This window comes from Dactylosporangium sp. NPDC050688, assembly GCF_040654515.1.
Lineage (GTDB): Bacteria > Actinomycetota > Actinomycetes > Mycobacteriales > Micromonosporaceae > Dactylosporangium.
This window is the reverse complement of sequence record NZ_JBFAIC010000013.1, coordinates 1-55958: the sequence shown is the minus strand read 5'-3', so window position 1 is coordinate 55958 and position 55958 is coordinate 1. Positions and strand designations below refer to the sequence as shown.

The 55958-nt window shown below is 74.1% G+C and carries 50 protein-coding genes and 2 pseudogenes (1 of these 52 running past the window's edge); 19 read left to right on the top strand and 33 right to left on the bottom strand.

Features of this window, described 5'->3' with window-relative positions; all coding sequences use genetic code 11:
- On the top strand, positions 1–441 hold the 3' portion of the coding sequence (locus AB0H83_RS15205) for an acetoacetate decarboxylase family protein (RefSeq protein ID WP_360092888.1). 387 nt of this gene lie to the left of the window's left edge; only the last 441 of its 828 coding nucleotides appear in the window; the start codon falls outside the window, past its left edge; the stop codon is at positions 439–441.
- A gap of 104 nt (positions 442–545) precedes the next feature.
- On the opposite strand, the gene AB0H83_RS15200 is transcribed toward AB0H83_RS15205, so the two are convergent.
- The gene (locus tag AB0H83_RS15200) at positions 546–2015 is read right to left on the bottom strand and encodes an NAD(P)/FAD-dependent oxidoreductase (protein WP_360092885.1); all 1470 of its coding nucleotides are present in this window, start codon (positions 2013–2015) and stop codon (positions 546–548) included.
- Positions 2012–2662, bottom strand: a complete 651-nt coding sequence (locus AB0H83_RS15195) for a TetR/AcrR family transcriptional regulator (RefSeq protein ID WP_360092882.1) — start codon at positions 2660–2662, stop codon at positions 2012–2014. Before AB0H83_RS15195 ends, AB0H83_RS15200 begins: the two co-directional genes overlap by 4 nt.
- 51 nt (positions 2663–2713) lie before the next feature.
- On the opposite strand from AB0H83_RS15195, the gene AB0H83_RS15190 reads away from it, so the two are divergent.
- Positions 2714–3538 (top strand): alpha/beta fold hydrolase, encoded by an 825-nt coding sequence (locus AB0H83_RS15190; protein WP_360092879.1) that lies wholly within the window; start codon positions 2714–2716, stop codon positions 3536–3538.
- Positions 3539–3891: 353 nt separating this feature from the next.
- Positions 3892–4266 (top strand): hypothetical protein, encoded by a 375-nt coding sequence (locus tag AB0H83_RS15185; RefSeq protein WP_360092876.1) that lies wholly within the window; start codon positions 3892–3894, stop codon positions 4264–4266.
- 790 nt (positions 4267–5056) lie between these two features.
- On the opposite strand, the gene AB0H83_RS15180 is transcribed toward AB0H83_RS15185, so the two are convergent.
- Positions 5057–5521 (bottom strand): hypothetical protein, encoded by a 465-nt coding sequence (locus tag AB0H83_RS15180; protein WP_360092873.1) that lies wholly within the window; start codon positions 5519–5521, stop codon positions 5057–5059.
- Between the two features lie 137 nt (positions 5522–5658).
- Positions 5659–6003 (bottom strand): annotated as a pseudogene (locus AB0H83_RS15175) (IS256 family transposase); the annotation flags it as partial.
- 441 nt (positions 6004–6444) lie between these two features.
- On the opposite strand from AB0H83_RS15175, the gene AB0H83_RS15170 reads away from it, so the two are divergent.
- The 6 genes from AB0H83_RS15170 (at position 6445) to AB0H83_RS15145 (ending at position 14024) form a co-directional block, all read left to right on the top strand.
- Positions 6445–8094, top strand: a complete 1650-nt coding sequence (locus tag AB0H83_RS15170) for a hypothetical protein (protein ID WP_360092870.1) — start codon at positions 6445–6447, stop codon at positions 8092–8094.
- A gap of 57 nt (positions 8095–8151) precedes the next feature.
- Positions 8152–9141 carry a DUF916 domain-containing protein gene (locus AB0H83_RS15165; RefSeq protein ID WP_360092867.1) on the top strand — a complete coding sequence of 330 codons (990 nt, stop codon included), beginning with the start codon at positions 8152–8154 and terminating at the stop codon, positions 9139–9141.
- On the top strand, positions 9138–10439 hold the full coding sequence (locus AB0H83_RS15160; protein WP_360092864.1) for a hypothetical protein: 1302 nt from the start codon (positions 9138–9140) through the stop codon (positions 10437–10439). Before AB0H83_RS15165 ends, AB0H83_RS15160 begins: the two co-directional genes overlap by 4 nt.
- Complete coding sequence (locus AB0H83_RS15155; protein ID WP_360092861.1) at positions 10426–11799, top strand: hypothetical protein; 1374 nt, start codon at positions 10426–10428, stop codon at positions 11797–11799. The genes AB0H83_RS15160 and AB0H83_RS15155 overlap by 14 nt, the downstream gene beginning before the upstream one ends.
- Entirely contained in the window at positions 11786–12514 is a 729-nt protein-coding gene (locus AB0H83_RS15150; RefSeq protein ID WP_360092858.1) for an ABC transporter ATP-binding protein, read from the top strand. The genes AB0H83_RS15155 and AB0H83_RS15150 overlap by 14 nt, the downstream gene beginning before the upstream one ends.
- A gap of 85 nt (positions 12515–12599) precedes the next feature.
- Entirely contained in the window at positions 12600–14024 is a 1425-nt protein-coding gene (locus tag AB0H83_RS15145) for a class I adenylate-forming enzyme family protein (protein WP_360092855.1), read from the top strand.
- Between the two features lie 34 nt (positions 14025–14058).
- On the opposite strand, the gene fxsT is transcribed toward AB0H83_RS15145, so the two are convergent.
- The 8 genes from fxsT to AB0H83_RS15105 form a co-directional block, all read right to left on the bottom strand.
- Positions 14059–17919 carry an FxSxx-COOH system tetratricopeptide repeat protein gene (fxsT, locus tag AB0H83_RS15140; RefSeq protein WP_360092852.1) on the bottom strand — a complete coding sequence of 1287 codons (3861 nt, stop codon included), beginning with the start codon at positions 17917–17919 and terminating at the stop codon, positions 14059–14061.
- A 10-nt stretch (positions 17920–17929) separates the two neighbouring features.
- Entirely contained in the window at positions 17930–19147 is a 1218-nt protein-coding gene (locus AB0H83_RS15135) for a TIR-like protein FxsC (RefSeq protein ID WP_360092849.1), read from the bottom strand.
- Positions 19148–19156: 9 nt separating this feature from the next.
- Entirely contained in the window at positions 19157–19813 is a 657-nt protein-coding gene (locus tag AB0H83_RS15130; RefSeq protein ID WP_360092846.1) for a TIR-like protein FxsC, read from the bottom strand.
- Between the two features lie 113 nt (positions 19814–19926).
- On the bottom strand, positions 19927–22242 hold the full coding sequence (locus tag AB0H83_RS15125) for an FxsB family cyclophane-forming radical SAM/SPASM peptide maturase (RefSeq protein WP_360092843.1): 2316 nt from the start codon (positions 22240–22242) through the stop codon (positions 19927–19929).
- Between the two features lie 14 nt (positions 22243–22256).
- Complete coding sequence (locus tag AB0H83_RS15120; RefSeq protein ID WP_360092840.1) at positions 22257–22451, bottom strand: hypothetical protein; 195 nt, start codon at positions 22449–22451, stop codon at positions 22257–22259.
- Between the two features lie 128 nt (positions 22452–22579).
- Entirely contained in the window at positions 22580–23452 is an 873-nt protein-coding gene (locus AB0H83_RS15115) for an alpha/beta hydrolase (protein WP_360092837.1), read from the bottom strand.
- Positions 23453–23729: 277 nt separating this feature from the next.
- Entirely contained in the window at positions 23730–24824 is a 1095-nt protein-coding gene (locus AB0H83_RS15110) for a hypothetical protein (RefSeq protein ID WP_360092834.1), read from the bottom strand.
- A gap of 185 nt (positions 24825–25009) precedes the next feature.
- Positions 25010–26596, bottom strand: a complete 1587-nt coding sequence (locus tag AB0H83_RS15105; protein ID WP_360092831.1) for an AMP-binding protein — start codon at positions 26594–26596, stop codon at positions 25010–25012.
- Between the two features lie 88 nt (positions 26597–26684).
- Here AB0H83_RS15105 and AB0H83_RS15100 point away from each other — a divergent pair, with 88 nt between their 5' ends.
- Positions 26685–27302, top strand: a complete 618-nt coding sequence (locus AB0H83_RS15100) for a hypothetical protein (RefSeq protein WP_360092828.1) — start codon at positions 26685–26687, stop codon at positions 27300–27302.
- 12 nt (positions 27303–27314) lie between these two features.
- Here AB0H83_RS15100 and AB0H83_RS15095 read toward each other — a convergent pair whose 3' ends face one another.
- The 13 genes from AB0H83_RS15095 to AB0H83_RS15035 are packed head-to-tail and all read right to left on the bottom strand — an operon-like array spanning position 27315 to position 38788.
- Complete coding sequence (locus AB0H83_RS15095; RefSeq protein ID WP_360092825.1) at positions 27315–28673, bottom strand: lanthionine synthetase LanC family protein; 1359 nt, start codon at positions 28671–28673, stop codon at positions 27315–27317.
- Positions 28674–28682: 9 nt separating this feature from the next.
- Positions 28683–30233 (bottom strand): class I adenylate-forming enzyme family protein, encoded by a 1551-nt coding sequence (locus tag AB0H83_RS15090; protein WP_360092822.1) that lies wholly within the window; start codon positions 30231–30233, stop codon positions 28683–28685.
- Complete coding sequence (locus AB0H83_RS15085) at positions 30226–30951, bottom strand: SDR family NAD(P)-dependent oxidoreductase (RefSeq protein ID WP_360092819.1); 726 nt, start codon at positions 30949–30951, stop codon at positions 30226–30228. Before AB0H83_RS15085 ends, AB0H83_RS15090 begins: the two co-directional genes overlap by 8 nt.
- Positions 30951–31796: an enoyl-CoA hydratase gene (locus AB0H83_RS15080; RefSeq protein ID WP_360092816.1), complete on the bottom strand. Its 846-nt coding sequence runs from the start codon at positions 31794–31796 to the stop codon at positions 30951–30953. The genes AB0H83_RS15085 and AB0H83_RS15080 overlap by 1 nt, the downstream gene beginning before the upstream one ends.
- 13 nt (positions 31797–31809) lie before the next feature.
- On the bottom strand, positions 31810–32694 hold the full coding sequence (locus AB0H83_RS15075) for an acyl-CoA dehydrogenase family protein (protein WP_360092813.1): 885 nt from the start codon (positions 32692–32694) through the stop codon (positions 31810–31812).
- Positions 32695–32707: 13 nt separating this feature from the next.
- Entirely contained in the window at positions 32708–33853 is a 1146-nt protein-coding gene (locus AB0H83_RS15070) for an acyl-CoA dehydrogenase family protein (RefSeq protein WP_360092810.1), read from the bottom strand.
- A complete protein-coding gene (locus AB0H83_RS15065; RefSeq protein WP_360092807.1) occupies positions 33850–34581 on the bottom strand; it encodes an enoyl-CoA hydratase family protein in 732 nt (243 codons plus the stop codon). Before AB0H83_RS15065 ends, AB0H83_RS15070 begins: the two co-directional genes overlap by 4 nt.
- Entirely contained in the window at positions 34578–34721 is a 144-nt protein-coding gene (locus AB0H83_RS15060; RefSeq protein ID WP_360092804.1) for a hypothetical protein, read from the bottom strand. Before AB0H83_RS15060 ends, AB0H83_RS15065 begins: the two co-directional genes overlap by 4 nt.
- A gap of 9 nt (positions 34722–34730) precedes the next feature.
- Positions 34731–35504 (bottom strand): SDR family oxidoreductase, encoded by a 774-nt coding sequence (locus tag AB0H83_RS15055; RefSeq protein WP_360092801.1) that lies wholly within the window; start codon positions 35502–35504, stop codon positions 34731–34733.
- 2 nt (positions 35505–35506) lie between these two features.
- On the bottom strand, positions 35507–36148 hold the full coding sequence (locus AB0H83_RS15050) for a gamma carbonic anhydrase family protein (protein ID WP_360092798.1): 642 nt from the start codon (positions 36146–36148) through the stop codon (positions 35507–35509).
- Positions 36148–37197 carry a nitronate monooxygenase family protein gene (locus AB0H83_RS15045; protein ID WP_360092795.1) on the bottom strand — a complete coding sequence of 350 codons (1050 nt, stop codon included), beginning with the start codon at positions 37195–37197 and terminating at the stop codon, positions 36148–36150. Before AB0H83_RS15045 ends, AB0H83_RS15050 begins: the two co-directional genes overlap by 1 nt.
- Positions 37194–37976 (bottom strand): CoA-transferase, encoded by a 783-nt coding sequence (locus AB0H83_RS15040; protein WP_360092792.1) that lies wholly within the window; start codon positions 37974–37976, stop codon positions 37194–37196. Before AB0H83_RS15040 ends, AB0H83_RS15045 begins: the two co-directional genes overlap by 4 nt.
- Entirely contained in the window at positions 37973–38788 is an 816-nt protein-coding gene (locus AB0H83_RS15035) for a CoA-transferase (protein WP_360092789.1), read from the bottom strand. Before AB0H83_RS15035 ends, AB0H83_RS15040 begins: the two co-directional genes overlap by 4 nt.
- Before the next feature lie 171 nt (positions 38789–38959).
- Here AB0H83_RS15035 and AB0H83_RS15030 point away from each other — a divergent pair, with 171 nt between their 5' ends.
- Both AB0H83_RS15030 and AB0H83_RS15025 read left to right on the top strand, forming a co-directional pair.
- Positions 38960–39550, top strand: a complete 591-nt coding sequence (locus tag AB0H83_RS15030; RefSeq protein WP_360092786.1) for a TetR/AcrR family transcriptional regulator — start codon at positions 38960–38962, stop codon at positions 39548–39550.
- Entirely contained in the window at positions 39435–40097 is a 663-nt protein-coding gene (locus AB0H83_RS15025) for an SDR family NAD(P)-dependent oxidoreductase (protein ID WP_360092783.1), read from the top strand. Before AB0H83_RS15030 ends, AB0H83_RS15025 begins: the two co-directional genes overlap by 116 nt.
- A 48-nt stretch (positions 40098–40145) precedes the next feature.
- Here the strand turns inward: AB0H83_RS15025 and AB0H83_RS15020 are convergent, their stop codons facing one another.
- The 3 genes from AB0H83_RS15020 to AB0H83_RS15010 are packed head-to-tail and all read right to left on the bottom strand — an operon-like array spanning position 40146 to position 42876.
- Positions 40146–41000, bottom strand: coding sequence for an SDR family oxidoreductase (locus tag AB0H83_RS15020; RefSeq protein WP_360092780.1), 855 nt, complete (start codon positions 40998–41000; stop codon positions 40146–40148).
- Positions 41000–42202, bottom strand: coding sequence for an acetyl-CoA C-acetyltransferase (locus tag AB0H83_RS15015; protein ID WP_360092777.1), 1203 nt, complete (start codon positions 42200–42202; stop codon positions 41000–41002). The genes AB0H83_RS15020 and AB0H83_RS15015 overlap by 1 nt, the downstream gene beginning before the upstream one ends.
- A gap of 14 nt (positions 42203–42216) precedes the next feature.
- The gene (locus AB0H83_RS15010; protein WP_360092774.1) at positions 42217–42876 is read right to left on the bottom strand and encodes an SDR family oxidoreductase; all 660 of its coding nucleotides are present in this window, start codon (positions 42874–42876) and stop codon (positions 42217–42219) included.
- Between the two features lie 166 nt (positions 42877–43042).
- Here AB0H83_RS15010 and AB0H83_RS15005 point away from each other — a divergent pair, with 166 nt between their 5' ends.
- A complete protein-coding gene (locus AB0H83_RS15005) occupies positions 43043–44194 on the top strand; it encodes an acetyl-CoA C-acetyltransferase (RefSeq protein WP_360092771.1) in 1152 nt (383 codons plus the stop codon).
- 77 nt (positions 44195–44271) lie between these two features.
- Here AB0H83_RS15005 and AB0H83_RS15000 read toward each other — a convergent pair whose 3' ends face one another.
- The gene (locus AB0H83_RS15000; protein WP_360092768.1) at positions 44272–45411 is read right to left on the bottom strand and encodes an acyl-CoA dehydrogenase family protein; all 1140 of its coding nucleotides are present in this window, start codon (positions 45409–45411) and stop codon (positions 44272–44274) included.
- An 81-nt stretch (positions 45412–45492) separates the two neighbouring features.
- Between AB0H83_RS15000 and AB0H83_RS14995 the strand changes: the two genes are divergently transcribed.
- A complete protein-coding gene (locus tag AB0H83_RS14995; protein WP_360092765.1) occupies positions 45493–46920 on the top strand; it encodes an aldehyde dehydrogenase family protein in 1428 nt (475 codons plus the stop codon).
- A gap of 8 nt (positions 46921–46928) precedes the next feature.
- Here AB0H83_RS14995 and AB0H83_RS14990 read toward each other — a convergent pair whose 3' ends face one another.
- Positions 46929–47591, bottom strand: a complete 663-nt coding sequence (locus tag AB0H83_RS14990) for a GntR family transcriptional regulator (RefSeq protein WP_360092762.1) — start codon at positions 47589–47591, stop codon at positions 46929–46931.
- A 78-nt stretch (positions 47592–47669) separates the two neighbouring features.
- Here AB0H83_RS14990 and AB0H83_RS14985 point away from each other — a divergent pair, with 78 nt between their 5' ends.
- From AB0H83_RS14985 to AB0H83_RS14970, 4 genes are read left to right on the top strand one after another with little or no spacing between them, the layout of a single operon-like run.
- Positions 47670–48788: a CaiB/BaiF CoA-transferase family protein gene (locus AB0H83_RS14985; RefSeq protein ID WP_360092759.1), complete on the top strand. Its 1119-nt coding sequence runs from the start codon at positions 47670–47672 to the stop codon at positions 48786–48788.
- Positions 48788–49816: an LLM class F420-dependent oxidoreductase gene (locus AB0H83_RS14980; RefSeq protein ID WP_360092756.1), complete on the top strand. Its 1029-nt coding sequence runs from the start codon at positions 48788–48790 to the stop codon at positions 49814–49816. Before AB0H83_RS14985 ends, AB0H83_RS14980 begins: the two co-directional genes overlap by 1 nt.
- A 9-nt stretch (positions 49817–49825) precedes the next feature.
- On the top strand, positions 49826–50959 hold the full coding sequence (locus AB0H83_RS14975) for an acyl-CoA dehydrogenase family protein (protein ID WP_360092753.1): 1134 nt from the start codon (positions 49826–49828) through the stop codon (positions 50957–50959).
- Positions 50959–51867: an oxygenase MpaB family protein gene (locus AB0H83_RS14970; protein WP_360092750.1), complete on the top strand. Its 909-nt coding sequence runs from the start codon at positions 50959–50961 to the stop codon at positions 51865–51867. Before AB0H83_RS14975 ends, AB0H83_RS14970 begins: the two co-directional genes overlap by 1 nt.
- Before the next feature lie 122 nt (positions 51868–51989).
- Here AB0H83_RS14970 and AB0H83_RS14965 read toward each other — a convergent pair whose 3' ends face one another.
- The 3 genes from AB0H83_RS14965 to AB0H83_RS14955 form a co-directional block, all read right to left on the bottom strand.
- The gene (locus AB0H83_RS14965) at positions 51990–52319 is read right to left on the bottom strand and encodes a PPC domain-containing DNA-binding protein (protein WP_360092747.1); all 330 of its coding nucleotides are present in this window, start codon (positions 52317–52319) and stop codon (positions 51990–51992) included.
- Positions 52320–52356: 37 nt separating this feature from the next.
- A complete protein-coding gene (locus AB0H83_RS14960; protein WP_360092744.1) occupies positions 52357–54189 on the bottom strand; it encodes a long-chain fatty acid--CoA ligase in 1833 nt (610 codons plus the stop codon).
- Positions 54190–54341: 152 nt separating this feature from the next.
- Positions 54342–55550: a TetR family transcriptional regulator gene (locus AB0H83_RS14955; protein WP_360092741.1), complete on the bottom strand. Its 1209-nt coding sequence runs from the start codon at positions 55548–55550 to the stop codon at positions 54342–54344.
- Positions 55551–55707: 157 nt separating this feature from the next.
- Between AB0H83_RS14955 and AB0H83_RS14950 the strand changes: the two are divergent.
- Positions 55708–55958: pseudogene (locus AB0H83_RS14950) on the top strand (acetyl-CoA C-acyltransferase); the annotation flags it as partial.

The window sequence follows — 55958 nt, the reverse complement described above, 5'->3', positions numbered from 1 at the left end:
GCCGCGGGCCCTGCCACGGACGCGGTCGCGGGCTCTGCCGGGGGCTCTGCCACGGACGCGGTCGCGGGCTCTGCCGGGGGCTCTGCCGGGGGCTCTGCCGCGGACGCGGTCGGGGCGGGCGGGTCCGCCACCGCGACCGGCGCCGGCACCGCTCGTGCCTCGACGACGCAGGGGCCGATCGCCGCCGCTGAGCTGCCGCGCGGTGACGGATGGCCGCCGCGGCTTCCGGTGGTGTTCCGGGTGGTGCAGGCCCTGGCCGGGCGCCCGTGCACGACCCCGGTGCGCTCGACCGCGCGCTACGCGCCGGCCCGCGTGGCGTGGACGGTCGCGCAGGAGGGGCCGCTGCGGTTCCTCGCCGGGCGGCGCCCGCTGGTGTCGTTCGTCGCGGGAGACTTCAAGATGCGCTTCGGCGTCGCGGCGCGGGCGACCGCCGCTCCGTGACCGCCCAGGCCTCTCCGGCACTGCTGCACGGCCGCCGCCTGACTGCTCAGGCCTCGCCGCCTCTTCCGGCGCCGCGGCGCGGGCGGCCGTCACACCCTGACCGCTCAGGCCTCGGCCGCCTCTTCCTTGCGCCCGGCCGGTCCGGGCGCGGCCGGGACCGTGGTGTAGTCGGCCTCGTCGAGGCGGGCGGTGCGGGCGGCGTACTCGCCCGCCATGCCGGGCCAGTTGGTGACGACCCGGCCGGCGTCGGTGCGGTACCAGCTGTCGCAGCCGGCCCAGACGCTGGCGCCGAGGCGTCGCTGCATCTCGGCGTCGAACGCGGCGGCCACCTCCGCCCGCACCTCCACCGGACCCCTGGCCGCCAGCAGCCGCACCGCCTGCACGATGTAGCGGGCCTGTGCCTCGTGGAAGTACACGACCGAGGTGTTGCCGGTGTTGGTGTTGGGGCCGTACACGAGGAACATGTTCGGAAAGCCCGGCACCGCGATGCCCAGGTGGGCGAACGCGCCGGCGCGCCACTCGTCGTGCAGGGCGCGGCCGTCCCGCCCCGTGATCCGGGTCGGGGTGAGGAACTCGGTGGCGGCGAAGCCTGTGCCGTACACCAGGATGTCGCACGCATGCAGGACACCGTCGGCGGTGCGGACGCCGGTGGCGGTGACCCCGTCGATGTCGGCGGTGACGAGCTCGACGTCGCGGCGGCGCAGGGTCCGGAACCAGTCGCCGGTGAACAGCACCCGCTTGCAGCCCATGGCATAGTCGGGCGTGACCCGCCGCCGGATGCCGCGCGCCTGCACCAGCCGCTGCAGGCTGGACAGCGCCCACACCGCGAGCCGCGCGGGCCGGTTGCCGGTGACCGCCTTGCCGGTGATGACCGTCAGCAGCCAGGTCCCGGCGCGGGCGGCCCGCATCAGCGCCGGGAGCCTGCGGTTGAGCGCGCGGCGCCACGGGCCGTAGCGGCGGTTCGGCTTCGGCAGCGTCCACGGCGCCGAACGCTGGAACACGCTCACGTGCGCGGCGGCCCCGGCGATCGCCGGGACGAGCTGGATGGCGCTCGCGCCGGTGCCGATGACCCCGACCCGCCGGCCGGTCACGTCGACGCCGGGGTCCCAGCGCGCGGTGTGCATGGCGGGCCCGGCGAAGTCCTCCGCGCCGGCGAGCACCGGCACGACCGGCCGTGACAGCTGCCCCATCGCGGGGACCAGCACGTCGAACGTCTCGGTGGTGCCGTCGCCGAGCGTCACCCGCCACGCCTGGCCCGTCCAGTCGGCGGCGGTCACCTCGGTACCCAGCCGCAGCGCCGCCTCGAGGCCGAAGCCGCGGACGCAGCGCTGCAGGTACGCCAAAATCTCCGGCTGCGGCGGGAACCGTTGTGACCAGTCCGGGTTGAGCGCGAACGAGTAGGAGTAGAGCGGCGCCGGGATGTCGCAGGCGCAGCCCGGGTACGTGTTGTCCCGCCACACCCCGCCGACGCCGCCGGCCTTGTCGAAGATGACCAGGTCGCGGAACCCGGCCTGGCGCAACAGGTGCGCGACGGCGATGCCACCGAACCCGGCGCCGACCACGGCGATCCTCATGATTTGGCCCCGGTGTGGTGGGTTGTCCCGCCCAGTGTGCGGAAGACCCGTTCCACCAGCGTGACGAGGGTGGTCGCCAGCAGGATGTGGACCTGCGCCCGGTTGAGCACGCCGCGCTCCAGCCACTCCCGCGCGGTCGCCTTGGCCAGGCCGCAGTACGCCCGTACCATCGCCCGCAGCTCGTCGCGGTGCTCGTGCTCGCCGCCCAGCCCGACCGCCACGAGGATGCTGTCCGCGGCGATGTCGTCGGCCTCGCGCAGGACCCGCTCGATGTCCGGGTCCCGGCCCACCCCGCCGCCGTCGACCGCGGCCAGCCACGACCTGCTGTGCCGCGACACCACGTCGAGGAACCACGCCACGCTCGCGTCGACCCGGGTCGCCAGGTCACCCTCCGGCAGCTGCTCCACGGCCACCGCCGGGATCGTCACGAGGACCCGCACCGCCTCGACGAACAGCCCCCGTTTGGTGCCGAAGTAATGGTTGATGAGGCCCCGGGCCACCCCGGCGGCCTCCGCGATGTCCGTCGTGGACACCTCGGCGTAGGGCCGCTCCCCGAACAACCGCACCGCCACGGCCAGGATCTGCTCCCGCCGGACGTCAGGCTCCAGCCGCCGGCCCCGCTCGGCGGGCCCGCCGCTCATCCGCATGCCGCCACCGTGCCCTGTTGTTGGCTGGGTGTCAACAAGTACCGTGAACCGGTGACCACGCTGTCGCACCACCGCGAGGGCTCCGGCGAGCCGCTCGTCCTCATCCACGGCCTGGGCAGCCGCTGGCAGGTGTGGCAGCCGGTCCTGCCGCTGCTGCGCGGCTCGTTCGACGTGGTCGCGCTCGACCTGCCGGGGTTCGGCGCGTCGCCCGCCGGTAGCGGCGCCGATGTCGGTACGCTCGCCGACGCCGTCCTGCGATTCGCCGCCGACGCTTTCCCCGGCGCTTGCTCTGACGGTTTCTCGGGTGCCTTCTCCGGCGCTCGTACCTTCCATGTCGCCGGCAGCTCCCTCGGCGGCGGCGTCGCCCTGGAGCTCGGCCGCCGGGGCGCGGCCCGCTCGGTGACCGCATTCGCGCCGATCGGCTTCTGGGGCCCCGTCTCCCGCCGCTGGTGCCAGGCTTCGGTGTCGGCCGCCCGGACCTTCGGCCGGCTCGCCCGCCCCGCCCTGCCCACCCTCGCCGCCAGCCGCTTCGGCCGCGCCGCCCTGTTCGGCATGTTCTTCGGCCACCCGGGTCGCCTGGACCCCGCGACCGCCGTCGCCGACGTCGACGCCCTCGTGGCCGCCCCGGGCTTCCGCGCCGCACGGGATGCGTTCGCCGGGCACCGGTTCCCCTCGGACCTCGGCGCCTTGAGCGGGGTACCGGTGGCGGTCGCCTGGGGCACCCGCGACGCCATCCTGCCCGCGTTCCAGGCGCGCCGCGCCGCCGCCGCACTGCCGGCCGCCCGGCACGTCCGGCTCCCGGGCTGCGGCCACCTGCCGTTCTCCGACGCCCCAGCCACCTGCGCCACCCTGATCCGCACAACCGCCGCCGGCTGACGACCGCTGCCACCGGTGCCCGGGCTTCGGTGAGAGTGTGCGTACGCAGGGTGATGGTGCTGGACGCGGTGGTGTGCAGGCGTGAGAATTTGGGGGCAGCGCCTATCGGGGGAGGCGGCGCATGCCACGACCGTACTTTTCTTTGGACGCACCGGATTCCGGCTCCGCGACGCCCGTCGAGCAGATCGACTGGCTGGCGCGGTTCGCCGAGGAGAGGGCCGAGCGGCAACGCCACCGCGACGAGCGACGGCGTGCTCAGGCCGAGTTCACCGAGGCCCGCCGGCACGGCCTGGCAGCGCGCCACGCGACGAAGCTGGCCCGTATCCACGCTGCGAGGGTGCTCGGGGCTGCCCGTGGCCCTGCTGCCCTCGGCCCTGCTGTTCGTGGCGCTGCTGCTCATGGCGCTGCTGTTCGTGGCGCTGCTGTTCGTGGCGCTGCTGTTCGTGGCGCTGCTGTTCGTGGCGCTGCTGTTCGTGGCGCTGCTGTTCGTGGCGCTGCCGTTCGTGGCGCTGCTGTTCGTGGCCCTGTGCCGTGCGCCGGACGGGACCTCGGCACCCACGACCCGGCGTGGGCAGCTGCCGTGGAGCCGGCTCCTGCCGTGGGCGGTTCGCCGTGCGGGGAGCGGGCCGCGACTTCGGCGGCACCGGCCGAACCACCGACCACCGAAGCCGCCGACACCTCTGCTGGGTGTCCACAATCGACGGTCTCCCTTGCGGCGGCGGGGCTGACGGTCGACCTCCCGGCGACCAGGCTGGCAGCGGCGCAGGCACCGGCCGTGGCAGAGCCCGAGACGACAACCTCGATGGAGCCGGCAGCGCCCGAACTCATGGCGGTGGCTGGATCTCCATTGCCCGAGCCGGTGGCGGTGGCGGTGGCGGAATCTCCAGCGCCAGGGCCGGCGTCGGTGGTGGAGCCGGCAGTGCCTGGGCTGGTGGCGGTGGTGGAGTCGGCAGTGCCCGAGCCGGTGGCGGTGGTGGAGTCGGCAGTGCCCGGGCCGGCGTCGGTGGTGGAGCCGGCAGTGCCCGGGCTGGTGGCGGTGGTGGAATCTTCCGCGCCCGGGCCGGTGGCGGTGGTGGAGCCGGCAGTGCCCGAGCCGGTGGCGGTGGTGGAATCGGCAGTGCCCGGGCCGGTGGCGGTGGTGGAATCTCCAGCGGCAGAGCGGGCTTCGGTGGCAGCGTCCACATCCGGAGGACGCGGCGTTGCGCAAGTCCTGCGTCGCCACCGCGCAGGCCGCCGGTGTGCCCGACGGTCGGCGACTCCGGCGCACCGTGACGCGCGGCGATGGTTGTCCGTGGTCCGGGGGGCGGCAGGCGGGCGTGCACCGCCGGCGTGCACCGGTGTGTTGTAACCGCCTGCAGCCCGCCCGGCGGGAGTCTGCCGGGTGTCGGTCAAACGTGGCCCGGCCCAGCTCCATGGTGCGCGTCGACGCGGCGGCAGGAACCCTTGGGGTGGCAGACGGCGGCTGAGCAATTGCCAAGACCTGTGGGTTGTACGCGGTCATCGGTGCTCGGCTGCTGCCTAGTCGTGGTAACCGGGCCGGGCAAGCAGGACGCTTGCGAAGAAGCGGCCGTCCTCGTCGTCTGGTGTTTCGAGCGTGGTTGGCCGCCGGAAGGTCAGGAGCAGGTCGGGTGCGGTGAACACGTGTCCGTCGTGTTCTTCGTGGACGGTGGTGCGGCGCCGCAGCTGCGTGACGAGGTCGGCTGCGGGGGTGGTGAACACGTCGAGCTCGTTGTAGGTGACCGCGTCGCCGGTGTTGTCGCCTGGGCGGCCGAGTTCGATGGCCTCGACGCGGTCGTGGGCGTCGAAGTACACGCCGATGAACAGGCCCGACGGCCGGTCAACGCCCCAACCGGGACGGCTGCCGGTGGCCCTGCAGAGAACCAGCGGGGTGCCGAGTTGCCGGAGCGTGTCCACAGTGTCCTGTCCGGTGGCGCCGATGCGCAGCGGCCCGGCAAGGTCCGGTGGGCGCAGCACGATGATCACGCTGCCTCCTGCGGGACTCGCCCAGCGTGCTTGCTGCGTTCGAAGCGGGCGCGGGCCGAGGTGGCGAGGTGGGGCGCGTCGACCGCACGCCACCGGGCCTGCGCGGCCTCGATGAGTTTGGCCACCGTGGCCAGCCCGGCGGTCAGCCGCGCGACCACGACTGCGGACAGCCCTGACCCGGTGCTCAGAAAGCCCTTTAGCGCCGCCACGAAGTCCTGCGAGGACAGGCCGTGGAGGTACCGCGGCGGCAACACCTCGGTGATCTCTGAGGACATGCGGCACCACGCCGGCAGGACCGCGGAGGAGAACGGCCGCTGCTCGCTGGTGGCCTCGTCGACGCGCCTGGCATTGACCCGCCGGGCGACCACCTCCACCGCGCCGGCCGGCATCCGCCGCGCGCCGTCGTGCACGATCTCATCGATCAACGACCCGCCGGTCGTCGCGGCCGGCGTCGACGACTGCGCTACGGCCGCCACCGACACCGCCTCATCTGGGGTCGCTGGCGTCAACGCGCGCCCCCTTTCCAAGCCCGTCCACGGATTTCAAGCATTGCGCGCGGCGCGGTTGCTGCGATCCGCCGGCCGGGCAGGAATGAGGCCGCGGCGGGGTGTACGGGGCGCTTGTCGCATCGGGTGGCCATGGTACGGCTGCGTTCGAGCTGGTTGCTGCCGAGCCGGCGCAGGTGCCGAGGCTCAGGGCAGGCGGTTGCGGGCCCGGTCGGCTGTGCGGCTGAAAGGTGTCCCGGTATGTGGGCACTGTGCCGTGGAGGGCAACAGGAGCTGTCTGGACGGTTGACAACTGGGGGTGGGGCTGCCTTCATAGACGTTACCACCGAAGAAACATCGTTCCACTCTGCGAAACGGCGGCCGAGATGCGGTGGGGCGGTTCGCCGGAGCAAGCACCAGAGAGGAAGCGGCGATTCGATGAACAAACCCTCCAGGGTGGCGGCCGGGGCCATTGGCCTCACCGCTGCCATCGCGCTCGGCGGCACCGCGGCCGAGGCGTACGGGCCCGCGGCGAACTCGCTGGGCTGCCGGCTGTACTTCAGCGACGCCGGCACCGGCACGTCGCCCACGACGTGGAGCGACACGTTCGGGCTCACCCAGACGCCGGCCACGCCGTCGCCCGGGCAGACCGTCACCGTCACCCTCACGGCGGCCGCCGGACCCAACAACGGTCCGGTGCCGCTGAACGCGGGTGACGTGCCGGTCATCATCACGTTGGCGCTCGGCGGGTCCCAGTCGGGCACCGTCACGCTCAACATGGCCACCTACCCGACCGCCGCGGCGGCCGCTGGTGCGCCGCTCGGCCCCGTCACCGCGACCGGCACGTACGTGGCCGGGGCGGCCGGGGCAGCCTCCCTCACCGTCACGCAGGCCGTGTTCAACAACGCGACCGCGAAGACGTACTGCTCGGGCCCGGGCGACCGGGACCACAAGGCCGCCCCGGCGGCGAGCACGATCGTCGAGAACTTCAGCGTGTTCGGCGGAGGCACCAGCGTCACCTCGGTCACCGGGCAGAACGTCACCAGCGCGGCCCGGGCGGGGAACACCATCAACTTCTCCGTGACCGGGTTGGCGCCCAGCGCGACCCTCACCGCGTCGCTGAAGAACGCGGGCGGCGGTGGCACCGCTGAGGGCAGCGGCGCCGGCACCACCGACGCAACGGGTGCGGGCACCGGGACGCTCGTCGTCCCGGCCGGCGCCACGACCGGGGCGCGGACGCTGTCCGTGTCCGACGGCACCAACACCGTCACCACGCCGATCACCATCCTCGGCGCACCGGCCATCTCCATCACCCCCGGTGGCGGCGGCGCGGGCACGGCGGTGGCGGTGACGGGTACCAACTGGAACCCGGGCAGCTCCGTCACCATCCGGGGCTACCAGGCCGGGGCACCTCCGCCGCCACCCACCGCAGACGCGGCGATCACGGCGACGGCGGGCGCGACCGGCGCGATCAGCGGCTCGTTCACGGTGAACGACCCGGCCACCGCCTACATCGGCGCGACGTCGGGCACCGGGCCGGGCACCCTGTTCGCGGTCGCCACCTGGGCGGCCTCGGCCGACTCCTGCGTGGCGAAGGCCGGCCTGGCCACCACCGGCTCCTGCAACCTCACCTACAACCTGTCCCAGACGGTCACGGCGGGCAATCTCGCGATGTCCCGCACGACCGGCTCGGGCAACGTCACGCTGAGCGGCGTCACGCTCAACGGCACGGTCCAGCACGGCACCGGCGCGCTGGCGCCGATCACCGTGACGGACTTCCGGGGCAGCACCTTCGGCTGGAGCCTGGTCGGTGCGGTCACCGACTTCACCGGTACGCCGGGCGGCACCATCGCGAAGGCCAACCTCACCTGGATCCCGACGTGCGTGGCCGCCGCAGGCTCGACCAACGCGGTGACCGCCACGGCCGGCTCCGCGGGTGCGGTGGACGGCTCGACCCTGTGCTCGGCCCCGGCCAATGCGGCCGGCACGGGCGGCGGCTTCGACGCCGGTGCCGCGCTCGACCTGCAGATCCCGGCCAACCAGCTGGCCGGCAGCTACACCGCGACGCTCACGATCACGCTGAGCTAGCAGGGGGTGGGGGCTCGCCGTGGCGGGCCCCCACCGTCACGAAACGCAGGAGGATGCATGCGGACGAAGGTCATCGCGATCGCCGTCGCGATCGTCATCGCGGTCGCCGTGGCGCCGGTGAACGCGTACGCGGCCGACAACGGCGAGTGGTCGGTGAACCCGACGCCCCCGGCGCAGCCGGGTCCCGCGCCGCGCCTCTACTTCTTCCTCGAGTCGCCGCCCGGCACCTCGGTGCAGGACTCGGTCCGCGTGACCAACCTCGCCGACCAGCCGCGCACGTTCCGGCTGTACGGCGCCGACGCGTACAACACCCCGCGCGACGGCGGGTTCGGCCTGCGTACCCAGGAAGCCACCCACGTCGACGTCGGCGCCTGGACGCGGGTCGGCGCGGCGACGGTGACGGTGCCCGCGAAGTCGCAGGCGGACATCCCGTTCGTCATCACCGTGCCGGCCAACGCCACCCCCGGCGACCACGTCGGCGGGGTCGTCGCCATGGAGGAGCAGCCCGGCGCCACCACGAGACAGGGCGGCGTCGACGTCACCGTCCGCCGGGCCGTGGCCGCCCGGATCTACCTGCGGGTCAGCGGCCCCGCCGTACCCGGCCTGCGCATCGACAATGTCCAGACCCGCCACGACACCGCCTGGCTGCCGTCCACTGTGGACGGCGGGTACACCTACGACGTGGTCAACACCGGCAACCTGCACCTGCCGCCACAGCTGTCGGTGCGGGTCACCGGCCTGTTCGGCCACCGGATCACCCGGCACGGCGACGTCCCGCGGATCGACCTGCTGCCGGGCGCGCAGACCCGCCTCGCCGGCACGGTCAGCGGCATCTGGCCGTTCGACGTGGTGACCACCTCGGTCACCGTCACCGCCGACGGCGGCGTCTCCGCCCGCGCCGAGGACACCACCGTGGTCGTGTCGTGGCCGACCCTCGCCGTCGTGTTCGCGGCGCTGGCGTGGCTGTTCTGGTACCGCCGGCGCCGCGCCACCGCCATCACCCCGAAGCCGCGCCGAAGGCTCCCCGAACCGGTGACGGTGCGATGAGGCGGACCCTCACCGTCCTGTGTGGACTGTTGCTGCTGGCCGGGCTGCCGGCGGCACCGGCGCGCGCCGACGGGCTGACCGCGAGCCTCGGCGCGCCGTCGGCGGCGCCGGGCACGACGCTGCGCGTCACCGGCGCCGGCTGGCCCGCCGGGCAGCTGCTGCAGCTGGTCACCTGCGGCGAGCTGGCGATGACCGGATCCGGCGCCTGCGACATGCGCGCGGCCCTGGCGACCCCGGCGAGGGCCGACGGCACGTTCAGCGTGGACCTGCGCGTCGGCGACCCGCCCCGGCCCTGCCCGTGCGTCGTGCACGTCGCGCTCGTCGGCACCGGCGCCAGCGGCCACGTCGACGTGCCGCTCGACATCCCCGGCCACGCCACCGGCCCCGCGCCCACCGCCGCGAGCACCGTCGCCCGGCTCGACGTGGTCAGGATCCGCCTGGCCGGGCGCCCGTCGTGGACGGAGTGGTTCGGCGCCCGCGCCGAGCGCACCCTGGTCTACGAGGTCCGCAACCCGGGCGCGCAGAGCCTGCGGGAGCTGCCGCTCAACGTGCGCGTCGGCAAGGGCGGCGGCGACCCGACGGCCGCACCGCGCTCGGGCGAGATCCGGCCCGGCGAGACCCGCGAGTACCGGGTGCCGGTCACGATCCCGCTCGCCGCGTTCGGCCGGTACCAGGTCCGCGCCGACATCGCCGGGCTCGGCGCGGCCTCCGTCGGCCACGACGCCTACCCGTGGGGGCTGCTGGCGCTCAACGCGTTCGGCATCGCCCTCATCGTCGTCGGGATCCGCCGCCGGCTGCGGTCCCGGCGCGCGCGGGAGGGGTTCGCCCTGCCGCAGGGCGCCGACCCGTTGCTGTTGCCGCCGCTGGTACGGGTACCGGCGCTGGGTGCCGTCCTCGTCTTCGACGACGCCCCGGACGCCAGGCGGCTGCGCCGGCGGGCGACGGCCCAGATCAGCGCCGCCACGCTGCGCACGCTTATCGGCGAGCCGGACGGCGACGGCGGCACCGCGGTCGTCGACCTCGCCGCCCTCGACGCCGTCCTCACCGGCGACCAGGCCGCCCCGCGCCGCCGGGCGGGGTCGACGCCCGCCGACGCGCCCGCCGACGGGACCGCGCCGGGCGAGGCGACCGGCGCCGGCGCGCCGGCCGGGCGGGCGGCCGCCGTCGTCGACCTCGGCGAGCTGGACGCCTACCTCGCCGGGCACGCGGACGCCGACGACTGGCGGGCCGCGCTCCAGCGACCACCACGGAAAGGCCGGCCCGGCCGGCGGAAGGGGAGACCCGGTGCGGGTGCATGACTGGACCGGACGGCAGCTCGACCGGTCGCTGGTGGTGCGGGCGGCCGCCGCGGCGGTGGCGGCCGCAGTGGCGTTCGCCGGCTGCTCGTCGGTGATGCCCGGCGCCCTCGACGGCGCGGGCGGCGCCGCGGCCCCGCGCACCGGCGTCGGGCCCGGCGTCACCGCCGACAGCGTGAAGGTCGTGTTCGTCGGCGTCGACCTGCGGGCCACCGCCAGCGTGACCGGCTTCAAGACCGCCGACGCCGGCGACCAGGCCCGCCAGATGAAGGCCCTCGAGACGTACGTCAACGCCAACGGCGGCATCGCCGGGCGCAAGCTCGTCGCGGTCTACCGCAACTACGAGGCCTCCGACGACTCGCCCGCCGCCGAGGAGCGGCTGTGCAACCAGATCACCCAGGACGACAAGGCGTTCGCGGTCGTGCTCACCGGCCAGTACCAGAGCAACGCCCGCCCCTGCTACGCGTCCCGGCGCACGCTGGTGCTGGACGCGACCCTCGTCGCCAACGACCAGACCACGTTCACCAAGCTGGCACCGTACCTGTGGTCGCCCAGCTATCCCGACTACGACGAGTTCGTCCGGGCGTTCCTCAGCAGCCTCGAGGAGCAGGGCTACTTCACCGGCGCGGCCAAGGCCGGGGTCGTCGCCGCGGACACGCCCACCAACCGCGGCGTGTACGAGCGGCTCGCCGTACCGCAGCTGCAACGGCTGGCCGTCACGCCCACGGTGGCCTGGATCGACACCACCGACCTCGGCACCCTCAACGCCGGACTGAACCAGGCCGCGGTCGACTTCCGGGCCAAGGGCGTCGAGCGGGTGTTCTTCCTCGGCGGTGCGCGGATGGCGCCGTTCTTCCTCACCGTGGCCGCCGCGCAGAGCTTCACCGCCCGGTACGCGGTGTCCAGTTACGACAACCCCAGCTTCCTGGTGAACAACCCCGCCACCATCCCGCGGGACGGGCTGCAGGGCGCGGTCGGCATCGGGTTCAGCCCCAGCCAGGACGTCCCCGACAGCGGGTACCCGTTCCCCGGCACCGACGCCGAACGCGCCTGCCTGGCCATCTTCGCCGCCGAGGGCCAGACGTTCGCGACCCGGGAGAACGCCCGCGCCGCGTTCCCGTACTGCGACGCGGCGCTGCTGCTGCAGGCCGGCGCCCGCAACCTCGGCGCCGACCTCAACGCGGCCGCGTGGGCGGAGGAGGTCCGGGCGCTCGGCACCCAGTTCCGCCCCGCGACGGGCTTCGCCGGGCTGCTCGGCCCCGGCCGGTTCTCCGCCGCCAACGGCTACCGCGCGATGGCCTACGACGGCGGCTGCGGCTGCTTCGCCTACCACGGCGAGGAGGTGCCCTTTGCCGCCCGCTGACGCCCTCATGTGCGCCGGCGTCGACGCCGCCTACGGCCCGGTCCAGGTGCTGTACGGCGTCGATGTGCGCGTCGCCGACGGCGAGATGGTCGGCCTGTGCGGCCCGAACGGGGTCGGCAAGACCACGCTCGTGCGGGTCCTGTCGGGCCTGCAACGCCCCGGCGCCGGGCGGGTGCTGCTCGCCGGCCGGGACATCACCGCCGTGCCCGCCGCCCGCCGGGTCCGCCTCGGCATGTCCACCGTGGTCGGCCAGCAGGCGTTCGGCTCGCTCACCGTCACCGAGAACCTGCGCATGTACGGGTACACGGTCAGCCGCCGCGACGGGCGCCTGCGCCGGGCGGTCGACGGCGCGTTCGCGGTGTTCCCCCGCCTGTACGAGCGGCGCGACCAGCCCGCCTCGACCCTGTCCGGCGGCGAGCGGCAGATGCTGGTCCTCGCCAAGACGCTCATCCAGCGGCCGCGGGTGCTGCTCGTCGACGAGTTCTCCCTCGGCCTCGCCCCGGTCGTCGTCGGCGGCCTGCTCGAAATGGTCCGCCGGCTCAACCGGCTCGGCACCGCCCTGCTGGTGGTCGAGCAGTCCGTCAACGTCGCGCTGTCCCTCGTGGACCGGGCGTACTTCATGGAGAAGGGCACGATCGTCGCCGAGCACACCGCCGCGCACCTCGCGCAGCAGCCGGAGCTCGTCCAGTCGCTGATGCTCGGCGGGCACGCATGAGCGGCCCGCAGCGCAGCGGAGGGCTGCGAATCAGCAGCTCAGGGTGGAGCTCAGGCCGACGCCGGAGCGCAGCGGAGGCGGCGGCATGAGCCTGTTGATCGGGGACATCGTCACCCTCGCCGCGTTGACCGTCCCGCGGCAGACGGCCGCCACCCTCGGCCCCGGCGCGCTGACGTTCGCGGAGCTGGACGTGGCCGCGAACCGGACCGCGAACGCCCTGGCCGGCCGCGGCATCGGCGCCGGCGACGTCGTGCTGTGGTGCGCCGCGCCGACCCTGCGGTCGCTGGACGTGTTCGTCGCCTGCGCCCGCCTCGGCGCCGTGTTCGCGCCGCTGAACCCCGGGTTGCCGGAGCACGAGCGCGACGCCGTGCGGCGGTACCTCGACCCGAAGCTCGTGCTGTCGGACCAGCCGTGGCGGGAGGCGGCAGTCGTACACCACGACATGCTCGACGACGGCGCCAGGACGTTCGCGCCCAGGCCGGTCGACGACCGCGCCCCGCACATCGTCTACCTCACCAGCGGCAGCACCGGCACCCCGAAGGGCGCGCTGGTCAGCCACCGGGCGAGCTGGCTGCGCTCGGCACCGGGCGGCGGCACGTTCACCAGCGGCCTGCGCGGCCACGGCGGCGTGGTGTGCACGTTCCCGCTATACCACTACGGCGGCTGGCACTACGTGATGGAGGCCTGGCAGCACCGCACCGCCGTGCACCTGGTCCCCCGCGCCGACGCCGGCTCCGTGATCGACGTGGTCGAGCGGCGCCGCCCTTCGGCGCTGTACTGCATCCCGGCGGTCTGGGAGCGCCTGCTGGACCCCGAGCACCGCGGCGCTGACCTGCGCTCGCTGCTGCACGCCGACACCGGCACCTCCGCCGTCGCCGCCGACCTCGTCGAACGGATCAAGGCCCGGCTCCCCGGCACGACCACGACCATCCTGTACGGCTCCACCGAGGCCGGCCGCATGGCCGCCCTGCACGACTGGGACCTGGCCCGCAAGCCCGGAAGCGTCGGGCGGCCCGCGACCCCGAACGCGCTGTGGCTGGCCGCCGACGGCGAGGTCTGCGTCGCGGGCCCCGCCCTCATGAACGGCTACCTCGGCGCCGCCCCGCTCACCGGCGAGTACCGCTCCGGCGACGTCGGCCACCTCGACGAGGAGGGCTACCTGTTCCTGACCGGCCGCACCCGTGAGGTCATCCGCACCGGCGGCGAGTCCGTCGGCCCCGCCGAGGTCGAGCACGCCCTGCGCGACCTGCCAGGCGTGCTGGACGTCGCGGTCGTCGGCCTGCCCGACCCCACCTGGGGCGAGGTCGTGTGCGCCGTGTTCGTCGTGCCCGAGGGCATGCTGCCGCCGACGGTGGCGCAGGTCCGCTCGCACGTCGAGGGCCGGCTGGCCGGGTTCAAGGTGCCCCGGCGGGTCGCGACGGCGGCGGCGATCCCGCGGACCCCGGCGACGGGCCAGATCCAGCGCACCCGCCTGCGCGAGCTGCTCACGGCCCCGCCGGCGCCGCGCTGAGCGCGAGTCACCGGCGGGGGCGGCAGCGGCCGGGTCAGATCGGGTGCGGGTCCAGGACCCGGTGCAGGAACCGGCCCTCCTGCAGTGCCTTGACCGCCGGGTGCGCCTCGCCGAGGGCGGCGGCGAGGTCGGCGAGGACCTGCGGGTCGGCGACCCGGGGTCCGGGGCCGGTGGGCGGCTCCATCATCGTGGCGTTCGCGCGGGCCCGCAGGGCGTCGGGGTGTTCGGCGCCGAGCACCTGCGCGGTCAGGGCCGCGACCGGACCGGCGATCGCCACCGCCTCCTCGGCGCGGCCGTGCTCGTGCAGAATGACCGCCCGGTTCATCTGGGCCGCGAGCAGGAACGGGTGCCGGTCGTGCAGGGCTTCGGTGAGCCCGGCGCAGGCCTTCTCCGCGGCCTGCAGGGCGGCGTCGAGGTCGCCGCGGGCCCGCTTGATCGCGGACAGGTTGTTGTCGCAGACCAGGGTGTGCGGATGCGTGGGGCCGAGCAGCCGGGCGTATGCGGTGCGCACCGCCTCGGTCTCGGACCGCGCATCGTCGATCCTCTGCACCGACAGCAGGTTGGTCGCGCGGCTGAGCCGGCAGGCGAGGGTCTCCGGATGATCGGCGCCGAACTGCCGGTCCAGCATCCGGTAGCACTCGTCGAGGATCGGCTGGGCCTCGCCGGCCCGTCCGGCGCTGCGGATCGACACGGCCAGGTTGACCCGGGCGCCGAGGGTCCACACCGCGTCCGCGCCACGGATGTCGGTGTAGCCCGCCACGACCTCGTTGAGCAGCGCGATGGACCGCTCGTAGTCGCCGAGCTCGCGCAGGTCCCGGGCGAGGGAGCCCTGCGAGAACAGGGTGAAGAAGGTGCGCCGGCCCAGGACCCGCTCGCGGTGCTGGATCACCAGCTCGTCCTGCTCGCGGGCCAGGTCGAAGTGCCCGGCGAGGCGCAGCGACGAGGCCAGGTTGTGCTGCGCGGCCAGGGTCCGCGGGTACTCCTCGCCGTACTCCTGCGACCAGGTCGCGTACGTCGTGCGGTCGCGCTCCATGGCCTGCCCGTAGTGGCCGAGGGCGCGCAGGTCGGCGCCGAGGCCGCCGGCCGTCATCAGGGTGTCGGACACGGTCTCGCCGAGCAGCTCGGTCTGCTGGCGCAGCGTCTCGGCGTCCAGGGCGAGCGACTCCTGGACCCGGCCGAGCTCGCGCAGCGCGTTGGCGTGGTTGAACTGCGCCCGCAGCAGCGGCACCAGGATCCGCTCCCGGGCCGCCGGGTCCGTGGTGGCCTCCAGCCGGGCCCGCCACGCCGCCTCGATCCGCTCGGCCAGGGCGTGGCTCTGCTGGACGGAGCCGCGGATCCACACGTACCGGATGCGGTCGACCATCAGCTCCAGCACGGCCGGCTCGTCGGAGGCCAGCGCGATCTCGAACAGCGACTGGGTCCGCGACTCCGCCAGGTGCGGCCAGAGCATCCGGTACCGGTCCCAGGTGGTCGCGTTGTCCACGTCGTCCTCGGGCCGCACGGCGACGAACACCCGCAGCACGTCGCGTTGGGTCTCCTCGACCCGCTCCGGCGACATCCGGCCGCGCACGACGCTCTGCAGGATGCGGTGCACCTGGATGCGGCGGGCGCCGTTGTCGAGCTTGAGCAGGGCCAGCTTGTTGAGCTGCTGGATGAGCTTGGCGGCGCTGGGGCGGCGCAGCAGGGTCGCGTCGGTGCGCCGCAGCAGGTCCAGCATCGCGTTGTTGTTCAGCAGGTCCAGGGCGATGTCGGGGGCGAGCACGGAGCAGATCTCCAGCAGCCGGTAGGCGGCGGGTGACTCCTCCTCCAGCTGGTTGAGCGACACGTCCCACACCGCGTTGACCGTGGCGTCGGTCTCGCCGGCGGCGATCTGGTCGCGGTACTGCGCCGGGGTGGTGCCGCTGGAGGCCAGCAGCGCGCCGCCGACCGCGACCGCGATCGGCAGGTCGCCGAGCAGCTCGGCGATCTGGCCGGCCTCCACGTCGGAGATGGTCTTGACGCGGCGGCGCAGGTGCGCCTTGCTCTCCTCCCGGGTGAACACGTCCACGGCGATCGACTCGGCGCTGTCGCCCCACGTCTGGTTGCGGGTCGTGGCGATCACGTGGCCGTGGCCGCCGGAGGGCAGGAAGCTCGCGATGTCGGCGAACTCGTCGACGTTGTCGAAGACGATCAGCCAGCGGGCGTACTCGGTGGTGCGGCTCAGCGCCTCCTGCACGGCGCGGTTGCTCAGCGGCACGTTCTGCTGGCGGGGCAGGCCCATGCGCTCGCCGAGGTCGGCGAAGGCGGTGTCGATGAGGACCTTGGGCTCGGCGTTGATCCAGTAGACGAGGTCGTAGGCGGGGCCGAAGCGGTGCACGTACTCCAGCGCGACCTGGGTCTTGCCGACGCCGCCGAGCCCGTACAGCGCGGCGAGGGCCGGTGCGCCGGGGCGGGACTGGCGCAGCGCGGCGCGCAGGGCGTTGAGCGTCGCGTCGCGGCCGGTGAACTGGACGTTGGGCACCGGCGCGTTGGTGACGTCCGGCCCGCGGCCCGGGTAGCGGCCGGCGATGGCGTCGGGGTTGGCGGCGGCGTCCAGGGCGGGCCGGCCCAGCAGGGCGGTGATCTTCGCGATGGCGTCCCTGGCCGGCAGCCCGGACAGGAACACCGAGGATTCGGCGGCGATGCCGGGCAGCGGCGGGGTCTCGTCGATGTAGACGGCGAGCGAGCCCTCGCCCAGCGGCAACCCGGCCTCGACGTACGACGACGACGCGATGACCAGGGAGCGTGGCGGGTGGCCGGGCCGCTCCGCCTGTGCGGGGTCGAGCACGGTGACGCCGATCGCGGCGAGGAGCCGCTCCATCCACTCGTGCCATACCTGGTCCCGTGGGGCGTGCCGCAGCACGACCCCGGCGGTGCGCACGACCTGCTTGCGCTGGAACCGCTCGCGCCACCGCATCCGCAGCGCGTCGTCGAGCTTCGGCATGGAGGTGACCTTGCCGTCGGTGATCGCCGCGGTGATGTTCTCGTACGCGGTCAGCAGCGACGTCTTCGCCCCGCGCTGGTCGCCGAAGGTCGCGAGCGTCTCCTCGTAGGCGTACCAGGCCAGGTAGGGCACCTCGACGTCGAACCAGTAGCGGTCGCGTTCGGCCTCGGTCATGCCGCTGGGCAGCCCGGCGAAGCGCAGCATCGCGTGCGAGCGCCCGGCCTCGGCCTTCTCCTTCTCGGCGGGGTCGACCCGCATCGGCACCGGCAGCACCCGGATCCGCCGGTTCTCGTACTGCCGGCTCACCGCCTGGCCGACCGTCGCGGCACCGTCGATGCCCTGCTCGCTGAAGGTGAAGCAGTCGACGAGGATGTCCGGCAGGTGGATCGTGCAGATGTCGGCGACGTCGCTGAGGCCGGTGCGGCTGTCGATGAGCGTGTAGTCGTAGTTGGCCTTCATGTCGGCGCGCAGCGCGTCGAAGAGCTTGCCGCCGTCGAGCTTGTCGTAGAAGACGTCCCAGTCCAGGGAGCCGACGGTCGGCTTGTAGTCCTGGTTCTGCCGGCCGGCGGACAGGAAGTCGATGCTGCCGCCCGCGGCGAAGTCGTACTCGATCGGGAACGCGAAGCGCTGGGTGTTGGCGAAGTGCCGCTCCCAGCCGTCCGGCAGCTGCCGCGGCTGCTGGGCGTTGATGCCCTTGTTCTCGAAGTCGCGGATCATGTCGATGACGCCGGCGTGCTGGCGGACCGCCGCGGCGTCCAGGAACGGGTTGAAGAACCGGTGCAGGCCGGGTGATTCCAGGTCCCAGTCGGCCACCAGCACCCGCATGCCCCGCTCGGCGAGGATCCAGGCGACGTTGGCCAGGGCCATGGTCCGCCCGGTGCCGCCCTTGAACGAGTAGAAGGTGATCACCTGGCCGTTGCGATCCATGCTCATCGACACGCTCTCAGAAGGTGGGGTCGGACGGCTGGTCGCCGGTGAGCAGGCGCAGCCGCGGCGACGGGATCTGGTGCGAGGGATACATCGGTGCGTTCTTCAGATACTGCCGGCGGGCCTCGCTGATCAGCCGGGGCATGTCCGACACGAACTCGGCCAGGCCGCGCAGCTGCCTCGCCGGCGGGCGATCCATCTGCTGCAGCATATCTTCCACGCGCCCGGCCAGCCGGGCCCCCTGATCCGCGGTGCGGCGGTCCGCGGCGTCGAACGCGATCACCGGGATCGCCCACGGCGGCAGCCCCCGCAGCACGCCGGCCAGCTCGCGGTCCTGTCCCGCGCCGTCGAGGTACCACGGGTCGATGAGCAGCACGGCCGGGCGGGTGTCCAGCAGGTTGCCGACGGTCGGCACGTCCGTGACGTACGTGGCCAGATTCAGCCGTTCGGCTGACGACGCGACGTACTCCGCCGCCGGGAGCGCGTCCGCGTCGTGGAAGGGACGCCACTGGGTGGCGACGTCGGTGTAGTCCTCGGGGTCCGCGCCGGAGGACACCTCGTCACGCACCGGCGCGGCCACCACGACCACGAACTGCGCCTGGTCCCTGGGGATCGGCTCCGGGGTCGGCGGCGGGGCCGGCGACGGCGGCAGCGGGTGGTGCGTGGCGACGTCGGCGATCTCCACCGCGATGCGGGCCAGGACGTTGCGGTACTCGTCGTGGTACATCGAGAACCGCGACAGGGCGCGCAGTCCGTCCTTCTGGTACGCCTCGATGTCCGGGGCGACGGCGAGCGCCGCGGCGATCTCGCGGCGCTGCTCCCACGGCGGCAGCGGGTCCCACAGCACCGGCTGGATGTGCCGGTGCGCGCCCTGGACCCGTGAGGCCTTGAGCCTGGCCCGGAACGACTCCTGCTCGCTCTGCGTCCACGCGTTCTTGAAGTACGTCGCGGAGTACAGCGGGACGAACACGTGCGCCGTGCTGAGCGCCAGCGTGCGGGCCTCGTTCCAGTCGGTGCCCGGCGGCAGCTCCGTGTCCAGGAAGCCGACCCGATGCTCGGGCCCGGCGCCGACGAGCGGCCGCAGCTGCTCGGACAGGTCGCCGAAGAACTTCTGCACCTCCAGGTCGGGGTCGGTGGCGAGCCCCTGCAGCAGTGACAGGTGCGCGTAGCTGAGGAAGAAGTACGTCTGCCCGGCGGGTTGCCCCGTGGCGCCGGCCTGGTGCGCGGGATGCACGGCCCCTCCTTACCTGAAGGTCCGGGAGATGCTTTTGGTGTCCGGCAGGACGCGCCGCTCCACCTGGTTCTTCCAGCAAAGGTCGCGGATCTGCTGGGCGAGGCGCAGGATGATGCCGTCGGTGCCGTCCGCGCCGAGGGTGAGCAGGCCGTAGAGCCCTTCGTCGGCGTACTGCTGGGCGAGGTCCTCGTCGGGCAGCCGCTGCGGCGTGAACCGCTGGATCTTGTTGATGGCCGCCGGCACCGTGCCGGACTGCGACGGCAGCCACACGACCGGGATCACCGACGTCTCGTGATAGTCGGGTGCGCCTTCGCGCCGGTGGACCGGCCGCTCGGTGAACGCGTTCCATTCCAGGGCGCAGTATTCGCTCTTCATGTACGCCGGGGACAGCAGCGCGACGAACACCTGGCAGGTGCCGACCGCGTGCAGCAGCTCCGGGCGCCACTCCTCACCGCCGGCCATGGCCAGGTCCATGAACCCCGGGTCCGCACCGGTCTCGCGGTAGACGAGGTTGTTCACGTGGATGGACAGGTCCGTGAACAGCTGCTTGACCCGCAGGTTCGGATCCTGCTGCGCGATCGGTCCCCGCCGCAGCCGGGTCATCCGCGCGTAGCTGAGGAAGAACAGGGGCGCGGTCGCATCCAGGTCCGGCTCGACCTCGGGCACGCGTCGCTCCTGTTCGTCATCGGTTGGTGGATCCAGAGAAGCACAGGGATCGACGCGCCGCCATCCCGCTTCGGTCGGCGATCGGCGGTCCGTCCAGCCGAACGCGCCGGTGATCACGGGTCCGGGGCGGGCCAGCCGTCCACGGCCGCCTGCATCCCGGCGACGAACCGCGTGCCCGCCCCGGTCAGCGCCGAGGTCCGCAGCAGGGCGTCGGCCGCCGCCGACACCCAGGCCCGGTACCGGCGGTAGTTGCCGGCCGCCGCGGCGCCGGAGCGGCGGCGCCACAGGTCCGCGACCGCGAGGTGCGCGTACAGCCCCTGCAGGGCGGCGTCCACCGGCCGCTCGTCCTCGCGCCACGGGACGGTGACGGTGGTGAGGTTGTCGGGTTCGGTGAGGTCGCACAGGTCCAGCAGCGCACCGAGCTTGACGTGCTGCAGCTCGTGGACGAGCAGCACGGCGGTCGCGGCGCCGTCGGCCGCCGCGAGCCCGACGGCGGCGAACGCCTCGCGCTGCGTGGCGCTACGGTGCTCGCCGGCGGGGTCGTCGCGCAGCGGGACGACGGTGTGCACCGCGCCGCGCAGGGCCGGCAGGTAGTCCGGCGCCTCCCGGGTCAGGACGGTCCACGCCCCGCGGAGCCGGTCGTCCCACGCCCGGGCCGCCTCGTCGCCGAGCCGGTCGGCGACCGGCCAGTCCTGGCAGTCGCGGAGCGCGTCGAGGTCGTCGAGCAGCACCGGCCATTCGTCGGGCCCGGCATGCCGGACCGGCAACCAGCCGGGCTGCTCCCCGGGCCGGCCGCGGTGCACGGCGACCGCCGGCGAGCCCGGTGCGGTGACGGTGAAGCCGTCCGGGGTGACGCGCAGCGTGGCGCCGCCGGCCGCCGGCCCGGTCACGGCGCTGCCGAGGCCCGGCAGGTGGACCCGGCCGTCGCGGACCGGCACCCACAGCTCGGCGGTCACGCCGGCGTGCACGGCGGCCGCGCCGGTGAGGGCCGCGAGGTAGCCGAGGTCGGCGTGCGCGCCGGCGTCCGGCAGGCACGACAGCAGCCAGGGCCGCAGCCACGGCTGCCGCAGCACCTGGGCGAACGCGTCCGGCGCCGTCTCGCCGAGCTCGTTGAGCAGCTGCCACGCCTCGGCGAGCGGCGCCGGCAGCGGCAGCGACCCCACGACGTCCAGCAGCAGCGCCTTGGCGTACAGCTGGCCCTGCTCCAGCAGCCACCACGCGGTGTCTGCCGACCCGGGTCCGGCCGCGAGGTCGTCGAGCCGCGCGTCGAGCTCCGGGCCCGGTGCCATGGTCGCGGATCCGGTGCTGACCTCAGGCTCGCCTCGCATCGATCGGATCAGCTCCTCCAGGTCGGCGCAGTACACGGACGGATTGTCGAACCCGCTGCCGGTGCGGTACCGGTGGGCGCGCAGCCCGCCGCCGCACTGGCGCACCACCGGGCAGGCTCTGCAGGTCGCGCACAGCTCGGCGGCGCCGTCGCGCCGGGCGGCGATGTCGGGGTGCGCCGCCACCTCGTCCAGCGAGTGCGTCCACACCGACATGCCGGTGCCGGCGGCGCCGTGGAAGGCGGTCTTGAGCGAGTCGGCCTGCTCCCACGCGCCATCGGTCTCGATGACCACGAGCGCGACCGGGTCCAGGCCGACGGACTCGGTCTGGCTCGGCCCGCCGACGGCCGTGGAGCGCAGCGAGTCGAACAGCCGCACCGGGACCGGCCGGCCGTCCTGCAGCCAGCGGCGGTAGATGCGCAGCAGCCAGCGGGCGTACGGGGTGCGGTCGTCCACTGTGGACATGGGCCGGGGCGGCGGGTCGTCCCAGGTGGCGTGCGGCAGGAGGAAGTCGATGCGGGGCGGGCGCTCGGCCAGCAGCGCGGTGTAGACCCGGATGGGGTCGTTGGCGACGTCGACGGTGCACAGGATGCCGCCGTACGCCGGCCGGAACTCGGGCCTGCGCAACAGTTCCAGGGCTCGCAGGACGGCGGCGTGGCTGCTGGCGCCGGTGCCGAACCGGCGGTGGCGGTCGTTGGCCTCGGCGTCGCCGTCCAAGGAGATGCCGACCCGCACCCGGTGCCGCACGAAGATGCCGCACAGCTCCTCGGTCAGCTGCACGCCGTTGGACTGCAGCACCAGATCGAGCGCGGCCGCCGGGCTGACCGTCGCCCGCAGGTCGGTGAGCAGCGCGTCGAGGCGGCGCGGGCCGAGCAGCAGCGGCTCGCCGCCGTGCAGCACGACCCGGACCCGGTGCAGCCGGTGGGCCCGGGCGTGCTCGGCGATGCGTTCGGCGACCCGGTGCGCGACCGCCGGATCGATGACCTTCGGCCGGTCGATCCACGTCTGGTCCCGGTGGACGTACACGTAGCAGTGGTCGCAGCGAAGATCACATCGGCTGTGCACCTTGAGCACATATTCGGTGATCGCGTCGGCCTGCGGCATACCGCGGCGGGTGGTTAGCTGCCGGAGTTGAACTTCGCGACGGGCACCGTGGTCCGCCGCCGGTGCAGTTCCTTGATCCGGCCGGCGGCCGCCTGCACACGGTCGGGCGCGAGCCGGGACAGCGGCGTCTCCCGGAGGCCGACGAGCGCCGCGACATCCTCACGGGTGGCGGCGGTCGGCGTTTTCAACTCGGTTTCGGCTTGCTGCATGTGGTCCCCCCAGGCCCGGCGCACAGACGCCGATACTCATAGACGTGCATGACTATGATATCAACGCCGGTCGTTCTAGGTAGCATAAGCAGCACGGGCGGTAATGTCACCTTACAAAATCACGGTATTCAGCAAACTTCGATGGGCTCCGGAGTGGCGAGCCAGCGCAGCATCGTCGGCAGGATCTCCACGGCGCTGAAGTGTCCCGCGTCCTCCTGCACCACCGCCTCGGCGAAGGGCATCTGCTTCGCCAGCCACCGCGCGTGCGACGCCGGGGAGAACGCGTCCTTCGCCCCGTGCCACAGCCGGACCGGCAACTTGATCGAGGCCGGGTCGAAGCCCCAGTGCGAGCGGAACGCCAGGTCGTCGTCGATCCAGCCATATGCGCCGGGCCGCACGCCCTCGGCGTAGCTCGCCCTGATCTGGACGCCGATCGCGACGTCGTCGACGACCCGCCGGTCGGCCGGGGTGAGATCGGGCTCGAGGTGGTCCAGCAGGCTCTGCGGGTCGCGGCGGGTGTGCTCGGCCCGCTCGATCAGCGCGTCGTTGAGCGCGGCCGGGTCGGACGAGTGCTCCTCCAGGTTGGACGCGCCCATCCCCCGGTACCAGTCCAGGCCCGCCGAGTTCGGCGGGGCGAGGGTCACCAGCACCCCGACCTTGGTGATCCGGTCGGCGAGCTGGTCCGACGCGGCACAGGCCAGCGCGTGCGGCCCCCCGCCGGACCGGCCGACCACGGCCAGCCTGTCCACGCCGAGCGCGTCCGCGATGGCCTTGACGTCGTCGGCGGCGTCGATGACGCGCCGCTTCGGGTGCCGGTCGGAGCCGCCGTAGCCCGGTCTGTCATAGGTGATCAGCCGGATGCCCATGCGGTAGAGCACGATGGAGCGCGGCTTCGGGCCGGTCCTGCTGCCCGGGGTGCCGTGCATCAACAGGATCGGCACTCCGTCGGGGTCACCGGAGACGTCCACGGCAAGCCCGCGGCCGGCATGGCGCACCGTCATGTGCGGCGCTGGCCCTTCCGGCACCGGACACCCCCTGAATCCCCGCTGCCTGTCGTGTCAAAACGCAAACAGCTTCTCACGATAACGCCAATTGCCCGGCGCGCACCATACATAGACAACGACGGACGTCATGTGATGTATGTCGTCCGTTAGTGCGACACCCGTTCTTTCGCGCGACCGCCCTGCTCACCGGTGCCGCCGTCGCATACTTTCGGACATCACGGTAAAGCCCGCACCGGCGGTGCGGCCTCACCGTGCACAGGTGAGCGAAGCCGCATCATGGCACGGGCCGGTCCGGCGCCACAGCCGGCGGGGTGATACCCGACACCGGGTCCTGGCCGGCCCGGATCCGGTCGTACACCAGATCGAAGGTGAAGCCCGCGGCGAAGCCCACCGGCACCACGAAGAACAGCAGGCGCCGGGCGTCCAGGCGGTCCAGCAGGTCCGGGACGGTCAGCAGCTGGGAGGCGACGTACAGCAGCACCGCGACGGCCCCGGCGCCGAGCCCGAGGACCGCCGCCCGGCCCCACCGCTGCCCGGCGGCGAGCGAGTCGCGGATGACGGCACCGGCCACCGCGGCGAGCAACGGCCCGGCGAGCAGCAGCCCGATCGCCTTCGGCCCGGCCGGGCCTGGCCCACCGGCCAGTGCGAGCGTGGCCAGCGCGCCGACGAGCGCGGCGGCCGCGACCGCCAGGCCCACCCGGGCCGCGCGGGCGCGGTGCGTGACGGCGCGCAGCTCCTGCTCCCGCTCCTGCCGGCGCCGGTCGATCTCCCGGCGCAGGTAGCCGGCCATCCGGGCGGCGGAGTCGTCGGTCCAGGCGGCACCCAGCATCGCGATGTCGTCGTCGCCGACGCCGTGCCGGTCCCGGTCGAGGTTGACCCATACCTGCTCCGCGCCGCCGCCGAACGCGGCGAGCGGCAGCACCGGCAGGCCCTGCGAGATCGCGACGATGCCGGCGATGCGCGTCGAGCGCCCGCCGCCGACGAGCACGACGGCGTCGGCCGACAGCACCGAGCGGTAGTACGCCACCTCCCACTCGACGCTGGTGTCCTGCAGCACCTGCAGCTCCACCGCCGTGTTCCGGGGCGAGTTGAGCACGAACTCCTGGTGCCGGGCCGGGCGCGCGACGATCCGCCCCGGGGTCCCGGGCGACGCGGCGGCCACGTAGCCGGCGACGAACAGCGCCTCCGCGTACTGCGGCTCGCTGGAGAACACGAGCAGGTCGAACCCGTTGCGCAGCAGCTCGCCGCCGACCTGCTCGCAGGCGGACCGGGCCACCGCCGGGTCACCGCGCAGCGGCAGCTCGTCCTCCCGCGACGCATCGAGTCTTCCGACCACCGCGATCAGTGGCCTGCGTGTCGGTCCGACCATGTCCCAACCTGTGTCGACGGGTGCTGCGGCGCGTCCGGCGACAGTATGCACCGGCGGGCCGCGTCCGCTCTGCGGGCGTTCGGCCGCAACCGGCGGACTGATCGTCGTATTGACCTTCGCCGTGGCGCCGCCCGGGCGGCATCACCTTACGTCGGGACGCCGGACCTGTCGAACGACGCCGGCGCTCAGTTGCGCAGGCGCTGGCGGAGCTGGGCCTTGGCGATCTTGCCGCCCGAGCCGCGGGGCAGGTCGTCCACGACCTCGAGGCGCTCCGGCCAGTTGTCGCGGGACACCCCGCGGGCGTCCAGGTGCTTGCGCAGCCCGTCGAGGTCCAGCGTCGCGGCCTCGCGCAGCACCACGAAGGCGCACACCCGCTCGCCGAACGTCGGGTCCGGCATCGCCACCGCGGCGACCATGGCGACGGACGGGTGGGAGCCGACGTGGTCCTCGACGGCGGCGGCGCTGATGTTCTTGCCGCCGCGGATGATGAAGTCGGACTTGCGGTCCACGACCCGCAGGTAGCCGTCGGCGTCAATGGTGCAGATGTCGCCGGTGAGCATCCAGCCGTCCGGGGTGAAGAGGGCCTCGTTGGCGGCGGGGTCGGCGAAGTAGCCCAGGCAGGTGGCGGGGCCGGCGCAGGCGGCCTGGCCGGGGCCGCCGGCGGCGGTGACGTCGGTGCCGTCCTCGGCGAACAGCCGCACCCGCATCGCGTCGATCACCTTGCCGGCGGTGCGCAGCCGCTGGTCGGTGGTGTCGGTGACCGAGGTGCGCGACAGGGCGCCGGTCTCGTTGGAGCCGAAGAACTGCAGGACCCTGGCGCCGGTGCGGCGCTCGAACTCGGCGGCCCGCTCGAACGGCACCGCCTCCCCGCCGGTGAACATGACCCGCAGCGACGACAGGTCCACTGTGGACGCGACCGGCGAGTTGAGCATCATGATGAACTGGGTGCTGACGCAGCACACGACGGTGACCCGTTCGCGTTCGATGAGGCGCAGCGCCTCGTCGGCGTCGAAGCGGGGCATGACGACGGTCGGCACGCCGAGGATCGTCGGGGTGAAGTTGGCGGTCCACTGCGCGAAGCCGTAGGGCGCGGGGATCAGGGTCAGGAACACGTCGTCGGTGCGCAGGTCGCCGCACTCCAGGGCGAGCTCGTGGTAGTAGAACCACCGGTCCTGGTTGTGCACCACGCACTTGGGCATGCCGGTCGTGCCCGACGTCGAGTTGAGCAGGTGGATCTCGCCGCGGCCCAGCTCGTGCGGCCCTTTCGGCGCCACGACGCCGTCCTCGACCGTCTCGATTTCGAGGTGTACGCCGATGCCCAGGCCTTCCACCATCGCGCTGACCGGCTCACCCCGGTGCTCCGGCCGGCTGACGAGGGCGGTGGCGCCGCCGACGGTGAGCAGGTGGCGCACCTCGAGGCGGGCGGCCCGCGGACCGATCGCGACCACGATCATGCCGGCCTTCATCGCGGCGAGGTACACCACGTGCACCTCGACGCCGTCGGGCAGCAGCACGCCGACGCGGGCGCCGCGGGGCAGGCCGGCCTCGGCGAGCCGGCGGGCGAACGCGGTGGAGCGGGCGTCGAACTGTGCCCAGGTGAGCCGGGCGTCGCCGGCCACGAAGGCGATCCCGTCGGGCTGCTGCGCGGCGTGCCGGCGCACCACGTCGGGCAGCGTCTCGCCGTCACGGACGCCGGCGAGGCGGTCGGCGACGTACCGCTCGTGGACGCTGCCGGGCGCCGGCGCGGTGCCGGCGGGGAACAGATCGCGCACGAAGACCCCCAAGACCTCTACCAAACAAGCGCTTGGTTGTGTCATTCTGTTCCTGGCCCTTCGAGCATGTCAAGGTAGGGAGCGTCGCGTGCCGGACCTCTGGACAGCCCCCGCCGGTACCCCGGCCGACCTTCGCGTCCTGGCCCTGCTGCCGATCCCCCCGGACGCCCACGTCGAGCACCTCACCTGGCACGGCGACTCCCCCGGCGGCGGCCCGCTGCGGCTCGTCGAGGCCGACCTCGACCCGGCGGGCCGGGTGGCGACCCTGCGGCTGCTGCAGGGCGACCGGCTCGTCGCGGACCTGCGGGTCCGCCACGGCGCGCCCCGGCACGCGGCGCCGCACCGGCTGCTGCGCACCGCCCTCGGCCCCGGCGCCTCGTACACCCGCACCTTCACGGTGACCGCCGACCTGACCACCGATCACGTCCCGGACGCCGAGCCGGTGCTCAGCACCCCCGCGCTCATCGCCAGCCTGGAGGACACCGCCGCCGACGTGCTGCGGCCGCACTTCGCCCCGGCGACCGCGTCCCTCGGCACCTGGATCGGCGTGCGGCACACCGGCCCCGCGCACGCCGGCGACCGGTACGAGGTGACCGCCGTCCTCGCCGACGTCCGCGGCCGCCGGTACCTCTTCGACGTGCACGCCACCCTCGCCGGCCGCCCCATCGGCGACGGCCAGGTCGCCCAGACCCTGATCAGCCGCTGATCCGGCAGGGGCTCAGCGCCGGGCGGTGCTGAGCCGCAGGCCGGCGGGCACAGCCCACCACTGGTCGGGGCGGTCGACGACCGGGGCGGTGAGGCCGTCCTGCTCGACGCGGGCGAGGCGGAGCAGGAACGCGGCGATGCCCGCGGTGCCCTGCATCCAGGTGGTGCGGGGCGGCAGCAGCGGCGGGTCCTCGCGGTGCTCGATGAACCGCCAGCAGGCGCCGCGCTCGTCGTGCAGCGCACGGTCGGCCAGGGCGCCGGCCATGGTCCGCGCGCCCGCCAGCAACGGCTCCGCGGCCTCCGAAGCGCCGGCCGCAAGCGACCCGTCCGGCGCCGGTCCGCAGGACCAGGCCGCGTCCTGGGCGGCGTCGAGGAGGATGTCGCCGACGCCGGCGGTGCCGCAGCACCGGCCGTCGTTGTCCCAGAAGCCGGGGCGCAGCCGCGCCGGCAGGCCGGAGGTCAGCACCGAGCGCAGGCAGCGGCGGCGCAGCTCGGCGACGTCGTGGCCGCCGACCTGCCGCACCCCGGCGAGGGCGAGCGCCGGGAAGAGCTGGGAGGTGCCGGCCGGCCCGTGGCACCAGTTGTACGTGACCGGCTCGACCTCCCGCTGCGACGGCGGGATCGTGTGCGGCACGACGAACCCGCCGCCGGACAGGTCACCCACGGCGAGCACGTGCTCGGCGCCCAGCCGGGCGGCCTCGACGAAGTCCGTCCGGCCGAGTGCGTGCCCGGCGACGGCGAGCGCGGCGGCCACCCCGGCGGTGCCGTGCGAGAAGTTCGGCGAGCTGGAGCGGTACCCCGGCCACATCCGCCAGTCGAGTCCGGCGGCGGTCGGCTCGGCGGCCCGCAGCAGGGCCTCGCCGCCGGCGGTCATGAGGGTGGCGGCGCCGGTCCAGGTGGCGGCGTGCACGACGCCCGCGCTGCCCATGACGACGTCGGTCAGCGGGGCGCGGCTGTCCGGGCGGATGTCGAACGTGGTCGGCCAGCCGTCCGGGGTGCGCAGCCGCGCGAGGCGGTCGAGGGCGACCTGTTCGCGGCCGGGGGCGAGCAGGCGCAGCGCGGTGGCGTCGCCGGCGAGGCCGTCGTACAGGGACGGCTCCACCCGGGTCTCGGCCTGCGCCGCCAGCCGGGCCACGATGCCGTCGGCGAGGGCAGTCTCGGCGGCGGTCAGCGGCCGGTGCAGGCGCAGCTCGGCGAGGACCGGCGCGAGGCCCCCGATCCCGGCGTAGACGGTGTCGCGGTCGGCGGCCGGCTGCGGCGCGTCGCCGGTGACAATCTCGGGCAGCCAGGGCCCGTCGTCGTCGTGGACGTGGTGCAGGGTCCAGGCCCAGGCCGCCTCGCCGAGGTCGCGGTAGGTCGCAGCGTCGCCCATCCCATGACGCTATCCGGTCGCGGTGTCGCCGAACCGGCGGGCCGCGTCCAGCCGCAGCGCCGCCTTGTCGATCTTGCCGCCGGTACCGAGGGGCAGGGCGGGCAGCGTGACGAGGTACTCGGGCCAGTTCTGCTTCGACACGCCGGCCGCGTCCAGATGCACGCGCAGCGTGTCGAGGGTCAGCGGCGAGCGGGTGACGACGTAGGCGCAGACCCGTTCGCCGAGCACGGGGTCGGGGGCGGCGACGACGGCGGTCTGCGCGACCGCCGGGTGGCCGCCGACGGCCTCCTCGACGACGAGGGCGCTGACGTTGTGCCCGCCGCGGATGATGAAGTCCGCGATCCGGCCGGTGATGGCGAGGTACCCGTCGGCGTCGACGGTGGCGACGTCGCCGGTGAGCATCCAGCCGTCGGGGCGGAAGAGGGCGGCGTTGGCGGCGTCGTCGTCGAGGTAGCCGGGGGCGCAGCCGGGCCCCTTGGCCGCGACCTGGCCCGGCCCGCCGGGCACGTCGGCGCCGTCGGCGAGGAACCGCAGGTGCGCGCCGGGGATGGGCCGCCCGGCGGTGGTGAGCCGGGCGTGCTGCGGGTCCTCGACGGTGGTCACCGACAGCGGTCCGGCCTCGTTGGAGCCGTAGAACTGCAGCACGGAGCAGCCGGTGCGCTCCTCGAACTCGCGGGCCCGGGCGACGGGGACGCGCTCGCCGCCGGTGAACATGACCCGCAGCGACGACAGGTCGGTGGCGGCGAACGCCGGGTCGTTGAGCAGCATGATGAACTGGGCGGTGACGGCGCACAGGACGGTGACCCGGTGCTGCTCGATGAGGCGCAGGGTCGCGGCGGCGTCGAACTCGGCGGTGAGGACGGTCGGGTAGCCGTACATGGCGGGCACGACGTGGGCGCTCCACAGGCCGAAGCCGTACGGGGCCGGCAGCACGCTGGCGAACACCTCGTCGGGGCCGAACCGGCCGGCGGCGTGCGCGAGCGGGCCGAAGTACTTGCGGTTGTTCATCGTCTGCCGCACGCACTTGGGCAGCCCGGTGGTGCCGGACGTGGAGTTGACGAAGAACAGCTCGTCGGCGCCGAGCCCGGGGCCCGGGTGCCCGGCCGCCGGCAGGGTGTCCAGGTCGAGCAGCACGTGCCGGGGCGCGCCGCAGCGGGCGGCGATGTCGGCGCCGGGCCGGCCGCGGTGCGTGGCACGGGTGGCGAGGCCGGCGGCGCCGCTCTTGGCCAGGATGTGGGTGATCTCGGCGTCGCCGGCGCGCGGGCCGATGCCGACGGTGACCAGGCCGGCCTTCTGCGCGGCGAGGTACGCGACGTGGGTGAGCGCGCCGCCGGTGAGCAGGACGGCGAGCCGGTCGCCGGGCGCGAACCCGGCGTCCAGGTAGGCGCGGGCGAGGCGGGAGGACAGGGTGTCGTACTCGCCCCAGGTGACGGTGCCCTCGGGGGCGATGAACGCGACCCGGGCCGGGTCGTTGCGGGCGACCATGGCGGCGATCGTGTCGGCGGTCCAGTCGCCGGTGGCGTGGTGGGCGGCGACGACGTCCGGCGGGTACTCAGACACCGGCACCTCCGTCGAGGCGCAGCACGGCGCCGGTGGCGAAGCGGGCCTCGGCGGAGCCGAGGTAGGCGATCGCGGCGGCGACCTCGTCGGGCTCGGCGACCGGCGGGTCGAGCAGTGCCTGGGCGTGCCCGGCGAGCCTCGGATCCTGGTCCGGCACCGGCACGATGCCGCGCCGCAGCGGCGTGTCGACGGATCCGGGGCAGACGCAGGCGACCCGCACCCCGTCCGGCGCGTACTCCACGGCGAGGGCCCGGGTGAGCGCGACGACCCCGCCCTTGGCGGCGGAGTACGCGGCGCTGTACCGCCAGCCGCGCACCCCCGCGAGGGACGCGACGTTGACCACGGCGCCGCGGGTGGCGACCAGGTGCGGCAGCGCCGACCGGCAGGCGAGGAACGTGCCGGTGAGGTTGACCGCGAGGATCCGGTCCCACTCGGCGAGGGTGACGTCGGTGGTCCGCGCGGCGGCGGCGACCCCGGCGACGTTGGCCAGCAGGTCGAGCCGGCCGCCCCACGCTACGGCGGCGGCCACGGCGGCGGTGACCTGGTCCTCGTCGCGCAGGTCGCACCGGATGCCGTGCACGCCGTCGAGGTCGACGGGGGCGGTGTCCAGGCCGGCGACGCGGGCGCCCTCGTCGCGCAGCCGGGCCGCGGTTGCCCGGCCGATGCCGGAGGCGGCACCCGTGACGAGGGCGACGCGGCCGTCGTACCGGTGCGGCATCAGCGTCCGCCGTCGCGCATGGACCGCGCGTCGTGCCCCGCGAGGGAGTCCTGGCCGACCTCGGCGTTGTGCGCGTGGGCGACGTGGTGCAGGCCGAACACCGAGTCCATGCCGGTGCGCAGCCCCATGAGGTCCTCGGCCTGGTTGACGGCCTTCTTCGCCAGGGCCAGGCCGAGGCGGGGCATCTGCGCGATGCGCACCGCGATGTCCATCGTGGCCGTCTCCAGGTCGGCGCGGGGCACGACCCGGTTGACCATGCCGAGCTGCAGGGCGCGCTCGGCGTGCACGCGCTCGCCGAGGAACAGGAACTCCTTGGCGTGGCGGGGACCCATCACCCACGGGTGGGCGAAGTACTCGACGCCGGGGATGCCCATGCGCACGACCGGGTCGGCGAAGAACGCGTCGTCGGCGGCGACGATGAGGTCGCAGCACCAGGCGAGCATGAGCCCGCCGGCGATGCAGGCGCCCTGCACGGCGGCGATGGTCGGCTTCGGCAGCTCCCGCCAGCGCCGGCACATGCCGAGGTACACCTCGGACTCGCGGGCGTAGCGGCTCTCGGCGCCGGGTTTGCCGACGTGGTCCCACCACAGGCCGGCGCGGCGCGGGAACGTGGTGTCGACGTCCCGGCCGGGGGTGCCGATGTCGTGCCCGGCGGAGAAGTGCTTGCCCTCCCCCGCGAGGATGATGACCTTGACCTCGTCGTCGTCGGCGGCGCGGTACAGCGCGTCGTCGAGCGCGTAGGTCATCGCGGAGTTCTGGGCGTTGCGGTACTGCGGCCGGTGCATCGTCACGATCGCGACCGGGCCTTCGGTGCGGTAACGGACGACCTCGTCCTCTTCACTCATGGCAGCTGCTCCTTCAAGCCGGAAGGCCGATGGTGGTGGCGAGCGCGGCGAGGCGGTCGCCGGGGGTGGCGAGGGCGGCGAGGGCCCAGGCGCGTTTGGCGTAGCGGTGCAGCTCGTACTCGACGGTGTAGCCGATCGCACCGTGGCACTGGATCGCGGTGCGGCTGGCGGCGTGCGCGGCCTCGGCGGCGAGCACGACCGCGCCGTCGACGGCGGGTCCGGCCTCGGCGCCCTCCCGCAGCGCCCACGCGGCGGCGAGCACGGCCGGGCGGGCGAACTCCAGGCCCAGGTAGGCGTCGGCGAGCTGGTGCTTGACGGCCTGGAAGCTGCCGACGGGCACCCCGAACTGGTGGCGCTGCCGCACGTAGCCGACGGTGAGGTCGAGCATCCGCCGGCCGAGGCCGACGAGCTCGGCGGCGTGGCCGAGGGCGGCGCGGGCGGCGGCGGCCGTGACCAGCGCCGGGTCGTCGGTGAGCACTTCGCCGGGGGTGGACACGACCGCGTCGAGGCTGGTGTCCACGGTGGACGCCGGACTGGTCCCGGCGCCGGTGCGTACGACGCCGCCGTCGAGGTGCAGCACGAGGCCGGCGTGCGCGCCGAACGGGGTGAGCCCGCCCGGCCCGGCGACGGCGACGCGCAGCGACCCCGCCGCGGCCCGGTCGTCGCCGAGCGCCAGCAGCAGCGGCGCGGCGACGAACGCGGTCGCGGTGACCGGCAGCGCGACGGCGGCGGCGCCGACCTCCTCCAGTACCGGCGCCAGGTCGGTCTCGTCCAGGCCGAGGTCCGTCATGGCGGCGAAGACGCCCATGCCGGCCAGGCCGTCCCAGTCGCCGGCAGCCAGCGGCGCCCGCACCGCGTCGCGCAGGGCGGCCTGGTCCTCGGTCAACGCGAACCGCACGGTGGCTCCCCTCTCATGCTCGCGGCAGGCCGAGCACCCGCTCGGCGACGATGTTGCGCTGGATCTCGTTGGTGCCGGCGTAGATCGGGCCGGCGAGGGAGAACTGGAACCCGCGCGTCCACGGCGAGTCGAGCACGGCGTCGCCGCCGAGCAGCTCCAGGGCGATCTCGTGCAGCTCGATGTCCAGCCGGGACCAGTACAGCTTGTTGAGGCTGGACCGGGCGCCGGGTGCCCGCCCCTCGACGAGGTCGGTGACCTGGTTGAGGGTGAACAGCTGGTATGCGCGGGCGTGCAGCCAGGCGCGGGTGACCCGCTCCCGGACGGCGGGCCGCAGCCGGTCGCCCTGCGCCGCGGCGAGCGTGACGAGCCGCTGCGCGGTGTGCAGGAACCGGCCCGGGGAGCGCAGCGTGAGGCCGCGTTCGGAGCCGGTGGTCGACATCGCGACCTGCCAGCCCTTGCCGACCTCGCCGAGCACCGCGCTGTCCGGCACGAGCACGTCGTCGAAGAAGACCTCGGCGAAGCCCTCGTCGCCGTCGAGGCGGCCGAAGCCGCGCACGGTGACGCCGGGGGCGTCCAGCGGCACGAGGAAGTAGGTGAGGCCGCGGTGACGGGCGGCGGCCGGGTCCGTGCGGAACAGGCCGAACAGGTGGGTGCTGAAGGCGCCGCGGGTCGTCCACGTCTTCTGGCCGTTGAGCCGCCAGCCGCCGCCGTCGGGGACGGCCTCGGCGCGGCTGCTGATGGCGGCGAGGTCGCTGCCGGCGCCGGGCTCGGACCAGCCCTGGCACCACAGGTCCTGCGCGGCGGCCATCCGGGGCAGCAGGGTGTCCTGCTGCTCGGGGGTACCGAACTCGAACAGCGTCGGGGCGAGCAGGAAGATGCCGTTCTGGGTGACGCGTTGCGGCGCGCCGGCGGCGTAGTACTCCTCCTCGAAGATGAGCCACTGCCACAGGGTGGCGTCACGGCCGCCGTACCGGCGCGGCCAGGACACGACCGCCCAGCCGGCGTCGAAGAGCGCGCGCTCCCAGTGCAGGTGGGCGGCGAAGCCGTCGCGGGTGTCCCCGGAGGGCAGCGGGCCGGGCACGTTGGCCCGCAGCCAGGCCCGGGCCTCGGCGCGGAACGCGGCCTCGTCGGGGGTGTCGGTGAGGTCGACGCCGGTCACCGGAACTCGTCCCGGACCTGGTCGGCGACGCCGGTGAGGTTGAGCTCGAAGGTGAAACCCTGCTCGTAGCGGTAGCTGCGTTTCGGGTCCCACGGGTCGATGCCGTTGAGGGACTCCTTCGCGGCGCGGATGACCACCGGGTTCTTGCCGGCGATGTCGTGGGCCACGGCGAACGCGGCGGCGCGCAGGTCGGCGCGGGGCACCACGGTCAGCACGGAGCCGAAGGCGTGCAGCTCGGCGGCGGTCGCGGTGGCCGAGGTGTACATCATGGCCCGCATCTTGTGCTGCGGCACCAGCCGGGACAGGTGGGTCGCGGCGCCGAGAGCGCCCCGGTCGACCTCGGGCAGGCCGAACGTGGCGTCGTCGGCGGCGACGATGACGTCGGCGTTGCCGACCAGGCCGATGCCGCCGCCGAGGCAGAAGCCGTGCACGGCGGCGATGACCGGCACCGGGCAGTCGTAGACGGCGCTGAACGCGGCGGCGCAGCCGCGGTTGACCCCGACGAGCGCGCCGTGGCCGGTGGCCGCCTGCAGCTCCTTGATGTCGACGCCGGCGTTGAAGCCGCGGCCCTCGGCGCGCAGCACCACGGCACGGACCGCGGGGTCGGCGCCGGCGGCGGCGAGGGCGGCGGCGAGGGCGAACCAGCCGGCGACCGGCAGCGCGTTCACCGGCGGGTTGGCCATGACGATCTCGGCCACCCCGAGTTCGTCCACTGTGGACTCGATCACGGTGTCTCCAAACTGAAGGTGGCCCAGCCGTACACGGCGACGGTGCCATCCTGGGTGGTGCAGGTCATCTCGACGTCGAAACTGTCCACGTCGAGGGTGAACGGCGTGCCGGTGACCCCGGCGGCACTGTCGTCGACCATGCGGGCCTCCTACGGGTGCTGGCTGCTGACGGAGACGACCTCACCGGTCATGTACGAGCTGTACTCGCTGGCCAGGAAGACGATCACGTTGGCGACCTCCCACGGCTCGGCGGGCCGGCCGAACGCCTCGCGGGTCGACAGCTCGGCGAGCAGCTCGTCGGTGGTGACCTTGGCCAGGTGCGGGTGCATGGCGAGACTGGGGGCGACGGCGTTGACCCGCACCCCGGCGTGCGCGGCCTCCAGGGCGCTGCAGCGGGTGAGCGCCATGACGCCGGCCTTCGCCGCCGCGTAGTGCGCCTGACCCTCCTGGGCTCGCCAGCCGATGACAGAGGCGTTGTTGACGATGACGCCGGTGCCGCGCGGGATCATGTGCCGCAGCGCCGCCCTGGTACAGCGGAAGGTGCCGGTCAGCGTCACGTCCAGCACGGTGCTCCACTGCTCGTCGGTCATGTCGACGACCGCGGCGGTGCCGCCGAGCCCGGCGTTGTTGACCAGCACGTCGAGCCCTCCGCCGAGGTGCTCGACGGCGGCCGCGAACAGGTGCTCGACCTGCGCCTGGTCGGTGACGTCGCACGGCACCCCGGGCACGCCGAGGCGTTCGGCGGCCTCGGCGAGGCGGCGCTCGTGCCGGTCGGAGACGACGACCCTGGCGCCCTCCTCGACGCACCGCTGGGCGGTGGCGAAGCCGATGCCGGTGCCCGCGGCGGCGGTGACCAGCACGGTGCGCCCGGCGAGCAGCCCGTGCCCCTGCGTCCTGGGCGGGACGGTCGGCGTGTTCGGCATGGTCACGACTCTACCAAGCGCTTGCTTGGCTCGCTAGAGGTGCGCCGGGCCCGGTCGATCGGGATCGCGGTGGCGGCGGACGTGGACAGGCTCGGCCGGTCCGGCTCCGCCGCCGGCAGCGGCTCGACCTGCCGCAGCGACTCCCGGCTGCGCACGGCGAGGGCCTGGTAGACCCCGGTCCCGTGCGCCTTCCAGGCCAGCTCCACGTCGGTGAGGTCACGCACGACCTTCGCGGGCGCGCCGGCCACCAGGGTCCTCGGCGGCACCACGAACTCGGCTCGCACGAGCGAGTGGGCGCCGACGAACGCGTACTCGCCGACGACCGCGTCGTCGAGCACCACGGCGTTGATGCCGATGAGGGCCCCGGCGCCGACCCGGCAGCCGTGCAGGACCGCGCCGTGCCCGACGTGGCCGTCGGGGCCGAGCGTCAGCACCGTGCCGGGGAAAGTGTGCAGCACGCAGCAGTCCTGCACGTTGGCGCCGGCCTCCAGCACGATCCGGCCGAAGTCGCCGCGGAGGCTGGCCAGGGGGCCGACGTAGCAGCCGGCGCCGACGTGCACGTCGCCGATGAGCACGGCGGTCGGGTGCACGTACGCGGTGGGGTGCACGACCGGCACGACGCCCTCGATCGCGTAGGCGGGCATCAGGCGAGCCGCTTCAGCGTGCCGGCGGCCTCGGCCATGATCCGCTCGATGAGCTGCGCGCAGCTGGGCAGGTCGTCGATGAGGCCGGTCACCTGGCCGGTGGCCATGACGCCGGCGTCGGTGCGGCCCTCCAGCATCGCGGCGCGGATCAGCATCGGGGTGTTGGCGGCCAGCACGAGCTGGCCGAGGCTCCGGTCGTGGCTGCCGCGCATGGCCCGGCCCTCGCGCAGCATGCCCAGCCAGGAGCGGCCGGACAGCCGGCGCAGGGCCCGGGCGTTGCGTACCGCGCGGGGCAGCTTGCGCAGCGCGCCGGTCTCGCCCAGCCCGTCGACGAACGGGGTGCGCAGGACCCGCTGCGGCACGCCGTCGAGGGCGGCGGTGACGACGGTGTCGGTGACGGTGGCGTCGAGGTAGCGCTGCTTGACCGCGGCGCTGACCGGGCTGTCGCTGGTGAGCAGGAACCGGGTGCCCATGGCGATCCCGGCGGCGCCGTAGGCGAGCGCGGCGACCAGGCCGCGGCCGTCGTAGAAGCCGCCGGCGGCGATGACCGGGATGTCGACGGCGTCGACGACCTGCGGCAGCAGCAGGGTGGTGGGGACCGGGCCGGTGTGCCCGCCGCCCTCGCCGCCCTGCACGACGACCGCGTCGGCGCCCCAGGCGGCGACCTTCTCCGCGTGCCGGCGGGCCCCGACGGACGGCACGACGACCACGCCGGCGGCCTTGAGCCGCGCGATGAGCCCGGGCTTCGGGGCGAGGGCGAACGAGGCGACCCGCACGCCCTCCCGGATGAGCAGGTCCGCCCGCTTCGCCGCGTCGGGGGCGTCGGCGCGCAGGTTGACCCCGAACGGCTCGCCGGTCAGCCGCCGCACGTCGGCGATCGCGGTCTCCAGATCCTCGTACGACAGCGTTGCGCCGGCGAGGATGCCCAGGCCGCCGGCGTTCGCGGTGGCCGCGGTGAGCCGGGCATCGGAGACCCAGCCCATACCGGTCTGCACGATCGGGTACCGGACGCCGAACAGCTCGCAGATCGGCGTCCGCAGCGCCGTCACCCCGCCACCTCGCGCGACCTTACTGACTTGGGGTCGATCACCTCGCGGATCAGGGTCAGCTCGGCGTCGGTCGGCAGCCGGGTCTGCGGCACCTCGTCGGGCAGCGCCAGGTCGAAGCCGGTGGCGGCGATCACCTCGTCGACCGTCACGCCGGGGTGCACCGAGACCAGGCGCATGCGGTGGTCGTGGGTACCGAAGTCGAACACGCCGAGGTTGCTGACCACCCGGCGGATCTCGTGGAAGCAGCCCGCGGCGGGGTTGGCGGCGGCCCGGTCGTAGCCGACGCCGCTGACCATGTCGACGGCGGCGACGAACGAGCGCCGCCCGTGCCGGGGCACCCAGTAGCTGGTCGGGTGGTTGACCGTGTTGCCGGGCGCGCCGCGCACGCCGAGCAGCGCCCGGGTGGGGCGGGCGAAGTCGCCGATCGCGGAGATGTTGGCGTTGCCGTAGCGGTCGATCTGGCTGGGGCCCATCATGACGTGCCGGCGGCCGGTGTACAGCAGGTCGAACACCGCCCGGAACGGGATCCAGCCCTCGATGACCGGCGGGGTGCCGCCGATCGCCCAGGTGCCCTGGGTCAGGTACGCCTCGCCGTCGGACAGCAGCAGGTCCGGGGCGAACGTGGCGCGGGCCAGGCGGGCCGCGATGCTCGGCACGACGCCGATCGGGCTGGCCAGGATCTCCCCGTCGCCGCGCCACACCTCGGCGCAGGCCACCACGCAGATCTCGGCGCGGGTCACCGCGCCCGCGCCCGTGTCGCTGGTCGTGTCACTGGTCATGTCAGGGCCCCCAGGTACCGGTCGTAGAACGCGGCCCACGCCTGCGGGTCGGCGGCGGCGGCGACGTACTCGCGCTGGAACGCCTCGTCCCGGCCGTAGTCGGGGTCGCAGGAGGTGAAGTGCGCGCCGCGGGGCGCCTCGACGACGCCGTGCACCATCCAGCGCTGCAGCAGCAGCGACTGCACCGGCGCGTCCCGGGTCAGCTCGGCCGTGTCGACGATGCGCTCGCACGACACGTACGCGCGGTCCGCGGCCGAGCAGAACAGGTCGTCGAAGTACGGGTCCGGCCCGAGGTACTGGGCGTTGCCGTGCACGTCGGCCCGGTTGAGGTGGACCAGGGCCGCGTCCAGGCGCACCGCCGGGATCGCCAGGACCTCCTCGTCGCCGTAGGGCGAGGCGACGGTACGCAGGCCGGGGTTGACCCGCAGCACGTCGGAGCCGAGCCCGGCCCGGCTGGGCATGAACGGCAGCCGGCAGGCGGCGGCGTACAGCGCCCAGCGCAGCATGCCCTCGTCGTACTCGGTCACCTCCACCGCGCCGGACTGCCGGGCGGCCTGGAAGTGCGGCTCCAGCGGGATCGTGTCCAGGGACACGAAGCCGTAGACCAGGTGGCGGACCTTCTTCGCGGCCAGCAGCAGCCCCACGTCGGGGCCGCCGTAGCTGACCACGGTCAGGTCGGTGAGGTCGGAGCGCAGGATCGCGCGCACCAGCGACATCGGCTTGCGCCTGGATCCCCAGCCGCCGATCCCGATCGTCATGCCGGAGCGCAGCTGTGCCACGACCTCGTCCTCGGTCATCTGCTTGTTCGCCATCGCCGCCTTCTTCACCGCGCCGGCTGGACCTCGCCTCGGTGAACGTACCAAGCGCTTGCTTGATTACGCTACACTCGCTGGCAGCCGTATCTCACGGCCGCGGCCCACGTACACTCCTGTGGCGAACGGGATAGACGAAGCTGCATCACGACACCGGTGAGGAAGAACGCGATGGCGCGAGAGCCTGGGGACCGACGCGAGCGCATTCTCGCCAGCGCCGCGGCGCTGTTCGCCCGCAAGGGCGTCTCCGCCACGACGGTGCGTGAGATCGCCGACGAGGCCGGCATCCTGTCCGGCAGCCTCTATCACCACTTCGAGTCCAAAGAGGCCATGGTCGACGAGATCGTGACCTCCTACCTGGAAGACCTGCGCACCCGGTACAAGCGCGTGCTGGCCGGCGACAGCCACCCCCGGACCCGCCTGCACGACCTGATCGTCGCCTCACTGGAGGTCGTGGAGGCGCACCCGCACGCTACTGAGATCTACCAGAACGACGTCAACTACCTGACCCAGATCGAACGGTTCGGATACCTGCGCACCGCCGGCAAGGAGGTCCAGCAGACCTGGCTGTCGGTCATCGAGGCGGGCATCGCCGAGGGCGTCATCCGCGACGACCTGGACCCCAAGATCCTCTACCGGCTGATGCGTGACGCCGTGTGGCTGTCGGTGCGCTGGTTCAAGCCCACGGCGGCGTACCCGATCACCCGCCTCGCCGAGGACTGCACCTCGCTGTTCCTGGACGGGCTGGCGAAGACCCACTGAACCGCGCGCTCGCGTCGCGGAGGCCGCGGACCTCCTGGAGCGTACGGCCGGGCGGCTGGACGTGCTGGTGAACAACGCCGGCGTCTCCGGCGAGACCGGGCCGGGCTGGGTGCAGGACCCGACCACGCTGGACCTGGACGCCGTGCGCGCGGTCGTGGACGTCAACGTGTACGGCGTGATCCGGGTGACCAACGCGCTGCTGCCGCTGCTGCGGCGCTCGGCGGCGCCGCGGGTGGTCAACGTCTCCAGCAGCGTCGGGTCGCTGACCTGGCAGTCGAACCCGGCGGTCGACGTCGGCCCGGTGATGGCGGCGTACTCGCCGACGAAGACGTACCTCAACGCGGTCACGGTGCGCTACGCGCGGCAGCTCGCCGGCACCGGCGTCCTCGTCAACGCGGTCTGCCCGGGGCTGGTCGCGACCGACTTCACCGGCTTCCAGGGCCGCCCGGCGCAGCAGGCCGCGGCGACCGCGGTCCGCCTCGCCACGCTGCCCGGCGACGGCCCGACCGGCGGGTTCTTCAACGACGAGGGCCCCGTCCCGTGGTGAACCGGCGGCGGCACCGTCCCGTCGTGAACCGGCGGGACGGTGCCGGGCTCAGGCGCGGCGCAGGCCGACGGGGCTGATCGGGCCGACGGTGCCGGCCGCGAACGCCGCCGCGACCTTCGCCACGGTCCAGTCGGGGTCGCGGGCGCCGTCGCCCTGCACGACCGGGTGGGACATCATCGACAGCTCGTCGCCGTCGATGCGGACCACCTGGCCGTGCAGGGCCGCCGCGGCGTCGGACAGCAGGTAGATCACGGCCGGCGCGTTCTGCTCCGGGGACTTGCCGATGTTCTGACTTTGGGCGGCGACGCCGAGGTACGCCTCGAACGTGTCGGCCATGCGGGTGTGCGCGTTCGGCGACACGGCGTTGACCCGCACCCCGGTGCCGGCCAGGTCGGCGGCCCAGCAGTAGGTGAGGGAGGCGACGCCGCCCTTGCTCGCGCCGTAGGCGCCCATCGCCGCGGTGCCGGCGTGCGTGCCGGACGTCACGTTCACCACCGAGCCGCTGCCCTGGGCGAGCATCGCCCGGATCGCGTGCAGGCCGCAGTACGCGGTGCCGAGCAGGTTCACCTCGACGACCGCGCGGAACTCGTCGGGGTCCTGCTCGGCCGGGTGCGCCAGGCGGAAGATCCCGGCGTTGTTGACCAGGCCGTCGATCGCGCCGAACGCCTCGACGCACCGGGCCACGACGGCGCCGGCGCCGTCCCAGGTGCCGATCGTGCCGGCGGCGGCGAGGGCCCGGCCGCCGGCCGCGGTGATCTGCGCCGCGACCGCCTCGGCGAGGTCGGCGTCGACGTCGTTGACCAGCACCGCCGCGCCCTCGGCCGCGGCCAGCCGGGCGTAGGCGGCGCCGAGGCCCCGCCCGGCGCCGGTGACGACGACCGCCTTGCCGGAAAGCGCCGGCATCAGCTCAGCCGCTCGATGATCATGGCCATGCCCTGGCCGCCGGCGGTGCACATGGTCTCCAGACCGACCTGGGCGTCGCGGTGCACCAGGCCGTTGAGCAGGGTGGTGGCGATCCTCGCGCCGGTCATGCCGAACGGGTGTCCGAGCGCGATCGCGCCGCCGTGCACGTTCACCCGGTCCAGGTCGGCACCGATCTGCCGGTACGCCGGGATCACCTGTGCCGCGAACGCCTCGTTGATCTCCACGAGGTCGATGTCGCCGATGTCCATGCCCGCGTTGGCGAGGGCGCGGCGGGAGGCCTCGACCGGGCCGAGGCCCATGATCTCGGGGCTGAGCGCGGACACGCCGGTGCTGACGATCCGGGCGAGGGGGGTCAGCCCGAGCTCGCGGGCCCGGGTGTCGCTGAGCACGACGAGGGCGGCGGCGCCGTCGTTGAGCGGGCAGCAGTTGCCGGCGGTGACGGTGCCGTCGGGGCGGAACGCCGGCTGCAGCGCGGCGACCTTGTCGAGGGTGACCCCGGCGCGCGGGCCGTCGTCGGCGCGCAGCACAGTGCCGTCGGGCAGCGTGACCGGCGTGATGTCGCGGTCCCAGAAGCCGTCGGCGAGGGCCTTCTCGGCGTTGTTCTGGCTGCGCACCGCGAACTCGTCCTGCTCGAGCCGGCTGATGCCGCACAGCTCGGCGACGTTCTCGGCGGTGTCGCCCATGGCGATGTACACGTCGGGCAGCTCGCCGCGCTCGCGCGGGTCGGACCACGGCACCCCGGGCCGGGAGCCGGTGACCCCGTCGAAGCGCGGGTTGCGGGTGCCGGGCATGCCGTCGGACTTGCCCGCGGGGTAGTGCGAGACGACCTCGACGCCGGCGGCGACGAACGCGTGCCCCTCCCCGGCCTTGATCGCGTGGAACGCCATCCGGATCGCCTGCAGCGACGACGCGCAGTACCGGTGGACCGTGGTGCCGGGCACCATGTCGTACCCGAGCTGCATGGCGACCTGCCGGCCGAGGTTGTAACCCTGCTCGCCGGCCGGTTGGGCGCAGCCGAGCATGAGGTCGTCGAGGGTGCTCGGGTCCAGCGCCGGGACCCGGTCCAGGGCGAGGCGCACGACCTGCGCGGCGAGGTCGTCGGCGCGCACGCCGGCGAGGGAGCCCTTGTAGGCACGGCCGATCGGCGAGCGCACGGCCGAGACGATGACAGCTTCGGGCATCTGCGCAGCCCCTTTCATTGAGTGACCGTCCAGCCGCCGTCGACGGGCAGCAGGACGCCATTGATGTACGCGGCGGACGGGGACAGCAGGAACAGCACGGCGGCGGCGACGTCCTCGGGGCGCCCGGCGCGGCCCATCGGGTTGCGGGCGATGAGGTCCCGGCCGAGTGGTGTCTCGCCGAAGCCGGCCATGCGGGGCGTGTCGATGAAGCCGGGGGCGACGGCGTTGGCGCGCACCGCGGGGGCGATGCGGGTGGCGAGGTGGCGGGTGTACCCGGCGATGGCGGCCTTGCCGGCGCTGTACCACGCGGAGTCGGTGCCGACGAGGTTGCCGGCGACGGAGGCGACGTTGACGACGGCGGCGCCCTCAGGCGGTCCGGTGCGTAGCCAGGCGGTGGTCACGGCCTCGACGCTGCCGGCGGACGCGAGCAGCCCGGCGCCGAATTCGAGGGGTGCGCCGCCGCTGGCCGGTCCGGCGTTGTTGACGAGGTACCGCACGGGCCCGGTCTCGGCGAGCGCGGCCGCGACGGCGTCCGGGTCGCGGACGTCCACGACCAGACCGCCGTCGGTCTCCGTGAGGTCCCAGACGACCGGCCGGAGCCCCTGCTCGGCGGCGAGGCGCACGACCGCGGCGCCGATGCCGCTGGCGCCGCCGGTGACGATGACGGTGTCCACTCAGGCCTCCCCGCGCAGGGTCGTCTTGAGCACCTTGCCGCTGGCGTTGCGCGGCAGCGCGTCCAGGAACACGAAGGAGCGCGGCACCTTGAAGTTGGCGAGGCGGTCGCGGCAGTACATGCCAGGCACCTTACCAACCAAGCGCTCGCTTGGTAAGGTGCCTGGCATGACGGAGGCTTATCTGGTTGAAGCGGTGCGCACCCCGGTCGGACGGCGGGGTGGCGGCCTCGCCGGCGTGCACCCCGCCGACCTCGGCGCGCACGTCCTGACCGCACTCATGGACCGCAGCGGCGTCGACCCGGCCGCCGTCGACGACGTCATCTTCGGCTGCGTCGACGCCATCGGCCCGCAGGCGGGCAACATCGCCCGCACCTCCTGGCTCGCCGCCGGCCTGCCCGAGGCCGTCCCCGGCGTCACCGTCGACCGGCAGTGCGGCTCCTCCCAGCAGGCGCTGCACTTCGCCGCCCAGGCCGTCATGTCCGGCACCGCCGACCTCGTGGTGGCCGGCGGGGTGCAGAACATGAGCGCCATCCCGATCTCCGCGGCGATGCTGGCCGGGCAGGCGTACGGCTTCGACGACCCGTTCCGCGGCTCCGCCGGCTGGCAGGCCCGCTACGGCGACCAGGAGATCAGCCAGTTCCGGGCGGCGGAGCTGATCGCCGCGAAGTGGTCGCTGAGCCGCGCCGAGATGGAGGAATACGCGCTGGACAGCCACCGCAAGGCCGTCGCCGCCCGGGCCGCCGGCCGCTTCACCCGCGAGACGGCGCCCGTCGGTGACGTGTCCGCCGACGAGGGCCCGCGCCCGGACACCTCCCTGGAGAAGATGGCCGGCCTGCCCACGCTCACCCCCGGCGGGGTGGTCACCGCCGCCCTGGCCAGCCAGATCTCCGACGGCGCCGCGGCGCTGCTGGTCGCCTCCGAGGCCGCGGTGCGCACGCACGGGCTGCGGCCCCGGGCCCGCGTGCACCACATCAGCGTCCGCGCCGACGATCCCGTGTACATGCTCACCGGGCCGATCCCGGCCACCGCGCACGCGCTGCGCCGCAGCGGCCTGACCATCGACGACATCGACCTGGTCGAGATCAACGAGGCGTTCGTGCCGGTGATCCTCGCCTGGCAGCGCGAGACCGGCGTCGACCCGTCCCGCGTCAACGTCAACGGCGGCGCCGTCGCGCTCGGCCACCCCCTCGGCGCGACCGGCGCCCGGCTGATGACCACGCTGCTGCACACCCTGGAGGACACCGGCGGCCGGTACGGGCTGGAGACCATGTGCGAGGGCGGGGGCACGGCGAACGTCACCATCATCGAACGGCTCTGACCCGCACTGACGCCGGCACCGCCGCCGCGCCCGCGGCGGCGGTCACCCCCGTCACCGGCGGGTGACGGGGGAACGGGTCACAGGCCGTAGGTCTTGCCGATGATCTCGCGCTGGATCTCGCTGGTGCCGCCGTACACGGTGGACACGACGGTGGAACGCACGAGCCGCTCCATGTCGTACTCGGTGGCGTAGCCGTAGCCGCCCATCATCTGCATCGCGTCAAGGGCCACCCGGCGGGCGGTCTCGGTGGCCTTGAGCTTCACCATCGACGTCTCGCGGGGCAGCACGGTGCCGGGGTCGCGGTCGACGAGCTCGGCGGTGCGGTACACGAGCAGGCGGGCGCACTCGATCTCGGTGGCGAGGTCGGCGATGCGGTGCCGCAGCACCTGGAACGTGCCGATCGGCCGGCCGAACTGGCGGCGCTGCTTGATGTAGGCGAGCACGTCGTCGAAGGCGCGCTGGGCGGTGCCGAGCATGATCGCGGCGAGGATGAGCCGCTCGACGTTGAGCCCGGCCATGAGCTGCTTCCAGCCCTGGTCGACGGTGCCGACGACCGCGTCGGCCGGCAGCTGGCAGTCGGTGAAGTACAGGTCGTTGACCTCCCGGCCGCCCATCGTGTCGATGCCGCTGATGCGCAGGCCCGGGTGGTCGGCGGGGACCTGGAACATGGTCATGCCGGCGTGGTCGCCGGGCGCGCCGGAGGTGCGGGCGACCAGCAGGATGCCGTCGGCGAAGTGGGCGTTGGAGCACCAGGTCTTCTGCCCGTTGATCACGAAGCCGCCGTCGCGCGGCTCGGCGCGGCAGGCGAGGCTGGCGACGTCGGAGCCGGCCTCCGGCTCGGACATGGCGATCGACTCGATACGGCCGTTGGCGATGCCGCCCAGGACGGTCTTGCGCTGCTCGGGTGAGCCGAAGCGCTCATACGCCCCGGCAACGATGACCGAGGTGGTGAACCCGCCGATCGGCAGCTGGCCACGGGCGGTGGTGTCCAGGAACAGGCAGGTGTCGACCATGCCGCCGCCGGCGCCGCCGTGCTCCTCGGGGATGGACACGCCGAGCCAGCCGAGCGCGGCGACCTTGCGGTAGAGCTCGGGGCTGTGCGCCTCGCGCCCGCCGCCGGTGAGCGCGTCGCGCTGCTGACGGGTGCCGGCCTCGCGCCGGCAGAAGTCGGTGACGGCGGCGACGAAGGCGCGTTGCTCGTCCGTGAGATCCAGCATGATGCCACTCCTGCCTGGGGATTGACAGCGACCGTAGCATATCAAATATCAAATCTGGAGTACCGATCCTGAGAGGTGCGCATGTCAACGGAGACCGTTGCGGACCAGCGCGTTGTGGAGGCTGCGGTCGACGCGGCCAGGACGGCGGCCGGCTGGTGGGCCGGGCTCGGGTGGGACGGCCGGCGCCGTGCCCTGCTCGCCTGGAAGCGCACCCTCACCACCCGGGTCGAGGAGCTCGCCGGGCAGATCCGTGAGGAGACCGGCAAGCCGCACGGCGACGCCGTCCTCGAGGTGATGCTCGCCGTCGAGCACCTCGACTGGGCCGCCCGGCACGCCCGGGGCGTGCTGCGCCGGCGCCGGGTGCCGTCCGGGCTGCTCGCCGCCAACCAGGCGGCCAGCGTCGGCTACGAGCCGCTCGGCGTGATCGGCGTGATCGGCCCGTGGAACTACCCGGTGTACACGCCGCTCGGCTCGATCTCCTACGCGCTCGCGGCGGGCAACGCCGTGGTGTTCAAGCCGAGCGAGCACACCCCCGGCGTCGGCCGGTGGCTGGCGGACCGGTGGGCCGAGGCGGTGCCCGGCCCGGCGGTGCTGCAGGCGGTGACCGGCGGCGGCGAGGCCGGCGCGGCGCTGTGCCGGGCCGGCGTCGACAAGATCGCGTTCACCGGGTCCACGGCGACCGGACGCAAGGTGATGGCCGCCTGCGCCGAGACCCTCACCCCCGTCGTGGTCGAGGCCGGTGGCAAGGACGCGCTCATCGTCGCCGCCGACGCCGACCTGGACGCGGCCGCCCGCGCCGCCGCGTTCGGGAGTTTCGGCAACGCCGGCCAGACCTGCGCCGGGGTCGAACGGGTGTATGTCGAGCAGGCGGCCTACGAGCCCTTCCTGGAGCGGCTCGCCGAGCTGGCCCGCGCGACCACCCCGGGCGAGGCGCCGGACGCGCGGTACGGCCGGATGACCACCCCCACCCAGGCGGCGATCGTGGCCGAGCACATCGGCGACGCCCTCGCCAAGGGCGGCCGGGCGGTCGTCGGCGGGCCGGACGCGGTGCGCCCGCCGTTCGTCGACCCGGTCGTGCTGGCCGAGGTGCCCGAGGACAGCCTCGCGGTGACCGAGGAGACGTTCGGCCCGACCGTGGTGGTGAACCCGGTCCGCGACCTGGACGAGGCGGTCGCCCGGGCCAACGCCTCCCGCTACGGGCTGGCCGCCTCCGTGTTCACCGGCAGCCGCCGCACGGCGGTGGAGGTGGCGGAGCGGCTGCGGGCCGGCGCGGTGTCGGTCAACGCGGTGCTCGGCTTCGCCGCCGTGCCGTCGCTGCCGTTCGGCGGGGTCGGCGACTCAGGGTTCGGCCGCATCCACGGCGCCGACGGGCTGCGCGAGTTCTCCCGGGCGAAGTCGGTGACCCGGCAGCGGTTCGCCGCGCCGATCGACCTGCTGCGCCTGGACCGCCAGCCCGCCGCACTGCACCGCGCGGCGCGGCTGTTCCAGCTGCGGCACGGGCGCGGATGACGGGCCATTCACGCCCAAATGCCCAGGTCGTCCAGGTGCTTGACGAGCCGCTCCGCGCCGTCGGTGAAGTGCCGGGCCATCGCCGCGCGGGCGGCCTGGGCGTCGTGCCCGGCCAGCGCCGCGAGCAGCGCCTCGTGGTCGGTGAGCATCCCGGCCCGCCAGGCCGGGTCCGTGGAGAGGAACCGGGCCGGGGTGTACCGCGTCGCCCAGTGCAGCAGCCACGACAGCTTGCGCGCCCCGGCGACTCGGTTGCCGGCCCGGTGGAACTCGAACTCGAGCCGCTCCAGCTCGGCGATCTCCGGCCGCCGGCCCTGCGCGGCGCGCCGCAGTGCCCGGTGCGCCGCGGTCAGCTCGGCCAGCTCCGCCGCCGTCACCCGCTCGGCGATGCGCTCGGCCAGGTCGCCGGCGATGTGCGCCTGCAGCGCGAAGACGTCGAGGATGTCCTGCCGGGACAGCGGCGCCACCACGTAGCCCCGGCGCGGCTGCAGCTCGACCATGTCGTAGCCGCGCAGGGTCAGCAGCGCCTCCCGCACCGGGGTGATGCTGACCCCGAGCTGGTCGGCGACCTCCTCGAGGCGGAGCCGCTCGCCGGGGCGCAGCTCGCCCGACATGATCCGGTCCCGCAGGTGCGCCACGACCTCGTCGGACAGCTGCGGCCGCTCGACGGCCATGGTGTCTCCTCCCGAAAGCGGCTTACTGTATCAAATATCAAACTATCGGGCACCCGCCCGGGAGCGGCAGGAGATCGTATGGCTGGGCCCCTGCAGGGACTGCGCGTCGTCGAGCTGGCCGGCATCGGGCCGGGGCCCTTCGCCGCGATGCTGCTCGCCGACCTCGGCGCGGACGTGGTCCGGGTCGACCGGACCGGCGGCGGCTCGCCGATCGCCGCCGACCCCGCCGGTGACCTGCTCAACCGGGGCAAGCGCTCGATCGCGGTCGACCTCAAGCAGCCCGCCGGCGTGCAGACGGTGCTCGGCCTCGCCGGCCGGGCCCACGCGCTCATCGAGGGCTGGCGGCCCGGCGTCGCCGAGCGGCTCGGCGTCGGCCCCGACGCGGTCCTGGCCCGCAACCCGGCGCTGGTCTACGGCCGGATGACCGGCTGGGGGCAGCACGGCCCCCTCGCCGCCACGGCCGGGCACGACATCGACTACATCGCCCTGGCCGGCGCGCTCGACCCGATCGGCCCGGCCGGCGGCCCGCCGCAGATCCCGATCAACCTGGTCGGCGACTTCGGCGGCGGCTCGCTGTACCTCGTGGTGGGGATCCTCGCCGCGCTGCGCGAGGCCGACCGCACCGGCCGCGGCCAGGTCGTGGACGCCGCGATCGTCGACGGCACCGCGCACCTCACCACGCTGCTGCACGGCATGCGCGCCGCCGGCCTGTGGCAGGACCGCCGCGGCGCCAACCTGCTCGACGGCGGCGCGCCGTTCTACGCCGTCTACGAGACCGCCGACGGCGGGCACATGGCGGTCGGCGCGCTGGAGCCGCAGTTCTACGCCGAGCTGCTGCGCCTGCTGGACCTCGGCGGCGATCCCGACCTGCCCGGCCAGTACGACGTGGCCCGCTGGCCGCAGCTGCGCGCCCGGTTCGCCGAGCGCTTCGCCACCCGCACCCGCGACGAGTGGGCCGCGCACTTCGCCGGCAGCGACGCGTGCGTCACCGCGGTGCGCACGCTGGGCGAGGCCACCACCGACGCGCACCTGACCGCCCGCGGCACGTTCGTCGAGCGGCACGGCACGGTCCAGCCGGCACCGGCGCCGCGCTTCTCGGCCACCCCGGCGGAGCTGTCCGGCCCACCGCCACTACCCGGCCAGCACAGCCGGGAAATCCTCGAGGACTGGGGCGTCACCCCGTTGGAGGTCCACTGATGCGACTCGCCACGCACCTGCAGTACGCCGCCGACCCCCGAGCCGCCGCCGAACAGGCCGCGGGCTGGGAGGCGGCCGGGCTCGACGCCATCTGGGTCGCCGAGGCGTACGGGTTCGACGCCCCGACCATCATGGGCTACCTCGCCGCGCGCACCGAACGGCTCGCGATCGGCTCGGCGATCCTGCCGATCTACTCGCGCACCCCGGCGCTGATCGCGCAGACCGCCGCCGGGCTCGACGCGCTGTCCGGCGGGCGGGCCATGCTCGGCCTCGGCGCGTCCGGCCCGCAGGTCGTCGAGGGCTGGCACGGCGTGCCCTACGACAAGCCGCTGGCCCGTACCCGCGAGATCATCGACATCTGCCGGCAGGTCTGGCGCCGCGAGCCGCTCGTGCACGACGGCGCGTACCGGCTGCCGCTGCCCCCGGAGCAGGGCACCGGCCTCGGCAAGCCGCTGAAGCTGCTCACCCGCCCGGTCCGCGACCGCATCCCGATCTACCTCGCCGCGCTCGGTGACCGCAACGTCACCATGACGGCCGAGCTCGCCGAGGGCTGGCTGCCGTTCCTGTACCTGCCGGAGCGCGCCGCCCAGGTGTGGGGCGACGCGCTCGCCGCCGGCACCGCCAAGCGCGACCCGGCGCTCGGCCCGCTCGACGTCGTGGCCGGCGGGCCCCTCGCGATCGGCGAGGACGTCACCCACCTGCGCGAGCTGGGCCGCCCGATGATCGCGCTGTACGTCGGCGGGATGGGCGCCCGCGGCCGCAACTTCTACCACGACGTGGTCACCCGCTACGGCTTCGGCGAGGCCGCCGACCGCATCCAGGACCTGTACCTGGCCGGGCAGAAGGACGCCGCGGCCGCCGCCGTCCCCGACGAGTTGCTGGAGCTGTCCGGCCTCATCGGGCCGGAGGGCTACGTCAAGGACCGGATCGCGGCCTTCAAGGAGGCCGGTGTCACCACGCTCGCGGTGACCCCGCTGGGGCCCGACCCGCAGCGGCAGCTCGCCGCCGTCAAAGCCATGCTGGACTGAGGAGGACCGATGCGGCGCGACATCTTCACCGCCGAGCACGAGGCGTTCCGCGACCTGGTGCGCACCTTCATCGCCAAGGAGGTCACCCCGCACCACGCGCGCTGGGAGGCCGCCGGCGTCGTCGACCGCGACGTGTGGCTGGCCGCCGGCCGGGCCGGGCTGCTCGGCTTCTTCGTCGACGAGGCACACGGCGGCGCCGGCGTGCGCGACCTGCGCTACCACGCGATCCTCACCGAGGAGATGGCCCGCGCCGGCGCCACCGGCCCCGCGTTCGGCCTGCACAACGACATCATCGGGCCGTACCTCACCACCCTGGCCGACGCCGCGCAGCAGGAGCGCTGGCTGCCCGGGTTCTGCAGCGGCGAGCTCATCACCGCGATCGCCATGACGGAGCCCGGCGCCGGCAGCGACCTGCAGGGGCTGCGCACCACCGCCGTGCGCGACGGCGAGCACTACGTGCTCAACGGGCAGAAGACGTTCATCAGCAACGGCATCCTCGCCGACCTGGTGATCGTCGTGGCCCGCACCGACCCGTCCGCCGGGCACCGCGGCATCAGCCTGCTCGCCGTGGAGCGCGGCATGCCGGGCTTCGAGCGCGGCCGCAACCTGGAGAAGATCGGCCAGAAGGCGCAGGACACCGCCGAGCTGTTCTTCACCGACGTGCGGGTGCCGGCCGCGAACCTGCTCGGCGAGGAGGGCAAGGGGTTCCAGTACCTCATGCGCAACCTGCCGCTGGAGCGGCTGTCGATCGCGGTCGCGGCGATGGCCGCCGCCGAGGCGGTGTTCGAGCTGACGCTGGAGCACTGCCGCACCCGCACCGCGTTCGGCCAGCCGATCGGCCGCTTCCAGCACAACCGTTTCGTGCTCGCGGAGCTGCGCACCGAGCTGCAGCTGGGCCGGGTCTTCGTCGACCGGTGCCTCACCGAGGCGCAGCTGAGCGTCGAGGACGCCGCGATGGCCAAGTGGTGGTGCACCGAGCTGCAGCTGCGGGTCGTCGACCGGTGCCTGCAGCTGCACGGCGGCTACGGGTACATGCTGGAGTACCCGGTCGCCCGCGCCTACCTCGACGCCCGGGTGCAGACCATCTACGGCGGCACCACCGAGATCATGAAGGAAGTCATCGGCCGATCGCTGGAGCTGTGATGGGCCGCTGGACCCGCCGGATCCTGCAGCTCGACCCCGTCGCCGACCACGCCGAGATCTACCGGATCTCGGCCGGCCACGAGTTCCCCTGGGACCATCAGCGGGCGCTGGAGTTCGCGCTGCTGCGCACGTACTGCGTGCCGAGCATCTCGGCGCTGCTGGACGCGACCGGCGAGTTCCGGGACCGGCCGCAGCGCCGCTACGACGACACCGCCCTGCTCATGGCGGAGCTGGCCGCGCACGGCTACGACTCGCCGCGCGGCCGGGAGGCGCTGCGCGTCATCAACCGGGCGCACGGCCGGTACGCGATCAGCAACGACGACATGCGCTACGTGCTGTCGACGTTCGTGTACGACCCGATCGACTGGATCGACCGGTACGGCTGGCGCCGGCTCACCGACCACGAGCGGGTCGCGGCCTTCGAGTTCTACCGGGCGGTCGGCCGGCGCATGGGCATCCAGGACGTGCCGGACACCTTCGAGGAGTTCCGCCGGTTCAAGACGGACTACGAGGCCGCGACGTTCCGGTACAGCGATGCGAACCGGCGCATCGCGCAGTACACGATCGGCCTGCTCGCCGGCTGGTTCCCGGCGCCGCTGCGCCCGGCCGTGCGCCTCGGGGTGCGGGCCATGCTGGAGCCGCCGATGCTGGCCGCGTTCGGGCTGGACCCGGCGCCCCGCTGGGTGTCCGGGGCCGCCCGGCTCGGCCTGCGCGCCCGGGCCGGCGTGGTGCGGCTGCTGCCGCCCCGGCGCCGCTCCCGCCTCGGCGTCGACCCGGGCAACCGCACCTACCCCGGCTACCCGACCGGCTACAGCCCGGCGGACCTCGGCGCGCCACCCCCGCCCGCCGACCTCGACCCGGTGTGGCTGCGCGCCACCCGCTCACCGGAGGCACCGCCGCCGGCGTGAGCGCCGCAGCCGGCGCCCCGCCGCGGTCGGCACGAGCGGCGCACCTCGGCCGGCACGAACGGCCCCGCCGCGGCCGTGGTGAGCGGGCGTGGCGGGGCTGTTCGTGAGCGGGCGCGGCGGGGTCAGCCGAGCGGGGTCACGTAGGCCCGGACGAACCAGTGGCCCACGCACGCCCGGTGCAGGTGCCCCACCACCGTGCGGCCCTCGCCGCCGGCCGAGACGTGCAGGTGGGCGCGGCCGTCCACGAGCTCACCCGTGCCGGTGAGCTCGAACGGCTCGTCGTAGTCGGTGATGATGTCCGCGGTCTCGTCGCCGCGGGGCATGACGCTGATCGTGCAGCCCTTGACCGCGCCGATGAGCAGGATCCCCGCGTGGCGGATGCCCCGGTCGGCGCACTGCCGGGTGATCGACTCGACGACTTCCTCGCCGGCGGCGACGTGCACCACGAACATGGGTCTCTCCTGATCGGTGCCGGCGGCAGTCACGGCATCAGGTGTACAGCCCGTCGATGACGTCGGCGTAACGGTCGGCGATGACCCGGCGGCGCAGCTTGAGCGTCGGCGTGATCTCGCCGGTGACCGGGGACCAGGGCGCGGGCAGCACGCGGTACGTCTTGATCTGCTCGGGGCGGGACAGTTTCGCGTTCGCGGCGTCGACCGCGGCCTGGATCTCGGCGAGCAGGGCCGGGTCGGCGGACAGCTCGGCGAGGTCGGGGCTGAGGCCGCGGCCGCGGGCCCACGCCGGGGCCATCTCCTCGTCGAGCACGATCAGCGCGGTCACGTAGGGGCGGCGGTCGCCGATCGCCACGGCCTGGCCGATGAGCGGGTGCGCCCGCAGCAGGTTCTCCAGCTGCGCCGGCGCGATGTTCTTGCCGCTGGAGGTGATGATGAGTTCCTTCTTGCGGTCGGTGATGGTGAGGAACCCGTCGTCGTCGAGCACCCCGACGTCACCGGTGGCGAGCCAGCCGTCGGCGTCGGTGGCCGGCTCCACGCTGCCGTCGGCGCGCAGGTACCCGAGGCAGACCAGCGGCCCGCGGACCATGATCTCGCCGTCCTCGGCGAGGCGCAGCTGCATGCCGGGGTTGACCCGCCCGACGCTGCCGATGCGGAACGCGTCGGGGGCGTTGATGGTGGCGGTGCCGGTCGTCTCGGTCATCCCCCACACCTCGAGCACCTCGAGGCCGCAGCCGGCGAGGAAGCGCAGCACGGCGACCGGGATCGGCGCCGAGCCGCTGCCGGCCCACCCGGCCCGGTCCAGCCCGAGGCGGGCCCGCACCGGCCGCAGGACCTTCTCGTCGAGGGCGGCCACCCGGGCGGCGAGCTCATCCGGCACCGGCCGGTCCGCCTCCCGCAGCTCGTAGGCCTCCAGCGTGGCGGCGGTCGCCGCCTCGAACGCGGCGCGCACCGCGGGGTCGGCGGCGGCCACGAACGCCTGGATGCCGGCGGCCATTTTCTCCCACACGCGGGGCACGCCGAAGAACGACACCGGGCGGACCTCGGCCAGCCCGGCGGCCAGCTGCGCCGGGTCGGGGCAGATCGTGACGTGCGCGGCCCGGTACACCGCGTTGTAGATGCCCAGCATCCGCTCGGCGATGTGCGCCAGCGGCAGGTAGGCCAGGGCCGGGAAGTGGTCCTCCACCGGCACCGTGGCCTCCAGCACGACCGCCTGGTAGACCACGTTGCTGTGGCTGAGCAGCACGCCCTTCGGGTCGCCGGTGGTGCCGGAGGTGTACAGCAGCGTGACGGGCTGCTCGGGCCGCACGGCCCGCCACAGCCGCTCGAACGCCGCCGGGTCCGCGGCGAGCGCCGTGGCGCCCGTCGCCTCCAGCTCGCTCAGCGGCACCGTGGCGGCGTCCGCCGGACCGTCGACCATGACGACCCGGGGCGGCGCCGGCAGCTCGCCGAGGAACGCCCGGACCCGGTCGAGCTGGGCGCTGTTCTCGACCACGACGACGCGGGCCTGGCTGTGCTCGAAGAGGTAGCGCAGCTGGTCGCCGCTGAGCGTGGCGTAGGCGGTGGCGGGCACGGCGCCGAGGTGCACGGCGGCGAGGTCGACCAGCCAGTGCTCGGGGCGGCTGGACATGAGCATCAGCATGCGGTCGCCGGGGCGCAGGCCGGCGTCGTGCAGGCCGAGGGTGAGCGCGGCGACCCGGTCGCGGACCTGCCGCCAGGTGAGGGTGTCGGCGCCGCCGGGCATGCTGAGGGCGGGCAGGTCGCCGAAGTCGCGGGCGTTGCGGTCGAGCAGCGAAGGAATCGTCAGGCCGGCGGCGGTCGCGGCGAAGCGCTGCGCGACGTCGTCCTGGGTGTCGGTGGCTTGGGTCATCGTGGTGCCTCCCTTACCCGGTGACCGCGAAGGGGGTGTGGTCACCGGTGCGTCGTGGCGTTTGACGTCGCCGGAGCGCGGCACGGGCACACCGCCGCCACTCCTGTGGGCACTGTAAACGACGGTTAACTTTCTGGGAAGGTGGCAGACGGTCAGGCGGCCAGCGCGGTGCGCGCCAGGCCGGCCACGGACGCGGCGGCACCGCCGGTCTGCGTGTAGCGCACCGCCCGGCCCAGGTCGGTGACCAGGTTGATGGCGGCGTGCACCAGCACCCTGGCCTCGACGGCCGGCAGGTCGGGCCGGACCTGGGTGAGCAGCCGCACCCACTCCTCCACGTGCAGCCGCTGGACCTTGCGCAGCTCGTGCCGGTCCGGCTCGGGCAGGTTGCTGTTCTCCGCCAGGTACACCGAGACGAGGTCGCTCTCGCCGAACGCGAACCCGACGTAGGCCTCGACGAGGCGGCGCAGGGCCTGATCGGGCTCGGCGACCCCGCGCAGCGCCGCCGAGGTGGAGGCGGCCAGCCGGTCCGAGGCGCGGTAGTAGGCGGCCGCGAGCAGGTCACCCTTGCTGGGGAAGTAACGGTAGACGCTGGAGGCGTTGATCCCGGCGGCGGCGCCGATGTCCTCCATGCTGACGGCGTGGTAGCCGAGCCGGTGGAACAGCCGGATCGCCGAGGCGAGCAGCAGCTCCCGCCGCGACTCCAGGCCCGCCGCGGGCGGCCCGGCACCCGGTGGCGTCGCGGCGCCGCGCGTGGAGCGTACCGCCGACGCGGGCGGCGGGTCGGCGCGCAGCATCGCCCAGCCGAGGCGCTGCAGCGTCGCCTCCGCGCGGGCCTTCGGCGCGGCGGCCCGGTGCGTGGTCAGGCTGCCGAAGGCGCTCAGCGCGGCGCGGACCAGGAACTGCGCGCCGCCCGGCGACAGCTGCGGGCGCAGCCGCCGCAGCGGTTCGGCCAGCCGGCGGCTGAGGACGCCGAGGGCCTCGCGGAACTCGGCGCGGTGCTCGTCGGCCAGGTAGCGCCACTCCCAATGGTAGAGCCCGCCGACCTTGCGCCGCTCGACGGTGAACCGGGCGAGGGCGGCCAGCTGGGCGTCCAGCACCGCCGCCGGGTCGCCGTCGGCCGGCGCCTCCTGCACCGTGTCCAGGGCCGCGGTGACCAGCTCGCGGGTGGCGTGCACGAGGATCGCGTACTTGTTGGGGAAGTGCCGGTACACCGCCGGGCCGCTGATGCCGACAGCCGCCGCGATCTCGTCGATGCCGACCAGGTGATAGCCGCGCTCGCAGAACAGCTCAGCCGCGACGAGCGCGATCTGAGCCTTGCGGTTCTTCGGCCGCTTCCTGGGGGCGAGGTCGGTGCCGTGCACAAGCGCACAGCCTAGTGCCCCGCGGCCGCGCAAATGCGGACTGTGTCACAGCCCATTCGCCGCGACGGCCTTGACGGGCGCGGAAACGGTCAGAGAAAGTTAACGAAGATTCGCACGCCGGCGCGCTGACGCGGCGGCGTTGGCCGGAGAGGTTGCGATGACACACGAGGCATACGTGTTCGACGCGGTGCGCACGCCGCGCGGGCGCGGCAAGCGGAACGGCTCGCTGCATGGGGTGAAGCCTGTGTCGCTGGTCGTTGGATTGATCGACGAGCTGCGCCGCCGGTATCCCGGCCTGGATCCGGCGGCGATCGATGATGTGGTGTTGGGTGTCGTGTCGCCGGTCGGTGATCAGGGCGCGGACATTGCGAGGACGGCTGCGGTCGTGGCTGGGTTGCCGGAGACGGT

What these genes read in the sequence shown, in the direction of transcription:
- AB0H83_RS15200 (WP_360092885.1), bottom strand. Translation starts at nt 2,015, where the DNA reads ATGAGGATCGCCGTGGTCGGCGCCGGGTTCGGTGGCATCGCCGTCGCG.
- AB0H83_RS15195 (WP_360092882.1), bottom strand. Translation starts at nt 2,662, where the DNA reads ATGCGGATGAGCGGCGGGCCCGCCGAGCGGGGCCGGCGGCTGGAGCCT.
- AB0H83_RS15170 (WP_360092870.1), top strand. Translation starts at nt 6,445, where the DNA reads ATGAACAAACCCTCCAGGGTGGCGGCCGGGGCCATTGGCCTCACCGCT.
- AB0H83_RS15165 (WP_360092867.1), top strand. Translation starts at nt 8,152, where the DNA reads ATGCGGACGAAGGTCATCGCGATCGCCGTCGCGATCGTCATCGCGGTC.
- AB0H83_RS15160 (WP_360092864.1), top strand. Translation starts at nt 9,138, where the DNA reads ATGAGGCGGACCCTCACCGTCCTGTGTGGACTGTTGCTGCTGGCCGGG.
- AB0H83_RS15145 (WP_360092855.1), top strand. Translation starts at nt 12,600, where the DNA reads ATGAGCCTGTTGATCGGGGACATCGTCACCCTCGCCGCGTTGACCGTC.
- fxsT (WP_360092852.1), bottom strand. Translation starts at nt 17,919, where the DNA reads ATGAGCATGGATCGCAACGGCCAGGTGATCACCTTCTACTCGTTCAAG.
- AB0H83_RS15125 (WP_360092843.1), bottom strand. Translation starts at nt 22,242, where the DNA reads ATGCCGCAGGCCGACGCGATCACCGAATATGTGCTCAAGGTGCACAGC.
- AB0H83_RS15120 (WP_360092840.1), bottom strand. Translation starts at nt 22,451, where the DNA reads ATGCAGCAAGCCGAAACCGAGTTGAAAACGCCGACCGCCGCCACCCGT.
- AB0H83_RS15115 (WP_360092837.1), bottom strand. Translation starts at nt 23,452, where the DNA reads ATGACGGTGCGCCATGCCGGCCGCGGGCTTGCCGTGGACGTCTCCGGT.
- AB0H83_RS15110 (WP_360092834.1), bottom strand. Translation starts at nt 24,824, where the DNA reads ATGGTCGGACCGACACGCAGGCCACTGATCGCGGTGGTCGGAAGACTC.
- AB0H83_RS15095 (WP_360092825.1), bottom strand. Translation starts at nt 28,673, where the DNA reads ATGGGCGACGCTGCGACCTACCGCGACCTCGGCGAGGCGGCCTGGGCC.
- AB0H83_RS15085 (WP_360092819.1), bottom strand. Translation starts at nt 30,951, where the DNA reads ATGCCGCACCGGTACGACGGCCGCGTCGCCCTCGTCACGGGTGCCGCC.
- AB0H83_RS15080 (WP_360092816.1), bottom strand. Translation starts at nt 31,796, where the DNA reads ATGAGTGAAGAGGACGAGGTCGTCCGTTACCGCACCGAAGGCCCGGTC.
- AB0H83_RS15060 (WP_360092804.1), bottom strand. Translation starts at nt 34,721, where the DNA reads ATGGTCGACGACAGTGCCGCCGGGGTCACCGGCACGCCGTTCACCCTC.
- AB0H83_RS15055 (WP_360092801.1), bottom strand. Translation starts at nt 35,504, where the DNA reads ATGCCGAACACGCCGACCGTCCCGCCCAGGACGCAGGGGCACGGGCTG.
- AB0H83_RS15050 (WP_360092798.1), bottom strand. Translation starts at nt 36,148, where the DNA reads ATGCCCGCCTACGCGATCGAGGGCGTCGTGCCGGTCGTGCACCCCACC.
- AB0H83_RS15040 (WP_360092792.1), bottom strand. Translation starts at nt 37,976, where the DNA reads ATGACCAGTGACACGACCAGCGACACGGGCGCGGGCGCGGTGACCCGC.
- AB0H83_RS15035 (WP_360092789.1), bottom strand. Translation starts at nt 38,788, where the DNA reads ATGGCGAACAAGCAGATGACCGAGGACGAGGTCGTGGCACAGCTGCGC.
- AB0H83_RS15030 (WP_360092786.1), top strand. Translation starts at nt 38,960, where the DNA reads ATGGCGCGAGAGCCTGGGGACCGACGCGAGCGCATTCTCGCCAGCGCC.
- AB0H83_RS15020 (WP_360092780.1), bottom strand. Translation starts at nt 41,000, where the DNA reads ATGCCGGCGCTTTCCGGCAAGGCGGTCGTCGTCACCGGCGCCGGGCGG.
- AB0H83_RS15015 (WP_360092777.1), bottom strand. Translation starts at nt 42,202, where the DNA reads ATGCCCGAAGCTGTCATCGTCTCGGCCGTGCGCTCGCCGATCGGCCGT.
- AB0H83_RS15005 (WP_360092771.1), top strand. Translation starts at nt 43,043, where the DNA reads ATGACGGAGGCTTATCTGGTTGAAGCGGTGCGCACCCCGGTCGGACGG.
- AB0H83_RS15000 (WP_360092768.1), bottom strand. Translation starts at nt 45,411, where the DNA reads ATGCTGGATCTCACGGACGAGCAACGCGCCTTCGTCGCCGCCGTCACC.
- AB0H83_RS14995 (WP_360092765.1), top strand. Translation starts at nt 45,493, where the DNA reads ATGTCAACGGAGACCGTTGCGGACCAGCGCGTTGTGGAGGCTGCGGTC.
- AB0H83_RS14990 (WP_360092762.1), bottom strand. Translation starts at nt 47,591, where the DNA reads ATGGCCGTCGAGCGGCCGCAGCTGTCCGACGAGGTCGTGGCGCACCTG.
- AB0H83_RS14985 (WP_360092759.1), top strand. Translation starts at nt 47,670, where the DNA reads ATGGCTGGGCCCCTGCAGGGACTGCGCGTCGTCGAGCTGGCCGGCATC.
- AB0H83_RS14980 (WP_360092756.1), top strand. Translation starts at nt 48,788, where the DNA reads ATGCGACTCGCCACGCACCTGCAGTACGCCGCCGACCCCCGAGCCGCC.
- AB0H83_RS14975 (WP_360092753.1), top strand. Translation starts at nt 49,826, where the DNA reads ATGCGGCGCGACATCTTCACCGCCGAGCACGAGGCGTTCCGCGACCTG.
- AB0H83_RS14970 (WP_360092750.1), top strand. Translation starts at nt 50,959, where the DNA reads ATGGGCCGCTGGACCCGCCGGATCCTGCAGCTCGACCCCGTCGCCGAC.
- AB0H83_RS14965 (WP_360092747.1), bottom strand. Translation starts at nt 52,319, where the DNA reads ATGTTCGTGGTGCACGTCGCCGCCGGCGAGGAAGTCGTCGAGTCGATC.
- AB0H83_RS14960 (WP_360092744.1), bottom strand. Translation starts at nt 54,189, where the DNA reads ATGACCCAAGCCACCGACACCCAGGACGACGTCGCGCAGCGCTTCGCC.